General features: G+C 43.9%; 44 protein-coding genes and 2 pseudogenes. 36 read left to right on the forward strand and 10 right to left on the reverse strand.

Going from position 1 to position 54,761, the window contains the following annotated elements; genetic code table 11:
- A pseudogene (locus AZH43_RS12745) lies at positions 1-203 on the reverse strand (alkyl hydroperoxide reductase subunit F); the annotation flags it as partial.
- Between the two features lie 219 nt (positions 204-422).
- Between AZH43_RS12745 and AZH43_RS12750 the strand changes: the two are divergent.
- Both AZH43_RS12750 and AZH43_RS12755 read left to right on the forward strand, forming a co-directional pair.
- Positions 423-638 carry a DUF1653 domain-containing protein gene (locus AZH43_RS12750; protein ID WP_067670255.1) on the forward strand — a complete coding sequence of 72 codons (216 nt, stop codon included), beginning with the start codon at positions 423-425 and terminating at the stop codon, positions 636-638.
- Positions 639-698: 60 nt separating this feature from the next.
- Entirely contained in the window at positions 699-1,289 is a 591-nt protein-coding gene (locus AZH43_RS12755; protein WP_067670257.1) for an O-methyltransferase, read from the forward strand.
- Between the two features lie 90 nt (positions 1,290-1,379).
- On the opposite strand, the gene AZH43_RS12760 is transcribed toward AZH43_RS12755, so the two are convergent.
- Positions 1,380-1,586 carry a KTSC domain-containing protein gene (locus tag AZH43_RS12760; RefSeq protein ID WP_067670259.1) on the reverse strand — a complete coding sequence of 69 codons (207 nt, stop codon included), beginning with the start codon at positions 1,584-1,586 and terminating at the stop codon, positions 1,380-1,382.
- A gap of 480 nt (positions 1,587-2,066) precedes the next feature.
- Between AZH43_RS12760 and AZH43_RS12765 the strand changes: the two genes are divergently transcribed.
- Positions 2,067-3,113 (forward strand): linear amide C-N hydrolase, encoded by a 1,047-nt coding sequence (locus tag AZH43_RS12765; RefSeq protein WP_067670261.1) that lies wholly within the window; start codon positions 2,067-2,069, stop codon positions 3,111-3,113.
- Between the two features lie 76 nt (positions 3,114-3,189).
- Here the strand turns inward: AZH43_RS12765 and ahpC are convergent, their stop codons facing one another.
- Positions 3,190-3,753 (reverse strand): alkyl hydroperoxide reductase subunit C, encoded by a 564-nt coding sequence (gene ahpC, locus AZH43_RS12770; RefSeq protein ID WP_067670263.1) that lies wholly within the window; start codon positions 3,751-3,753, stop codon positions 3,190-3,192.
- A gap of 373 nt (positions 3,754-4,126) precedes the next feature.
- Here ahpC and hrpA point away from each other — a divergent pair, with 373 nt between their 5' ends.
- The 16 genes and pseudogenes from hrpA (at position 4,127) to AZH43_RS12845 (ending at position 24,707) form a co-directional block, all read left to right on the forward strand.
- Positions 4,127-8,047, forward strand: a complete 3,921-nt coding sequence (hrpA, locus tag AZH43_RS12775) for an ATP-dependent RNA helicase HrpA (protein ID WP_067670266.1) — start codon at positions 4,127-4,129, stop codon at positions 8,045-8,047.
- Between the two features lie 29 nt (positions 8,048-8,076).
- On the forward strand, positions 8,077-9,192 hold the full coding sequence (locus AZH43_RS12780) for a beta-ketoacyl-ACP synthase III (protein ID WP_067670330.1): 1,116 nt from the start codon (positions 8,077-8,079) through the stop codon (positions 9,190-9,192).
- A gap of 11 nt (positions 9,193-9,203) precedes the next feature.
- Positions 9,204-9,962, forward strand: a complete 759-nt coding sequence (locus AZH43_RS12785; RefSeq protein ID WP_067670268.1) for a lysophospholipid acyltransferase family protein — start codon at positions 9,204-9,206, stop codon at positions 9,960-9,962.
- A 236-nt stretch (positions 9,963-10,198) separates the two neighbouring features.
- The gene (locus AZH43_RS12790; protein WP_067670335.1) at positions 10,199-12,229 is read left to right on the forward strand and encodes a PcfJ domain-containing protein; all 2,031 of its coding nucleotides are present in this window, start codon (positions 10,199-10,201) and stop codon (positions 12,227-12,229) included.
- A gap of 103 nt (positions 12,230-12,332) precedes the next feature.
- Positions 12,333-14,048, forward strand: a complete 1,716-nt coding sequence (locus AZH43_RS12795) for an AAA family ATPase (RefSeq protein ID WP_067670337.1) — start codon at positions 12,333-12,335, stop codon at positions 14,046-14,048.
- A gap of 95 nt (positions 14,049-14,143) precedes the next feature.
- Positions 14,144-15,130 (forward strand): ion transporter, encoded by a 987-nt coding sequence (locus tag AZH43_RS12800; protein WP_067670270.1) that lies wholly within the window; start codon positions 14,144-14,146, stop codon positions 15,128-15,130.
- A 207-nt stretch (positions 15,131-15,337) separates the two neighbouring features.
- The gene (locus AZH43_RS12805; RefSeq protein WP_067670272.1) at positions 15,338-16,258 is read left to right on the forward strand and encodes a LysR family transcriptional regulator; all 921 of its coding nucleotides are present in this window, start codon (positions 15,338-15,340) and stop codon (positions 16,256-16,258) included.
- 157 nt (positions 16,259-16,415) lie between these two features.
- Entirely contained in the window at positions 16,416-17,423 is a 1,008-nt protein-coding gene (locus AZH43_RS12810; RefSeq protein WP_067670275.1) for a sensor domain-containing diguanylate cyclase, read from the forward strand.
- Positions 17,424-17,658: 235 nt separating this feature from the next.
- Entirely contained in the window at positions 17,659-18,072 is a 414-nt protein-coding gene (locus tag AZH43_RS12815; RefSeq protein WP_067670277.1) for a RidA family protein, read from the forward strand.
- Between the two features lie 21 nt (positions 18,073-18,093).
- Positions 18,094-18,765, forward strand: coding sequence for a DUF1028 domain-containing protein (locus AZH43_RS12820; RefSeq protein WP_067670279.1), 672 nt, complete (start codon positions 18,094-18,096; stop codon positions 18,763-18,765).
- A 34-nt stretch (positions 18,766-18,799) separates the two neighbouring features.
- Complete coding sequence (locus AZH43_RS12825) at positions 18,800-19,777, forward strand: LysR family transcriptional regulator (RefSeq protein WP_067670281.1); 978 nt, start codon at positions 18,800-18,802, stop codon at positions 19,775-19,777.
- Positions 19,778-19,785: 8 nt separating this feature from the next.
- Positions 19,786-20,913, forward strand: coding sequence for an acetylornithine deacetylase (gene argE, locus AZH43_RS12830; protein ID WP_067670283.1), 1,128 nt, complete (start codon positions 19,786-19,788; stop codon positions 20,911-20,913).
- A gap of 252 nt (positions 20,914-21,165) precedes the next feature.
- A pseudogene (locus tag AZH43_RS19160) lies at positions 21,166-21,816 on the forward strand (amino acid ABC transporter permease); the annotation flags it as partial.
- 96 nt (positions 21,817-21,912) lie between these two features.
- On the forward strand, positions 21,913-22,674 hold the full coding sequence (locus AZH43_RS19165; RefSeq protein WP_227509819.1) for an amino acid ABC transporter ATP-binding protein: 762 nt from the start codon (positions 21,913-21,915) through the stop codon (positions 22,672-22,674).
- 164 nt (positions 22,675-22,838) lie between these two features.
- Complete coding sequence (locus tag AZH43_RS12840; protein ID WP_227509818.1) at positions 22,839-23,717, forward strand: ABC transporter substrate-binding protein; 879 nt, start codon at positions 22,839-22,841, stop codon at positions 23,715-23,717.
- A 120-nt stretch (positions 23,718-23,837) separates the two neighbouring features.
- Entirely contained in the window at positions 23,838-24,707 is an 870-nt protein-coding gene (locus tag AZH43_RS12845; protein ID WP_067670287.1) for a phytanoyl-CoA dioxygenase family protein, read from the forward strand.
- Between the two features lie 103 nt (positions 24,708-24,810).
- Here AZH43_RS12845 and AZH43_RS12850 read toward each other — a convergent pair whose 3' ends face one another.
- Positions 24,811-25,536 (reverse strand): class II aldolase and adducin N-terminal domain-containing protein, encoded by a 726-nt coding sequence (locus AZH43_RS12850; protein WP_067670289.1) that lies wholly within the window; start codon positions 25,534-25,536, stop codon positions 24,811-24,813.
- A gap of 160 nt (positions 25,537-25,696) precedes the next feature.
- Here AZH43_RS12850 and AZH43_RS12855 point away from each other — a divergent pair, with 160 nt between their 5' ends.
- Both AZH43_RS12855 and AZH43_RS12860 read left to right on the forward strand, forming a co-directional pair.
- Positions 25,697-26,557 carry an ABC transporter substrate-binding protein gene (locus AZH43_RS12855; protein ID WP_067670291.1) on the forward strand — a complete coding sequence of 287 codons (861 nt, stop codon included), beginning with the start codon at positions 25,697-25,699 and terminating at the stop codon, positions 26,555-26,557.
- Positions 26,558-26,605: 48 nt separating this feature from the next.
- Entirely contained in the window at positions 26,606-27,778 is a 1,173-nt protein-coding gene (locus tag AZH43_RS12860; protein WP_067670293.1) for a hypothetical protein, read from the forward strand.
- A 435-nt stretch (positions 27,779-28,213) separates the two neighbouring features.
- Here the strand turns inward: AZH43_RS12860 and AZH43_RS12865 are convergent, their stop codons facing one another.
- Both AZH43_RS12865 and AZH43_RS12870 read right to left on the reverse strand, forming a co-directional pair.
- A complete protein-coding gene (locus AZH43_RS12865) occupies positions 28,214-29,206 on the reverse strand; it encodes a TauD/TfdA family dioxygenase (protein ID WP_106386942.1) in 993 nt (330 codons plus the stop codon).
- Positions 29,207-29,409: 203 nt separating this feature from the next.
- Positions 29,410-30,684, reverse strand: a complete 1,275-nt coding sequence (locus tag AZH43_RS12870) for a flavin-containing monooxygenase (protein ID WP_067670297.1) — start codon at positions 30,682-30,684, stop codon at positions 29,410-29,412.
- A gap of 352 nt (positions 30,685-31,036) precedes the next feature.
- On the opposite strand from AZH43_RS12870, the gene AZH43_RS12875 reads away from it, so the two are divergent.
- Positions 31,037-32,167 (forward strand): S-(hydroxymethyl)glutathione dehydrogenase/class III alcohol dehydrogenase, encoded by a 1,131-nt coding sequence (locus AZH43_RS12875; RefSeq protein WP_067670341.1) that lies wholly within the window; start codon positions 31,037-31,039, stop codon positions 32,165-32,167.
- Positions 32,168-32,338: 171 nt separating this feature from the next.
- On the opposite strand, the gene AZH43_RS12880 is transcribed toward AZH43_RS12875, so the two are convergent.
- The 3 genes from AZH43_RS12880 to AZH43_RS12890 all read right to left on the reverse strand — a co-directional run bounded on the left by AZH43_RS12880 (position 32,339) and on the right by AZH43_RS12890 (position 34,864).
- Complete coding sequence (locus AZH43_RS12880; protein WP_067670299.1) at positions 32,339-33,130, reverse strand: phytanoyl-CoA dioxygenase family protein; 792 nt, start codon at positions 33,128-33,130, stop codon at positions 32,339-32,341.
- Positions 33,131-33,399: 269 nt separating this feature from the next.
- Positions 33,400-34,263 carry an SAM-dependent methyltransferase TehB gene (gene tehB, locus AZH43_RS12885; protein ID WP_067670301.1) on the reverse strand — a complete coding sequence of 288 codons (864 nt, stop codon included), beginning with the start codon at positions 34,261-34,263 and terminating at the stop codon, positions 33,400-33,402.
- A 172-nt stretch (positions 34,264-34,435) separates the two neighbouring features.
- Positions 34,436-34,864 carry an OsmC family protein gene (locus AZH43_RS12890; RefSeq protein ID WP_067670303.1) on the reverse strand — a complete coding sequence of 143 codons (429 nt, stop codon included), beginning with the start codon at positions 34,862-34,864 and terminating at the stop codon, positions 34,436-34,438.
- A 147-nt stretch (positions 34,865-35,011) separates the two neighbouring features.
- Here AZH43_RS12890 and crp point away from each other — a divergent pair, with 147 nt between their 5' ends.
- From crp to AZH43_RS12915, 5 genes are all read left to right on the forward strand, one after another.
- The gene (gene crp, locus AZH43_RS12895) at positions 35,012-35,722 is read left to right on the forward strand and encodes a cAMP-activated global transcriptional regulator CRP (protein ID WP_067670304.1); all 711 of its coding nucleotides are present in this window, start codon (positions 35,012-35,014) and stop codon (positions 35,720-35,722) included.
- 233 nt (positions 35,723-35,955) lie between these two features.
- Entirely contained in the window at positions 35,956-37,005 is a 1,050-nt protein-coding gene (locus tag AZH43_RS12900) for an NADP(H)-dependent aldo-keto reductase (protein ID WP_067670306.1), read from the forward strand.
- Positions 37,006-37,310: 305 nt separating this feature from the next.
- The gene (gene clpB, locus AZH43_RS12905; protein ID WP_067670308.1) at positions 37,311-39,890 is read left to right on the forward strand and encodes an ATP-dependent chaperone ClpB; all 2,580 of its coding nucleotides are present in this window, start codon (positions 37,311-37,313) and stop codon (positions 39,888-39,890) included.
- Positions 39,891-40,377: 487 nt separating this feature from the next.
- A complete protein-coding gene (locus AZH43_RS12910) occupies positions 40,378-41,670 on the forward strand; it encodes a DUF945 family protein (RefSeq protein WP_067670310.1) in 1,293 nt (430 codons plus the stop codon).
- A 218-nt stretch (positions 41,671-41,888) separates the two neighbouring features.
- Positions 41,889-42,326 carry a hypothetical protein gene (locus AZH43_RS12915; RefSeq protein WP_067670312.1) on the forward strand — a complete coding sequence of 146 codons (438 nt, stop codon included), beginning with the start codon at positions 41,889-41,891 and terminating at the stop codon, positions 42,324-42,326.
- A 51-nt stretch (positions 42,327-42,377) separates the two neighbouring features.
- On the opposite strand, the gene rlmKL is transcribed toward AZH43_RS12915, so the two are convergent.
- Positions 42,378-44,582, reverse strand: coding sequence for a bifunctional 23S rRNA (guanine(2069)-N(7))-methyltransferase RlmK/23S rRNA (guanine(2445)-N(2))-methyltransferase RlmL (gene rlmKL, locus AZH43_RS12920; RefSeq protein WP_067670314.1), 2,205 nt, complete (start codon positions 44,580-44,582; stop codon positions 42,378-42,380).
- 602 nt (positions 44,583-45,184) lie between these two features.
- Between rlmKL and AZH43_RS12925 the strand changes: the two genes are divergently transcribed.
- The 9 genes from AZH43_RS12925 (at position 45,185) to AZH43_RS18605 (ending at position 54,679) form a co-directional block, all read left to right on the forward strand.
- Entirely contained in the window at positions 45,185-45,556 is a 372-nt protein-coding gene (locus AZH43_RS12925) for a hypothetical protein (protein ID WP_067670316.1), read from the forward strand.
- 328 nt (positions 45,557-45,884) lie between these two features.
- Positions 45,885-46,901, forward strand: coding sequence for an aspartate carbamoyltransferase catalytic subunit (locus AZH43_RS12930; RefSeq protein ID WP_067670318.1), 1,017 nt, complete (start codon positions 45,885-45,887; stop codon positions 46,899-46,901).
- A 9-nt stretch (positions 46,902-46,910) separates the two neighbouring features.
- Positions 46,911-48,149 carry a dihydroorotase gene (locus AZH43_RS12935; RefSeq protein ID WP_067670320.1) on the forward strand — a complete coding sequence of 413 codons (1,239 nt, stop codon included), beginning with the start codon at positions 46,911-46,913 and terminating at the stop codon, positions 48,147-48,149.
- 172 nt (positions 48,150-48,321) lie between these two features.
- Positions 48,322-49,785 carry an OmpA family protein gene (locus AZH43_RS12940; protein ID WP_067670322.1) on the forward strand — a complete coding sequence of 488 codons (1,464 nt, stop codon included), beginning with the start codon at positions 48,322-48,324 and terminating at the stop codon, positions 49,783-49,785.
- Positions 49,786-49,929: 144 nt separating this feature from the next.
- Complete coding sequence (locus AZH43_RS12945; RefSeq protein ID WP_081406820.1) at positions 49,930-50,973, forward strand: hypothetical protein; 1,044 nt, start codon at positions 49,930-49,932, stop codon at positions 50,971-50,973.
- A gap of 126 nt (positions 50,974-51,099) precedes the next feature.
- On the forward strand, positions 51,100-51,885 hold the full coding sequence (locus AZH43_RS12950; RefSeq protein WP_067670324.1) for a Rossmann-like and DUF2520 domain-containing protein: 786 nt from the start codon (positions 51,100-51,102) through the stop codon (positions 51,883-51,885).
- 56 nt (positions 51,886-51,941) lie between these two features.
- On the forward strand, positions 51,942-52,613 hold the full coding sequence (locus tag AZH43_RS12955) for a class I SAM-dependent methyltransferase (protein WP_067670326.1): 672 nt from the start codon (positions 51,942-51,944) through the stop codon (positions 52,611-52,613).
- Between the two features lie 223 nt (positions 52,614-52,836).
- A complete protein-coding gene (locus AZH43_RS12960) occupies positions 52,837-54,450 on the forward strand; it encodes a GMC family oxidoreductase (RefSeq protein WP_067670328.1) in 1,614 nt (537 codons plus the stop codon).
- A gap of 76 nt (positions 54,451-54,526) precedes the next feature.
- On the forward strand, positions 54,527-54,679 hold the full coding sequence (locus tag AZH43_RS18605) for a hypothetical protein (protein WP_162492940.1): 153 nt from the start codon (positions 54,527-54,529) through the stop codon (positions 54,677-54,679).
- The last annotated feature ends 82 nt before the right edge of the window (positions 54,680-54,761 follow it).

The raw sequence follows: 54,761 nt of genomic DNA on the forward strand, positions 1-54,761 counted from the left end.
TTTGCAATGCSGAAGCTTGGCGCACGTGAATTAGTGCCGTCAAAGCGCGCAGTCACCTGATCAGACAGCGCAGCGACTTCAGTCACCAGCTCTTTGATTTTGTCAGATTTGTCAGTGCCGTTCAGGGTGGCCACGATTTCAATTGGGCTTTCCAAACGTTCAAGCAGGGTTTTAAGTTGAGCAGAAGTATTTTGATCCAGCATTGCTAACGCCTCCAAAGGAGTAAATATTTATTCGATGTGTGAATAATAGGGGATTTATCAAAATAGATAAAATAGTTTGTTTTTATATCATCAATCGATTTATTGAATGTATGGCTGTTTGCTGTGCCAAGCCGTTTTCAAATCAGCGTATTTGCCTGTTGAAGTTGGCTGGCCATGCTATGATTTAATACAAATCCATCGTTAATTCTGAGAATATTCATGCTAAAAAAAGGCATTTACCGTCACTATAAAGGTCAGCTCTATCAAGTGTTTAATGTGGCGAAACATAGTGAAACTGAAGAGCTGCTGGTGGTATATCAATGCTTATATGGCGACTATTCTATGTGGGTGCGGCCGTTTAGCATGTTTACCGAAACGGTTGAACATGAAGGAAAGACCATAGAGCGTTTTAAATTGATTCAGGAAGTCGCATAGAATTTAAACTGTTTAGGTGTTTGAAAAACTCTAAAGTGAAAAACAGGCGGTTTTTATAAGATGAGCGTCACAAAAGATTTTTTAACGCAAGTTCATCAGCTGTATCAGCAATTGCAAAAGCATGATGCGCAGCAAACAGACCGTCTATTACGCTATCGCAGCATAGAGCCTGAATCTGCACATTTGCTGGGCATGCTGATTCGTGCACAGCAAGCGCAAAAGATTTTAGAAATTGGGACATCCGCCGGATATTCGACACTTTGGCTGGTGGAAGCTGCGCAAAGCACAGCAGGGCGTGTAACGACAATAGAACTTGACCTAGAACGCAGTCTGCAGGCAAGAGCGTATGCCAGGCAGCTGCAGCTGGATGCTTATATCAACTTACTTACAGAAGATGCTTTGATTTTTTTACAGCAATGCAGCGAGCAGTATGATTTTATTCTTCTGGATGCAGAACGCGATGCTTATACACAGTATTGGCCGTATTTAATGCAGATTCTTAAAACGAAAGGCGGGCTGCTGGTCGTTGATAATGTCCTCTCTCATGCATCTGACGTAGAAGAATTCATGCATTTAGTTCAAGAAAATATGCAGTTTACTTCGGTAACGTTGCCTGTAGGGGCTGGTTTGCTGCTGGTTACTGCCCATTAATCATGCTGCGGAATTTATAAAAAAAGCCATCAATTTAAAGCTGATGGCTTTTTTATAAATACGCTTTTTATTGTGCAGAAAGATGATTCATTATTGAATGCTGATACGGGTAAAATGCAGGTCATATTCTAAATATTTATGGACGAAAGCCGTTTTATCATTACAGCGCATCATATTATTAAACACAAACTCAGGTACAGGGTGGAACAAATCACCAGTTCCATTGGTGTAAAAAATTTTAAGATAACGTGAAGAAGCGCTGTATTTCCAATATTTTACAGCAAGCGGTGTTCCCATAGCCAACTCCCCTTAAATTATTATGATTGAGCCAACAAAGCTATACGCTTTATTTGAACTTATGATAAATAGGCTCCTGACTTTGTTGAAGAATTGTAATAATGAAGCTGCTATAAATAGCCTTTAATCCATGCCATTCAATTTAAATGTTCAGGCTGAAAATATGAATATAGCTGCTATAGCGGCGGAAAAGTTCAAAGACCATTGTAAATTATGCAGGCCTTCATTTTCTGATTGAAAAATGATTCCCTTTTTAAATTAAATGCTATAAAAATAATGAAACTGGTGTATAAAAAATAATCAGCTTAATCCTGCTGTATTAGAACCGTTTAATTTATAGAAAATAGCAATTTTGTGCGTATAGGCGATTTTTAAAAATCATCAATTGAGTTTTATAAATCTATCAGGTTTGTGCAATGGCATAGGCTCAACTTGATAATCCACTGAAAATTTTAAGTTGCAGGGAAAGGGGGAGTGTGTATGAAAAAGGCAATTTGCTGCGCGCTTGCAGTTTCAGGATTTATGCTGGCTACAGTGGCTGATGCATGTACACGGGTGGTTTTTCACGGAGATAACAGCAATGTCATGACAGCCCGTTCAATGGACTGGAAAACTGATGTCGGCACCAATCTGTGGATTCTGCCAAGCGGTGTGAAACGCAATGGCCTTGCTGGGCCGCAGTCCATGCAATGGTCGGCTAAATACGGCAGTGTTGTTGCAACGGGCTATGATATTTCAACTACAGACGGTTTAAATGAAAAGGGGCTGAACGCAAATTTATTGTGGCTGGTAGAGTCTGAATACCCTCAAACTGAAAAGTCTAAAAAGCCAAAACTGAGTATCTCTTTGTGGGCGCAATATGTTTTGGATAATTTCTCTACGGTAGCTGAAGCCGTTGAATTTTTAAAAAAAGAACCTTTTGATGTGATTTCTGATCAAGTTCCCGGTGAAAACCGTTTGGCGACTTTGCATTTGTCTATTTCAGATAAAACTGGAGACAGCGCCATTGTTGAATATATTGGCGGCCGACAGGTGATTCATCATAATAAAAGCTACCAAGTGATGACGAATTCGCCGACTTTTGATCAGCAGCTGGCATTAAATCAATATTGGAAACAAATTGGCGGGACAGTCTTTATGCCCGGCACCAACCGCGCGGCAGACCGTTTTGCAAGAGCCTCTTTTTATATTCAAGCGATTCCCAAACATGTAGATTCTAATAGCAGTTTAGCCAGTGTTTTTAGTGTAATCCGTAATGTTTCAGTGCCTTATGGCTTAAATACAGAAGAAGAACCGAATATTTCTTCAACGCGCTGGAGAACAGTGGTAGATCATAAGCGCAATCTTTATTTTTTTGAATCAGCTGTTTCGCCCAATGTATTTTGGGTCGATTTGAATAAAATTAATTTTAAAGATGGAAAATCTCGTAAATTGGATTTAGGAAAAGACCAATCCAATACTTTTGCGGGCGATGCAACCGCTGCGTTTACAGAAACCAAGCCATTTGTATTTTTAGGAATCAGCTGAGCGGCATCAATCATTCGTTATGAATAAAAAAACCGCGCAAATAGCGCGGTTTTTTATCAGTTCAATCTAATACAGATTAGATTTTACCAACTAGGTCGATTGAAGGAGCAAGAGTTGCGTCGCCTTCTTTCCATTTAGCCGGGCAAACTTCGCCTGGGTGAGCATGAACGTATTGAGCTGCTTTAACTTTACGAAGCAGTTCAGAAGCGTCACGGCCGATACCGCCAGCATTGATTTCAACGATTTGGATTTTGCCTTCAGGATCGATAACAAAAGTACCGCGGTCAGCAAGGCCATCAGCTTCAATTAATACGTCAAAGTTTTTAGCAAGAGTCCAGTTCGCATCACCAACCATTACGTATTGGATTTTTTTGATTTCTTCTGAAGAATCGTGCCAAGCTTTGTGAGTGAAGTGCGTGTCAGTAGAAACTGAGTAGATTTCTACGCCTAATTTTTGGAATTCAGCGTAGTTGTCAGCAAGGTCACCAAGTTCAGTTGGGCAAACGAAAGTGAAGTCAGCAGGATAGAAGAAAACAACTGACCATTTGCCTTTAAGGTCAGCTTCAGTCACTTCAATGAATTGACCGTTTTGGAATGCTTGTGCTTTAAATGGTTTAACTTCAGTATTAATTAAGCTCATCATTGTCTCCATGATTGAGGTTTGTATTTGATTTCCAATAGAGTATAGAAATTCTTGTTATTGCTGAAATGGTATTTTTACATTATAGATATCGGAAAAACCGAATTAAGAAAAAATACCATCACAGCAAGTTGATGATTCTGCTTGTTCGCACATTAATCACCATAATTCGCATGGTGATGTGACGCTGAAATGACAAAATCAACAAAAAAACTGTCTGTTCCTCAACTTGCCTTAGAACATGAAGTCATTGCTGTTAAAATTCAAGGGTAAAAATTAAAAAAGTTAAAATTAAACAAAATCTATGTTCTTCCGCTTAATGTCATTACAGCGTAAAATGTCCGATTGTTGTTTTTATTAGGGATCTTGTTCTGTGCAGAGTCATTTAAATACAGACCATCTGGTGATGGCGCGTGACCGTCATCGTTTAAATCGACTGAAAAAGGGCAAGGATGCAAATGAAAAACAGCATCAGGAATTGTTTGAAAAATCGAATAATAAAGTAAAGCAGCGTCTTGCCAGCCTGCCGGCGATTAAACTTAATCAAGATTTGCCTGTCACGCAATGCGCCGCGCAATTGGCGGAAGCAATTCAGAAGCATCAAGTCATTATTGTGGCGGGTGAAACAGGCTCGGGTAAAACTACGCAGTTGCCTCAGATTGCCATGCTGGCTGGCCGCGGTTTAACGGGCATGATTGGCCATACTCAGCCGCGCCGTTTGGCAGCGCGCAGTGTATCTGAGCGCATTGCAGAAGAAGTCGGTCAAAAACTGGGTCAGGCCATCAGCTTTAAAGTCCGCTTTAATGAGCAAGGTTCCCAAGATTCAATTGTGCGTTTAATGACGGATGGTATTTTGCTGGCAGAATTGGCCAATGACCGCTATTTGACAAAATACGACACCATTATTATTGATGAAGCGCATGAGCGCTCACTGAATATTGACTTCATTATGGGCTATTTGAAACAGCTCTTGCCGCGCCGTAAAGACTTAAAAGTTATTATTACGTCGGCAACCTTAGATGTGAACCGTTTCAGCCGATATTTCAACGGTGCGCCAGTATTTGAAGTTGAAGGGCGCAGTTTTCCGGTTGAAGTGCGTTACCGTCCCATTTCAGAGTTGAATATTGGCGGCAGTGACGACGATGAATTTGATGATTTTGAAGAAAATCTGCCTCGTGCCGTGGTGTCTGCGGTCGAAGAATGTTTTAAAGATGCGCAGGAAAAAGGGCACCCGGAACATGCGGATATTCTGATTTTTGCCAGTACAGAGCAGGAAATTCGGGAACTGCAGGAAACCTTGCAAAAGCATGGCCCGCGCCATACAGAAGTATTGACGCTGTTCGCGCGTTTGGCGCTGGCGGAACAGCAGAAAATTTTTAATCCTTCTGGCGGCGGCCGCCGCATTATTATTGCCACCAACGTGGCGGAAACTGCACTTACTGTACCGAATATCCGTTATGTAATTGACAGCGGCTTTGCGCGGATTTCACGTTATAACTACCGTTCGCGAGTTCAGCGCCTGCCGATTGAAGCCGTTTCACAGGCTGCAGCCAATCAGCGCAAGGGGCGTTGCGGCCGTATTGCGCCGGGTGTCTGCATTCGTCTATACAGTGAAGAAGACTTTCAAGGCCGGCCTGAATTTACTGAACCGGAAATTAAGCGTACAAATTTGGCTTCTGTAATTCTGCAGATGGAAAGTTTGGGCTTAGGTACCTTTGATGATTTTGATTTTATTGAGCCGCCAGATCACCGTTTAGTCAATGATGGGCTTAAGCTGCTGATTGAACTGGGCGCAATGAATGAAAAAGGTGCATCGAAGGCGCAAGATGAAAAGCCGTCTTCTGCATCTGCAGCCGGCAACAAATCTAAAAAACCGGAAAAGCTGACCAAAGTGGGTCAGCAAATGGCGAAAATGCCGATTGATCCGCGTTTGGCGCGTATGATTTTGGGCGGCGCGCATTTTGGCGTACTGAATGAAGTCTTAATCATTGTCGCTGCGCTGGCGGTGCAGGATCCGCGTGAGCGTCCGGCAGAAAAACAAATGCAGGCCGATCAAAAGCATGCTTTATTCCGTGAAGCCGATTCAGATTTCCTGTTTTACATTAAATTGTGGGAAACCATTCACGGCAATGTTGACCGGATGAGTGAAAATAAGCGCCGCAGCTTTGCGCGCGATCATTTCCTGAGCTGGCTGCGGCTGCGTGAATGGAAGAAAACCCATGAACAGCTGGTCGATTTGGCAAAAGGTTTAAAACTGTCCTTTAATGAAAAGAAAGCCAGTTATGAAAATCTGCACCGTGCATTGCTTACTGGCTTGCTGTCGTTTATTGCCAACAAAACGGATGAGCGGAATGTCTTTATGGCCGTCCGTCAGCAAAAAGCGCGGATCTTTCCCGCATCGACGCTGCATAAAACCAATACACCGTGGGTCATGGCTTTTGAAATGGTTGAAACCTCACAAGTCTATTTGCGCACGTTGGCAAAAATTGAACCGGAATGGATTTTACTGGCAGCGGGAGACTTGCTGAAGCATCATTATTTTGAGCCGCACTGGTCTAAAAAAGCGGGTGTGGTCAATGCATATGATCAAATTGCACTATTTGGACTGATTATTGAGCCGAAACGTCCGATTAATTACGAAAAGGTTGATCAGCCAGCTGCGCATGAGATTTTCTTGCGTGATGCATTAACCACTGGAAACTTAGGCATAACGCCGCCATTTTTACAGCATAATCTGCGCAAGCTGGAAGAAGTTGAGCGTGTCGAAGATAAATTGCGTCGCCGTGATTTAGTGGTGGATGAAGAAACCATTTATCAATTTTATGCCGCTAAAGTTCCAGAAGATGTTGCAAGCCGCCGCGCTTTTGAAGATTGGCGCGCCACGGTAGAGCCGAATAACCCGCGCTATTTATTTGTGGACGATGATGCGCTGTGGCTGAATGAGCGTCCTACAACACAGCAATTTCCGGATTATTTGCACAATGGAGAATTGCGTTTAGCAGCCAGCTACCGCTTTGACCCCAGCCATGATGAAGATGGCGCAACAGTTAAAATTCCGCTACAGGCATTGCCTCAGGTGGATGAAAGCTTATGGTCATGGGGCATTCCAGGCTGGCGTCAGGATTTGATTGAAGCTTTGCTGAAAAGTTTGCCGAAAGATAAGCGCCGTAATCTGGTGCCCATCCCTGATACTGCCAAAAAACTGATGTCACGGATTGATGCGCAGCATTTGCAGCAGCACATTTTCAGCTTTTTGGCTTTTCAGCTCCGTGCAGATCAAATTTCAGAAAAAGACTTTTCATTTGAGCGTGTTGAACACTATTTACTGCCGCTGATCAAAGTGATTGATGATAAGGGCCGGGTCATTGAGCAAGGCCGGGATTTATCTGAGCTTAAAGCGCGCTGCAGAACTGAGACCCACAGTCCTGTCAAGCAGTTGAAAGGCGAGTATCAGACTTTCCCTGATCAATTCGTTTTTGAAGCCTCACAGAAGGTCACAGGGGTTGTGGTGAAGCAGTATCAGGCCTTGGTGCCTGTGAAAGCCTTTGCTTCATTAGAGCAAAAAGATGAATCCGGTGTCGTGATTCAAACCTTTAATGATCAGTCCGAGGCCATTAAACAGCACCGTGAAGGGGTGATCCGTTTAGTGCATATGCAGCTGGGGGATTTAGCGCGCCAGCTGAAAAAACAGATCTCAAAACAGCTGACATTGGCTTATTCGCCTTTAGGCGATAAGGCCAAACTTGAGCAAATGTTAGTTTATGCCACACTGCAGGTTGCAGTAAATGAGCTTCCTGTCAATGCTGATGAGTACCAAAACTTAATCGTAAATGTAAAAAAATCTTTCCTGACTCATGGTCAAAAAGTATTGGAAATGCTGAGCGATATCTTCATTCAATGGCAGGATATACGGCGCAAACTGCTGGTTTTAGACGATTCTCTGTTTGGAAAAAATATTGATGATATTGAAGATCAGCTTGATTTAATGCGCCTTTCAGATTTCGTCTATGTCAAATCATCCGATGTTTGGCAGGAATTTCCACGTTATTTAAAAGCCTTGGTCTTGCGTTTGGAGCGCTTACCAAATAATCTGCAAAGGGACAATTCTGCCATTGATCAAATTGATCCATGGATGGAAAAATTATTTAAGTTTAAAAATGACACCCGCCTTAAAGAATTGTACTTCATGGTGGAGGAGTTGCGTATCTCATTATTTTGTCAGCCGATGAAAACGAAGATGCCGGTTTCTCAGTCCCGCTTGCAAAAAGCATGGGAAAAGCTTGGAATCAATTAAGATTAGGCAATTTGAAACAGGAGTTTTACATGGGCATCCGCATTACGGGTACTGGCTTATTCCATCCGGAAGACGTTATTACCAACGAAGAGTTAGTTGAAGGTTTAAATGCCTATGTGGAACAGTACAACTCAGACAACGCTGAAAAGATTGCCGCTGGTGAACTGGAAGCGCGCCGCGGTTCAAGTGCTGAATTCATTGAAAAAGCGTCAGGCGTAAAACGCCGTTATGTCGCAGAAAAATCAGGCATCTTAGATCCGAAACGCTTGCGTCCAGTGCTGCGTGAACGTGCGAATGATGAATTGTCTATTCAGGCGGAATGGGGTGTAGCAGCTGCAAAGCAAGCCATGGAAAATGCAGGCGTGACTGCTGCTGATATTGATGTGGTGATTTTATCTTGCTCAAATATTCAGCGCGCATATCCTGCCGTAGCGATAGAAATTCAAACTGCGTTGGGCATTGAAGGCTATGCTTACGACATGAACGTCGCTTGTTCAGCTGCAACTTTCGGCATTAAGCAGGCGTATGACGCCATTAAAGCCGGCGCGCGCCGTGTATTGCTGGTCAATGTCGAAATTACGTCTGGCCACACCGATTTCCGTTCACGTGACTGCCATTTCATTTTCGGTGATGTTGCAACGGCTTCAATTATTGAAGATACAGAAACTAAAACAGGATTTGAAGTACTGGATTTCAGCCTGTTTACCCAGTTTTCCAACAATATCCGCAACAACTTCGGTTATTTGAATATGAGCGAAGTTGATGCTGATATCGATAACAACCGCTTCCGTCAAGACGGCCGCAAAGTGTTTAAAGAAGTCTGTCCGCTGGTTGCGAAAATGATTACCAAGCAGCTGGAAAAAAATGAAATTGCGCCTCAGCGCGTGAAACGTTTTTGGCTGCACCAGGCCAATGCCAGCATGAACGAGCTCATTCTGAAACTGGTGGTGGGCAAAGAAAATGCGCAGCCTGAACTTGTGCCAATCATTTTGGATGAGTTTGCAAATACCTCATCTGCGGGTGTCATTATTGCGCTGCACCGTACTGCAGAACAAGTGAACGATGGAGAATATGGCGTACTGTGTTCATTTGGCGCAGGCTATTCTGTCGGCTCGATTCTTGTGCAAAAACGCGCTGCTGCTTAAGGAGCGCTGCATTGCAGGTAGAGCATGATGCAAAATGGATAAAGCGTTTCAGCGCTTTGTCCAAGCTGTATTTTACTCCTACTTTTTTGGGCTCGGAGCATATTGACGCTTCGAAACCGGCAATGTATGTCGGCAATCATACAATTTATGGCGTGCTGGATGCGCCGATGGTTATCGACTATTTATTCAATGAACATCAAGTGGCTGTGGTGAGCTTGGCTGACCATAGCCATTTTTATTTGCCTATATGGCGCAGTATCGTCAAAAAATTTGGCGCCGTCGATGGTGTACGTGAATATGCGCGGACATTGATGCAGCAAGGCTATTCAATATTGGTTTTTCCAGGCGGCGGCCGTGAAGTGCTGAAGCGTAAAGGGGAAGCTTACCAGCTGATTTGGAAAGAGCGCTATGGCTTTTTAAAACTGGCGCAAGAGTTCGGGTATGATATTGTGCCCTTTGCCGCTTTAGGCGGTGATGAAGTTTTTGATTTGGGTTTTGATGCCAATCATATTGTGCAAAATAAGTATTTTCAAAAATTATTGAAAATTCCGCAGCTGAATAAGCTGCTGCGCCGCGGCGATGTGATTCCTTCGCTGCCGAGCCATCTTATTCCAAAGCGTATACCTTTTTATTTTCAGTTCATGCCGCGGCACAGCATTATGCAGATTGAAAATGTCGAACAGCTGATCGCCTTTAGGGCCGAGATTCAGCATTCAATTTATAATTCTTTAGAAAACCTGAAGCAATTAAGAAGCCAGAAAACGAAGTAATCAAAAGTTCAGGCAGTCAACGCTGTAACTGAATAGCATGCCTCTTAATTTTAGATGCCAGTTTCTTGGGGGCGAGTTTCATTCCACGACTATTTTCAGTCAAATGAGCAATTGTTCATTTACGGATTTACAGGCCGTACCTGAATGAATGCAGCAGTCGGATAAAAAGGATGGAGTATACCGCTTATATTCTCTATATTGGGTGATGTTAAAGATTTGATGCCGCGGGAGGAATGATGCAAAAAGAAGTTTCAGTTCCTGAATGGACTGCTGCTGCCCGGCAGCTGTTGCGAATTTCACCTGAATTGAGCCATTTGGTTCAGGCGCAGCAGGATTTGGCATCGCAAATAGCGAAGCATCAGCTGTTTAAAATAGATCGAGAACAGCAGCGCATTCAGATCGCGTATCCATTTTTTTACATTCAGTTTCATACCCCGCATGCCGCAGCAGAACAGGGCGCATCCAGTTTAGTCTGCAGTCATTTTGTAGTTCAGCATCAGAAGGCCGAATTGCTGGAAGATTTTTTTATGCAGGATGTGCATTTTTTGACGGGAGATTTAAAAGCGCAGCACCCGCTTTTTCTGCGCACTAAAGCCCAGCAGATCAGAGAAATCTTGGCGAAGGAAATAATCAGCTGGGCCTTTGGCACAGAAAAAATTAAGACTGCGCTGCAGCAGATGAGCCTAGCGCAAGCTGAATTTACCGATGAGCTGATGATGACGCATCAGCTGTATAGTCAGCCCATTTTGCAGGCGTGCTTGCTGCAGCAGAAGCCGATTCCAGAATCTGCGGTGGAAAAATTTTTGCCGCTGCTGCGCTTGGATACAGTGCTGGCGCATGAATTTTTACCTTTGCAACCATTGATGGAAAGTTTTGATGAATTCTGTTTCAGCGCAGCACAATTTTTAGATCCGGCAGTGTTCCGTATTGCATCGCTGTTTTATCGGGAACAATTCAATCTGAATGAGCTGATAGAACTTGAAGATGATATTGGCATGCTGTATGCGCATGCCAAAGAGCAGCCGCAGCTGTTAGGCTTTGCGCGGTTAATGAATAGGGAAGTATGGCGTCAGTCGGACTTGTTCTCTAAACCGCATTTTTTAACGGCAAATCACCGTATCTGGCAAAAGAAAGCCGCAGTGCTGCCTTTGTTTGACTGTGTCCGGGCCGTGAATTGGCTGTTTAAGCAAAGTTTGGATGTGCTGGACTGGATCAGTCAAAACGTACAGCACAGCAATATCCGCACAGCCGTTACGGCTTTAAGCTATGTCGATTGCAGCCAAATGCACCCTCAAATTATTTTAGCGGCATTGCAGTATTTTCAGCATGTCAGCGCGCGGCTGTTTATACAGAGCTGCCATGCTGCGGCTATTGAAGAAAACTGGTTTGAACATCCGGAAAATCAAGCTGTCGTATTGCAAGGTACACGGCAGGCGATAGATGACCATCGTGTGGCAATTCGGCCTTCAATTTTATATTTAGATGAATGGATGGCTCTGGCAAGCAGTATGGCCAAATCTGATGAACTGGCGATGAAAAAAGTTTATCTGCGAATGAGCCGTGTCATGCAGGCATTTATGCTGCATCTGCGGAAAATTACAGCTGATTTTCCGGAAGATTTGATGGACTTTATATTGCCGGATACTCAGCAAGACCGCGATTTTTATGCGGTGCTGCATTGCCATAAAATGCCTCAAGATATGTTCCGTCAGCAATTTTATCTGCAGCATGGAGCGGTGCGGAAAAGTATTTTTGATGCTTACGTGCGGGATTATTTAAGCGCTTATTTTTCTGAAACCAAACGGGTGCCTAAAACGGTTACATGGACTGGACTGTTTTATCAGGCTGCCATTTGGCATCAAAAAATTCAAACTGAAGAAATTTTGGCAAAACTGAAAAAAGAGTTTTCTTGCTCAGACTGGAAACCGTTTACTGTGTGTTCAGAATTGTACTTTGATCAGTGGCGCTTTCAGGAATTGCAGAGTGTTGAGCGGATTATTGATGAATCTCAAAAATTTCAGCATTGTCTGGCCGCCAGCTATGCTCAGCGTATTATTGAGGGGCAGTACAGCGCATTTCATATGTCGCATGTGACACAGCCGCTGCGTATGACGCTAGGCTGCATCCGGCAAGATGGCCAGCTTATTTTTGATCAGCTGGAACTGCCGCATAATGAGAAGGCGGAAGAATGCTATGTGCAGATTGCGAAGCAGTTTATTGATTGGCTGAATGCCGAAGCCAATAAAAAATCAAATGAAATTGCTTAAAACATAGTGAGTTAAGCAGACATTCTTTGATACTTGCGCAACAGGCTTAACTTTTTAGCCAAAACTCGTTAGGCTATAGCCGTTCTTTCACGGTATGCGTCATATGAAACAGGAAACTGCACTCAAGTTATTAAAAGCGGGCGAAAATGTCTTTTTGACAGGTTCAGCCGGTGCAGGGAAGACGTATACCCTCAATCAGTATATTAATTATTTAAAAGCCCGAAAAGTCACAGTCGCCATAACAGCCTCGACAGGGATTGCCGCAACGCATATGAATGGTATGACGATTCATACATGGGCGGGCATTGGCATTAAGGATGCGATTTCAGAAGATGAGCTGAAACGCATGAAAGAGCGCAAATACCTTAAAGAGCATTTAGAAAACGCGCAAGTTCTGATTATTGATGAAATTTCAATGCTGCATGCCAAGCAACTGAATTTAGTCAACAAGGTTCTAAAATATTTCAAAGAAAGCGATGAGGCCTTTGGCGGCATTCAGGTGGTGGCCGCCGGTGACTTTTTCCAGCTTCCGCCTGTAGGCAAAAAAGAAGAAAGCAACCGCGATAAATTCTGCTTTATGTCTGAAGCTTGGGTAGAGGCAAAATTTCGGGTGTGCTATCTGACCGAACAGCACCGTCAGGGCAATGATTATTTAAATGATATTTTAAATGCCATCCGCGCGCAGCATATTACTCAAGACCATTTGCATGCGCTGAATGAAACCCGCCAGCAGGACATTGGTGAGACGTTTACCCGCTTATACACGCACAATATGGATGTGGACAGCATCAATTTTAAGCATTTAAATGAAATTGATCAGGAATCCCGCCAGTTTGATGCGCAAAGCGACGGCAATGAAAAACTGATTGAAACCTTAAAATCATCTGTGCGCGCACCAGAAAATTTAACTTTGAAAAAGCATGCCAAAGTCATGTTTGTTAAAAACAACTTTGATTTGGGCTATATCAACGGCAGCTTGGGCGAAGTGATTGCATTTGAAGAAGATGATGAATATGGCGTGCTGCCGAAGGTTAAATTGACCGACGGCACGACCTTAACGGTAGAACCGGAAACGTGGTCTGTAGATAATGATGAAGGTAAAACCATTGCCAGTTTTCAGCAAATTCCGCTGCGTTTGGCATGGGCCATTACCATTCATAAATCGCAAGGCATGACTTTAGAAGCTGCTGAAATTAATTTGGCGCATACGTTTGAAAAAGGTCAGGGCTATGTGGCGCTTTCCCGCCTCAAAACATTAGGCGGATTAAGGCTGCTGGGCATTAATGATCAAGCGCTGCAGCTAGACAGCTTGGCTGTGAAAGCAGACCGCCGTTTTCAGGAGCTTTCCTCAGAGGCTGATCTGCATTTTGAAGATGCTGATTTTACTGTGCAGCATAAGGCTTTTATCCGTCATTGCGGCGGCACTCTGAATGAATATGAAATTGAGCGCAATGAGAAAAAACTGGCGAAATCCGGCGCGAAGCAAAGCTTTGCATCTGCCACATTGGATGAAACCCGCGCTTTGTTTGAGGATGGCTATGAAATTCAGGATATTGCCGTTGAACGCGGTTTGACGCCAGCCACCATTATTAACCATTTAGGCCGCTTGCAAAAAGAGCAGGGGCTGGACATTTCAGTGGCCAACCCCGGTGAGGAAGCTGTTGAGCAAGTCCGTAAAATTTATAAGCGCTTGACCAAACGCAATGATACCGAAAATTTCAATGATGACGGCAGCATTAAACTGCGGCCAATTGTTGAGCTGACCAGCCCTCGGATGGGTTATGACCAAGTCCGTTTAGCGCTGCTGTTTGTAGAGTAATTTAAGCCGCCGGAGATATAGATGAAACGGTTGGATTTATTTTTTGATAACATCAGTTAAACTGAAGCATAATTCTTAAATAAAACCCGATCGCTATGGCATTTACGGCTTGGTATACGCTTCGAAAGTTTGTCTATAATAATTTGCATAATGACGAATATGAAACGTCCTTCAGCCGTGCGGTCAATTATTTTTTAATTCTTTTGATTCTATGCAATGCCGCCGCCGTGCTTTTAGAATCTGTGAATGATATTTATCAGTCTTACCGTCTGCTGTTTGATACCTTTGAACATATTTCCATTGTCATTTTCAGTGCAGAGTATTTGCTGCGGTTTTGGTCTATTGCTGAACAGGAACCTTTTGAATCGGGCTGGAAAAATCGGCTGAACTGGGTGAAAAGCGGCGGCGCCATTATTGATTTGCTGGCGATATTGCCAGCTTATATCAACTTCTTTGTACCTATCGATTTAAGATTCCTTCGAATTTTACGTTTATTGCGTTTGTTGAAGCTGACGCGCTATTTCGTCTCTTTGCAAATTTTGCTTCGGGTCATAGAGCGTGAAAAGGGTTCATTTCAAGCGGTTATTTTTATCCTCAGCATTATGATTGTGATGGCTGCGGCCTGTATTTATGTGGTGGAAAGCAAAGCGCAGCCTCAGGTCTTTACCTCTATTCCAGCCTCAATGTGGTGGGCAGTCGTGACTTTGACCACAGTCGGTTATGGGGACGTCACGCCCATTACACCTTTAGGCCGATTTCTAGGCGCGCTGATTACAATATTGGGCGTAGGGTTGGCTGCATTGCCTGCCGGTATTTTAGCAAACGGCTTGGCCAATGAATTAGAACAGCGCAAGCAGTTTTTAGAGCTTAAATTTAGAGAGCTTTTGCAAAACTCTGAAATTGATTTAGTCATTGATCGGGAAAAAATAGAAGACATACGTAAAGATGTGGGCCTGACCAAAGAGCAGACACAGGATATTCTTTTACAGTTGATGCGCGAGCAGCGTGAAGAAAGTTTAAAGCAGGAGCGTGAGCAATACGCATACTGTCCGCATTGCGGGAAAAAACTGCCAGAGCTGTAAATGAGTTCTGTCTTTGCCGTCTTTAAGGTTAAGCCAGCCGCTTTTCCTATTTGCATGCAGAATAAAAGATATGGCTCATTTACAGGCAATCAAAATTTTAATGAATTTTATTATCTTAAAATATGTTAAGATGAATTATATTCATGATAAAGGTGCGCATAAGCGCTTTTTGATCAATGCCTTTCAGTTACGCGGGAAACAGCAGACATGTTGGAAATTCGTCATTTAAAAACTTTAACGGCCCTCAGAGAACATGGTTCACTGGTTTCTGCTGCCAATGATTTATGTTTAACGCCCTCTGCAATTTCTCATCAATTGAAAGAATTGGATCATTGGTATGGTGTAGAAGTGGTGAATCGCCGCAGCCGCCCTGTGACTTTTTCTAACGTTGGACAGCGCTTGTTGAAATTGGCTGATGATGTCTTACCGCAAGTGCAGATTGCCCAATCAGACATTACCCGTATTGTGCATGGTCAAACTGGGCGCATTACATTTTCTTCAGAATGCCACAGCTGTTTTGACTGGCTGATGCCGCTGCTGAATGTTTACCGCCAGCAGTATCCTGATGTTGATTTAGACTTTGCCTCTGGTTTTGAGGCAAACCCGCACGAGCTGCTGCAAAATGCAGAATTTGATTTATTGATTACAGCAGATCCGATTACATTAAAAGGCATCGAATATTTTCCAATTTTTGAATATGAATCGCGGCTGGTGCTGTCACATACCCATCCATTAGTGCGCGCAGACAATATTACCGTGCAGGATTTGGCGAATGAAACCCTGATTACATATCCTGTCGATAAGCACCGTCTGGATATTATGGCAAAGCTGTTTATTCCTGCAAATATTCAGCCTAAACATATCCGTACCACCGATTTAACACAGATGCTGATACAGCTGGTTGCCAGCGGGCGCGGCATAGCTGCTTTGCCGGATTGGGTAGTGAATGAATATGAACAAAAAGGCTGGGTAACTTCCCGCCGTTTAACCTGTGTTTCGCCGAATGGACTGCGCCGTACCCTGTATGCGGGCTTTAGAACGGAAGAAAAAGAAAAAAGCTATTTTGAAGGTTTCTTAAAACAGCTGGAAAAATTCTCGCAAAAACGGGCAACATATTATTCTTCATAAAGCTTTGATATTGATCTTGCAGGGCGGATACAGCACGGTGAATGCTGAATAAGCCCTGCAGCAATAGTTTTGGATTTCTATTTTATTTAACTTAAGCCTATACATTATAATAAATAATTTTTAAAATTAAATCATTCTCAGTTTTTAAGAACCTTTCATGCCTAAGTCTAAGCAGCCGACGCCGAAGCAATTAATGTCTGTCATTCAAACCCAAACAGCCATTGCGAAATTGGGTTTGGATTTAAATGCGGTGATGACTTTGGTCGCGGAACAGGCCCAATCTTTGACGCATGCTAAAGGCGCGGTCGTTGAATTGGCAGAAGACGGTGATATGGTTTACCGCGCGGTTTCGGGCGGTGCAAGCCATTTGCTGGGATTGCGCCTGAACCAGAAAAACAGCCTGTCAGGACTCTGTGTCGACGAAAATAAGACACTTTACTGCAAGGATTCGGAAACAGATGAGCGGGTGGATAGAGACGCCTGCCGAAAAGTCGGTCTGCGTTCAATGGCGGTGGTGCCGCTGATTCATTGTGATGAAGCGATCGGCGTGCTGAAAATATACGCTGAACGTGCAGATGCATTTAAAGAAGGCGACTTGCAGCTGCTGGGCCTGATGTCTGAACTGATTGCGGCGGCGATGTACCATGCGACAAAATATGGCGCGCAGGAACTGTACAAGCTGGCCACACAGGATAATTTAACAGGACTTGCCAATCGCGCATTATTTTTGGACTGTTTGCGTCAAGGCATACAAAGCGCCAAGACCAATAAAAAGGTCATGGGTATTTTGATGATTGATATGGATGGCCTCAAACCGATTAATGATCAATATGGACATCGGGCAGGAGACGCAGCCTTAAAGGAAATAGGACAGCGTATTTTGCGTCATACCCGAAATGACGATTTGGCGGCCCGTTTAGGCGGTGATGAGTTTGCCGTGATTTTAACCAGTATTGCCGATGTTAATTTAGCGACTGCGGCCATGAACAGAATTGCCGAAACGTGCGGATTGCCTTTTGTTTTTGAGAATATCAGCTTGAAAATTGGCGCCAGCATTGGCTTGGCTGTATTTCCGGAAGATGCAGAGTCGATTGATCAGCTCATGGAAACAGCTGATTTAAAGATGTATGCCAATAAACGCCAGCGTAAAATGGCTTCTTCTTAAAGAAAGAAGGCTGAGCGGGCAAATTTTTACAGATCATCTCCTTTGCTGCTTTTTATTCATACAGTAAAAAGCAAAGAATTAGGCAGTTCGGGATTGCCAAATAGACAACAATAAATACCGGCATACGCGATATATGTTAATAAGGAAAAATTGAATTACTGCCTAGGAAAAGGGAAATTGCCTTAATAAGTGATTGATTCATACTGAGACTGTACCGAAAAAAGGAACAGTTAAAATGAAACACACACGCATTCGAACCTTCAACACAAAAAAAACATATCCAGAGCAAAATCTTGATAATGACTTATGCCAAGCCGTTGTAGCGCGGGGCAGTACAGTTTTCCTCCGCGGTCAAATTGGCCAAAATTTGGATACTTCTGAAAATGTGTGTATCGGTGATGCGTCCGGTCAAGCTGAGCAGGCCATGTACAATATTGACATGCTGCTGAAAGAAGCGGGCGGCGAATTGGAGGATATCTGCAAAATCACCATCTATATTACTGACCCGCGTTACCGTGAAGAAGTTTACCGTGTTGCCGGTAAATGGCTAAAAGGCGTGTTTCCTGTATCCACCGGTATTGTTGTTTCCGCACTGGCGCGCCCTGAATGGCTGGTAGAAATTGATGCCACCGCTGTAATTCCAGATTAAGCATGCAAGGAGTTATTGCCTATGACATTTTCAATTATTGCCCGCTGTAAAAAAACAGGCCAGTTTGGAGGGGCAATCAGTTCTTCCTCTCCGGCAGTTGCTGCGCGCTGTCTTCAAGCGAAGGCTGGAGTCGGTGTCGCAACATCTCAAAACATCACGGATCCATACTTGGCAAACATTTTGCTAGATATGATTAAGTATGATCTTGCACCAGAAGAAGCCATTTCTGAATTGGTTAAAAATACTGATTTTATTGAATATCGGCAGCTGTCTGTACTGAATTCGGATCAGCCTCCTGCTGTATTTAGTGGCGAAAATACACTGGGAGTGCATTCAGAGTGCATAGGAGAGCACGCTGTTGGTGCGGGAAATCTTCTGGCAAATGCAGATGTGCCTGCAAAAATGGTTGAAGTGTTCCATGCCAGTGAAGGCAGTTTAGCCGAACGGCTGCTGATAGCGCTGCAGGCCGGTTTAGATGCCGGCGGTGAGGCAGGCACGGTGCATTCAGCAGGTATTTTAGTGGTGGATAAACTCGAATGGCCAACTATTAATCTCCGCATTGATTGGTCTGAATCCCCCATACAAGATCTTTATCAACTCTGGAAATTATATGAACCGCAGGTTGAAGATTATGTTGTCCGCGCGCTGAATCCATCGGGTTCTCCGGCTTATGGCGTGCTGGGAGATGAATAATCAGAACAGCTGCAGGTGAAAAAAAGGAATCACGTTGTTAAATCGTATATCTTTGCGGCAAATGCAATACTTTGTCGCTACCGCAGAAAGCGGCAGTATTATCATCGCATCTGAGAAAATTCACGTTTCTTCTCCATCAATATCTGCAGCTATTGCGCATATTGAGTCAGAACTGCAGGTGCAGCTGTTTATTCGTCAGCATGCCAAAGGGCTGATTTTAACCAATATTGGCGACAAGGTGATGCAGGAATGCAAGTTCATTCTGAGTCAAGCCAGCAGCTTGTATGCATTGGCCGCAGACTTTTCAGGATCCATCCGCGGTCCTTTAAAGCTGGGCTGCTTTACCGCGTTTTCACCGATGATTTATGCAGAAATTATTCATGGATTTGCTCACCTGTATAAAAATGTCACCTTAGAGCTATGTGAAGAGGATCAGCAGGTTTTACTCCATAGCTTGACCCGCAACGAACTGGATGTCGTATTAACTTACGATTTAAATATTGATCATGATTTAGTGAATTTTGAACCTTTGGCGGTATTGCCGCCGCACATTTTGGTGAGTGAGGCGCACCCTTTGGCCAAGAATGTTGCGGTAACGCTTGAAGAGCTGGCGGAACTGCCGATGGTGCTGCTGGATATGCCTTATAGCAATGACTATTTTATTTCCTTATTCCGCAATCATAAGCTTAGCCCGAAAGTCGCGCATTCCTCAAGGCATGTGGACGTTGTGCGTTCCATGGTGGCCAATAATTTGGGTTATACCATTTTAAATGTGCGCCCAAAAAATAATTTTTCCTTGGACGGAAAGCGGCTGGTCCGGATCCGTATTGCAGGCGAACACCGGCCAATGAAAATTGGTTTGGCAACCGCTAAAAATGCAGTGCTGAATACGGTTTCGCAAGCGTTTATCAGCCGCTGCCGGGCTTTCCTCTCCAATCAATATATTCCGGGGATGGGGGATGCGCATTTCTTTGATCCGCATGTCAAAACCAGAACACCATCCGAGGCCTGAATTTTGTTATGAAAAGTACTGAACTGTTAACACAGCTGATTGCGTTTGACACCACATCATATAAAAGCAATTTAGATTTTATTCTGTATGTAAAGGCGTTGTTGGAGCAGCATAAAATTGAAACGGTATTAAATTTTAATGCTGAGAAGACCAAAGCCAACCTATTGGCATCCGTTGGCCCAAAGGATCAGGCCGGGATATTGCTTTCAGGACATTCAGATGTCGTGCCTGTAGAAGGCCAGCAATGGGACAGTCCGGCTTTTGACGCCCGAATAAAAAACGGCAAAATTTATGGCCGCGGCACAGCAGATATGAAAGGCTTTTTGGCCTGCGCCATTATGACTATGCTGGATGCATCCATCCAGCCTTTAAAACGTCCGCTGCATTTATGCATATCCTACGATGAAGAAATTGGCTGTGTAGGTGTGCGCGGCATATTGGATCAGCTGGCTGCAACAATAAAGCCGCCGCTGCTGTGTCTGATAGGTGAGCCAACCATGATGCAGCTGGCCTTGGCGCATAAAGGCAAAACGGTGTTCCGTGCGCGTTGCTGCGGAGAAGAAGGCCACTCCGCTTTAGCACCGAATTTTGTCAATGCCATCCATGTCGCCAGCAGTCTGGTGCAATCGATACAGCAGGTACAGCATCAGCTTCAAAGTCATGGGTATCAGGATTTAGGCTATGACATCCCTTTTAGCACAGTGCATGTCGGGAAAATTGCTGGCGGGACTGCGCTGAATATTGTGCCGAATGCATGTACGGTGGATTATGAGATTCGGCATTTGGCAGAAGACAGCAGTGCAGATATTCAGAATCAGATACTGAAGCAAATTGCAGCGCATTTTCAGGATCGGATAGAAGTGGAGAATTTGAATCAATACCCTGGCTTGAAAACCTCGCCCACAGTCGAAGCTGTAAAATTTATGCAGCAGCTGCTTCCAGAAGCGACATCGATAAAAAATATTTCTTTTGGCACTGAAGGCGGTTTGTTTCAGAATTCGCTGCAGTGCCCAGTTGTGGTATGCGGGCCTGGAGATATTGCTGTCGCGCACAAGCCGAATGAATATGTAGAACTTTCACAAATGGAAATGTGTGATAGCTTTCTTCAAAAGTTGCTGGCAAGTATTAAATATTAATATGTAGTTGAGTTTAAAACTTAATTTAAATTTTTCTTGAAAATAATGTTTGTTCATGCGTATATTATGTGTGCTTAAAATAAAATTTTTAAGTAGAACTATTCTGTTTTTATACTAGGTCAATTTTTATATTGGCCTTTTTTATTGCTTTTAATTTTCCATATTAATACCTCAAATTTTCAAAATTACATCTTTAAATAAAATTCGATATAACAAGCTTAATAGAATAGGTTGATGTAAGCGGGGTCTCGAATGGATTTTAATTGGGAATATACCTTAAAGTTATTTTTAAACAAAAATTTTTGGCAAGCAACTTGGACTGTGATCGAGTTGAGTGTTTTGGTTTGGGTTCTGGGCATTGTTTTGGGTTTTGCGCTGGCTTTTGGCAAGCAGTCCAAACTGAAGGCGGTGGCATGGTCTAGCGATGCGTATATCTGGTTTTTCCGCAGCTTGCCGCTGCTGGTGCTTTTAGTTTTTGTTTATAACTTGCCGCAAATTTTCCCTGCTTCGAGTGTTGTGCTTGCTTCCCCTTTTATTGCGGGACTATTAGCCATGACCCTCAGTGAGGCCGCGTATATTGCTGAGATTCACCGCGGCGGCCTGACTTCTATTCACAAAGGGCAGATAGAGGCTGGAAAGGCCTTAGGCATGAAAGCTTCGGGCATTCAGCGTTTAATCGTCATTCCGCAAGCCTTCCGTGTGGCGTTGCCTGCGCTGGGCAATGAGTATGTCTCCATTGTTAAACTCACTTCTTTAGTTTCAGTGATTTCTTTAACAGAAATCCTCTTGGTGGGGCAACGCCTGTATACCCAAAACTTTTTAGTGATGGAAACCATGCTGGCGGTTGCATTTTATTATGTGCTGATTGTGACAGTTTTTGGCTGGCTGATTGGCTGGTTTGAACGCCGCATTGATATTGCCAACCGTAAGCCTGGCATGTTGAGTGAATCTGATCCATTGCTGCAGCTGCCGAATGCATCGATTCGTGCACGTAAAGACATCAGCGCAGAGCGTCATGGCGAATTCGCGCTTGAAGCGGTGAATATTCATAAAGCCTATGGTCAGCATGAAGTACTGAAAGGCATTCATTTGAATGTAAACTGGGGGGAAGTGATTTCAATCATTGGCCCATCAGGTTCAGGCAAGACCACGCTCATCCGTACATTAAATGGCTTAGAAGCTTTGAACCAAGGCACAGTGAATCTGTTAGGGCAGCCGTTTTTGAAAGATCAGGCAATCACCGAAGATTCGCCTGAATATAAAAAACAAATTGTGCATGTGGGGATGGTGTTCCAAAGCTTTAATTTATTTCCGCATAAAACCATTTTAGAAAATGTGATGCTGGCGCCGCTGTACCACAAAATGGGTACGGTGCTGGACAATAAAGTCACAGCATTGGCGATGCTGGATAAAGTTGGCATGAAGCTGCATGCCAATAAATATCCGCATCAGCTTTCTGGCGGGCAGCAGCAGCGTGTGGCGATTGCACGGGCACTGGCCATGCAGCCATCCATTATCTTGTTTGATGAGCCGACATCTGCTTTAGATCCTGAATTGGTCAATGAAGTGCTGAAGGTCATTGAAGAATTGGCAAAAGAAGGTTTGACCATGATTATTGTGACGCATGAGATGCGCTTTGCATTTAAAGTTTCTGACCGTGTGGTATTTATGGAAAATGGCCATGTGATATTAAATGATACCCCTGAAATTTTATTGCAATCAGATAATGAACGGTTCCAAAAATTTATTTCTAAGGAGTAGTCTATTTATTATATTTTATTAAAAAAATAGTTTTTTAATTCTACTTATTATATGCAGTCATTTTGACTGCTTTTTTTATGAGTTGATTTTTATAATTCTAATTTTATGAATGAGTACATAAAAAAATCCTAATCGGATTGCCTAAAAAATATAGCTATATTGAATTGAATACAAAATCAACGACAGCAACGGGTTTAGGCATGAAGAAGAATACAGTATTAACCGTTACCGCATTGGCAGGCGCTTTATTCCTAAGCGGCTGTACAAAAAAGACAGAAACAGCCGCGGACAGTACGGCTGCGGCCGGTCAGAAAGTCCTGACTATTGGTTCTGATATGACATTTCCGCCATATGAGTTTTTAGACAACGGCAAGCCAAGCGGCATTGATGTTGAAATCATGGCAAAAATGGCCGAATTGGATGGAAATTATCAGCCGGAATGGATAGATACGCGCTGGGCGAATTTGATTCCTGGCTTAAAAAGCCAAAAGTTTGATGTGCTTTTCTCATCCATGTATATCACTAAAGAGCGCTTAGCGCAGATAGACATGATTCCGTATTACAAAACGGATATTTCATTGCTGGTGAGGGTGGATTCAGATTTGGCGCCTAAAGGGCCAAACGACTTATGCGGCCGTACTGTGGGTGCAATGAAGGGCACAGCCTTTGCAACCCAAGTGCAGGATATTTCTAAAGACCGCTGTGTGGCTAAAGGTAAGCCAGCCATTACCGTGCGTGAGTTTGAAACTTCGCCGCAAACGACGCAGGCCTTGCTGGCGCATGCAGTCGAAATTCAATATGACGATGCTGCGGTTATGACAGCTGCAACAAAAAACTTGCCGGGCAAGGTGAAAATTACATCGACTGAGCAGTTTTTTCCAATCGTGGGCGGCATCGGTGTGCGCAAAGGCGACACGGCAACGCGCAAGCTGCTGGAAGATGGCCTAAATAAAATTAAAGCTTCAGGCGATTACAGCAAAATTCTGGCTGCTTATGGCTTGAAAGAACCATCAGCGGAAGACATCGCCGCCGTAATGAAATAACTTGCAGATTTATGAAAAGGTGCATTGATTCAAGCATAGCAGGGATGCACTTATTATATATGGATAACGCGGTTAAATGATTCACTGACAGATTGATGCACAAGATAGAGAGGAAAAAAGATGTTAAAAGCGGAACAAATTGAACAATTTCATCGAGACGGTTATTTGGTTGTAGACAATGTGCTGAATGCCGATGAATTGCAGGGCCTGCGCGGACAGCTAGAGGCTTGGGTAGACGAAAGCCGAGCATTTGCAGCAGCTTATGGTGAAACAATGGATGGGCGTTCACGTTTTGATGTCGACCCTGCCGATCATAGTGCAGATCATCCCGCACTGCGCCGTGTCAGCTCACCTACTGAGATTTCAGAGGCGTATTTTAAAACCGCAATGCAGTCTAAAATGGCAGAAATGGCGGGTCAGCTGATAGGCGGTTCAGGCACGCGTTTTCATCACAGTAAAGTAAATGCCAAACTGCCGCATACTGCCACGACTGTAAAATGGCATCAGGATTTTCCATTTACCCCGCATACCAACGACGACATGATTACCTCACTGCTGATGGTGGGTGAGGTGACACAGGACAATGGGCCGCTGCAGGTGATTCCTGGCAGCCATAAAGGTGAGCTGTATAATCATTGGCAAGACGGCCGTTTTACCGGCAAAGTAGATGATGCTGTGGAAGCCAAAGAATGCCAAAAGTATGTTTCATGTATTGGTCCAGCGGGCTCAGTCTGCTTTATGCATACCCGTTTGCTGCATGCATCTGGTGCAAATAATACTGAGTTGCCGCGCTACTTATTTATTACGGTGTATGCGGCTGAAGACGCTGTTGCATTATCGGATAATCCTTTACCAAGTCAGCATCAAGGCCATTTGGTGTATGGCACAGAAAGCGGTCAAATCCGGATGTCGCCAAATGCACTGAAAATGCCGCAAAAACCGAAGGGCGCTTCGTTCTTTGTACAGCAGGCGGGTTTAGAAATGGCATAAGCAGGCACAGCATTCTGACAGCAATGGCAGAATAAAAAAGAGCTTCTTATGAAGCTCTTTTTTATTGGGTATTTATTTACAAGTGCTGCATAGTTCTGTTGATTTAATTCATAAAGCTTGGATCTTCTGCCAGCAGAATGCGCTTCATTTCTTCAAAATGCGCCCTGCTGAAATCTTCAATTTTTTCCCAATCCTGAGCCGTTTTTTCCGCTACTGCATCACCCAAAATATTCAAGGCTTGCCCTGTAGAATAAGCCGAAATCAGGATCTGGCTAGAGCGCTCAAAGGTATACATATCATCAAAAGCCACGCCAATATCATGCGAACCAATCAATACGCCATGATTGCACATCATGAGCCGGCTTTTGTCTTGCAGCAGCTGCGCTAAGCGGCGTCCTTCAGCGATTTGATCCGCCATGCCGCTGTAATGATGGTCATAGGCAACACGGTTAAAATAACGCGCGCTGTTCTGTTCAATTGGCAGCAGCGCCGGATTTTTCAGGCAAGACAGCGCTGTAGCGTAGACTGGATGCAAATGCATGATGACGCGGATATCAGGGCGCAGCTGATGAATTTGCCCATGAATGGCCCAAGCGGTTGAATCAATTTGCCCTTTTTCAAAACTGTCAGGATCATCAGCCTGCACCAAGATCAGGTCACTGGCTTTGACTTTGGAAAAATGCATCCATTTCGGATTCAGCAAAAAGGTCTTTCCATCTTCCGATACGGCCGCGCTGAAATGATTGGCGACGGCTTCATGCATGCCTAATTTTGCGCTCAAGCGCAGGGCAGCGGCTAAGTCAATGCGGATCTGCTGTTCTGTTTTCATCGGTGTACTCACATAAAAATATAAGAAAATTCTATGACTTTTTGTGACGTTTTTTGCATCGCATTTTTTGGAGTATTGACTAGGAATTTCCAAATTACATTCAGAAAAATTCTCACGTATAACAAATATAAAGCGCATAAAAGCCACAGAGAACTGATCTATGAAAACCAATCTTAAAATGAAACCGATTGCCGCCATTCTTTTGACCGCCTTAGGATTGGCCGCTTGCAGCCAAAGCTCAGAGCCAAAAGCGGAAACTTCGCAAAGCAATGCTTCTGACACTGCAGCCAAGACATATCAAATTGGCAGTGACATGACTTTTCCGCCATTTGAATACATGGAAAATGATCAGCCCGCTGGTTTTGATGTGGATCTCGCGGCGCAAATTTTTGCCAAAACCAATGAAAAAGCCAATTTCGTCGACACGCGCTTTTCGAACTTAATTACGGGGCTGGATGCGAAAAAATTTGATCTGGTTTTGTCTGGTTTGTACATCACCAAAGAGCGCTTGGAAAAAGTGGATATGGTGCCGTATTACATGACCACTGAAGCCGTGATTGCTTTAGCGGGTTCAGACTATCAGCCAAAAGTGCGAGATGATCTGTGCGGTAAAACTGTTGCATCGCAAAAAGGTTCACTTTTCCCAGAACAGCTGCGGAAAATGTCAGAGGAAAGCTGTGTCGCGAAAGGTAAAGCGCCCATTAAAGTGCGTGAATTTGAGACCTCGCCTGAATCTGTCCAAGCCCTGCTGGCAAAAGCTGTGGATGCGCAATATGACGATGCCAGTGTTGCGAAAAGCACAGTGGATAAGCTCAAAGGCCGTGTGCTCATCAGCTCTACAGAACCCTTCTTTCCAATCTTGGGCGGTATTGCTGTTCGTAAAGGGGATACCGCTATGCTGCAAAAAGTGCAATCCGGTTTGGATGCTTTAAAAGCCTCCGGCGAATATGGCGCGTTGATCGCTAAATATAATTTGCAGGAGCCAACGGACGAGGACATTGCCAAATATATGCCGAAATAATTTCAGTACTTTTAAATATTTTTTTAACACTAAATTGAGAACAAGCACATGCAAAAAAAAGCGTTATCTGGCTGTATGGCATTGATTGTGATGGGGTGTGTGGGGACACCTGCTTTTGCACAAGATTTATCGATAGGGGATCCAAAGTCGGATTTGGGCGAGCTGAAAGTCTCTGGTTTTTTGAGAGCGAAATATCAAGATAAAAGCTGGTCGGATAATGATCATAAACTGACATTTGATGCAGCCAAAGTCAATTTGGACTACACCTCGCCAAAAGTTTTTGGGCATATTGAATACCGCTGTTATCAATTTGATAAGCTTTGTGATTTTTCTACACTAGTCGATGCCTATGCAGGCTATAACTTGAATGAAAATCATCTGATTCAAGCGGGTTTGCAGCCCGTGCCGTTTGGTCCGGGGCGTTTCTGGGAAAGCAACTATTATGGCGGCGTCATCACTCAAATTGGCTTAGAAGATGTGCACAATCTTGGCCTGAAATATCAGGGTAAATTTGAGACAGGCACCAAAGTTGAATTGGCATATTTTACCGGAGATGGCGGTAAATACAGCGGCCCGTATTCGGATGACGCAAGCCGCTACACCACAAATTTTGTAAAACCGGAAGATCCGACACTGACGCATCTTGATGAAAAAAACATGTTTATTGCGCGTGTGCAGCAAGATTTGAGCGGACTGCCTGAAGGGATGAGCTCATCGCTGGGCGCATCTTATTGGTATTCAGATATTGAAAATAAAACCAACGGGCAAACGGGTGACCGTAAGGCTTGGTCAATTTTTGGCAATGTGGCGTATAACGATCTGACCTTGGGTTTGACCGTCGGTAAAAATGATGTCGACAACAAAGATCCAATTACGCCAGAATCTTCATTAATGGGTTCATTTGATGATAACTTTATGGTGGCGAATGAAGGCATGTTCTACACTGCAGATGTCAGCTATACCTTTAAAAATGTCGGTAAATTGGATGCGGTAACGCCATATGCCATGTACAGCACCTACGATAAATCTAAAGACGGCTTTAAGAAATCTTCACGCAACTTAGTCGGTGTGGCGGCATACTATAAAGATTTAGCTTTTGTCGCAGAATATATTGTGGGGAAAAATGATTACCTGATTGGCGGGCCATCTGATTCTTATGCTGCCGGCAGTGACACAGACACGCATGAACTGCTGAATCTGCAGGTTTACTACAACTTCTAATGTTCTAGAAGGCTGTACCATTTTAAAAACACCGCATAAATGGATGTATGCGGTGTTTTTTATTGCATATTTTTTATTCTAGGCGGTGAGAGTAAAGCGTTCACTGAAGATTTTTTACTTTGGGAAGCTTATTGCAGGCGCTAAGCCTTCGCCAGAATTTTATCTGGAAAGCAGGAACATCTTTCATGACCCAGCACATAGGCATTTGAATCAATAGAAGCAGAGCAAAAAATTATTACTCTAGACGCAGCGCTTTGGATTGCGTTGAACCGTGAGTTGAGTGACGTATATCAAATACTGTATTAAAAGACTTTGTCCTATTTACTGATAAAAATCATATTGGAATAATTATTTTGATATCAATAATTTAAATAATACGCCTACTGCCATAAAAAAAGAGGCATATAGCCTCTTTATTAAAGATGATAAATCATTTTAGGCAGCTTGCCCCAAACCTTTGGGTATGCCATTGCGGCCTGGGAAGTCCTTCGCCAGTTTGCGCGCATTCGGCATTTTCAGCCACAGTCGAAGCAGTTTGCGGCGCTGAGTTAAATCGTCATAGTCTTCAAAGGCATTGCGCGAGTGCATGACGCAGTAATTATTGCAGAACTGTATGTCGCCCGGTTCAAGCATCATATCCAATTTTAAATTTGGGTCATGGCTGATTTGATCAAATACATTTAAAGCATCCAGCTGCACTTGCGACATCGGCACATCGCGGCGTTCATGGCCCAGCTCAATATAGGCGCGCAAGTAACGGCAGGCGAGCTTGCCTTCATAGTAGCTGAAAATTGGGCTGAGTGAAGGATCGACTTCGCCTAAATGGTCATACCATGCGGTATGGTAAAAATAGCTTAAATATTCTGGGTATTTTTCTAAAATAGTGTTGTACACGCTGGCAGAACTGACCAAGCTGCTGAGGCCGCCTTGTTTGGCTTTACGGATTGACAGCAATCCAACGACATCTGACATATCTGAATGGTAAGGCAGATAGCTGTTGGTCTCGTACACACGCGTCATTTTCTGATTTTTATCGCCAATGTTTTCAACATAGCCAATTAAATCTCCGCGGGCATTTTGCGTGACAGGCTCTCCCAGATATAGACCCAGCGCATAATACATATTGCTCATTTGTATTTCTGTATATTTCGCCGCATCAATGCCGCGCAGCACAATAAAACCGTAGCCATTTTCCAGCTCATCGGCAATGTAAGCAAGTTCTTGAAGCGCATCTGCACAATGTATAGAAATATCTGTTTTGCTGAACTCAGGCGCTGTCAGCCGCTTATGTTCAAGCTGTTTTACGCAGTCATCTAGTGCTTGCAGCAAATCTGCAGACATGGTGTAAAGCCAATCGGTTTTTTGTGCGATGTCTTTGCCAAGCCATGCGCATTTATCGGTAATCGGTGTTTTTAAAATCGTGTTCATACGGTGCCTCATGCAGTGATTTTTTCAGCAATGAATCAATGAAGTTCAAAACTGTTTCCAATGGGGGTAAAGCAGCGGGAGATCAGCGCGGTGACAATTAGAAAAAACACAAAGAAACCCGCGGCTAAAAAATAATGATCTTCTTTAAAAAATACATTTAAGCCTGCGCAGAGACTTAAATGTATAGGGGGAGAGTGAGAGGATTATGCAGAATCTTTGAGCGGGCTTTTGGGCGCTTCATACAGGTGATACTTGCGCTGAATATCAATATGTTCCGCAATGTGTTTTGCATCGTGCCAAACACCCCAAATAAAGCTGGAACCGCGCCCAGTCAAATAAGGCAAACCGAGGAAATACACACCGCGCTCAGGAGAAATACCTTGCTTATGTTTAGGGCGCTGCTGTTCATCAAAAGCGTTGACTTGCAGCCAGTTAAAATCGTAGCTGAAGCCTGAAGCCCAAATTACTGAAGTAATATTTGCCTCGCTCATATCCAATTCTAAAATTGGGCTAGTAACACAGGCTGGATCTGGCAGCTGCTGGCGAAGTTCTGGTTCTGGCGGCAGGTCTAAACCGTTATTTTGTACATAGGTATCGGCATCATCCAAAAATTGCATCAGGACTTCGTCACCAATGTCTAAATTGGTCTTTAGGTCATCTGCAAACTGAATTTTTTGCTGATTAAATGATTGTGTCATACCGACTAACGTTACACCTTGATTGGCTAAAGCGCGGAAATCAATATTGATGCCGCCATGGGCGCCGCTGACGGCTAGACCGCGCAGCGGGCCATTATCGGGACGCATATAGTCCCAGCCGCCTAATACACCAAGCCACCATACATTGTCACGGCCGCGGTAATTGCGCGGCGGACGCTCGTGCTGTCCAACAGACAGATAAACTTTCCTGCCTGAACGGTTTATTTCATCCGCAATCTGTACGCCCGATGAACCTGAACCAATGACCAATACTGCGCCTTCCGGCAGCTGCTCTGGATTTTTGTACTGATCTGAGTGGATTTGATAAAAATCAGGGTTTTTGGGTGCAACTGCAGGAATGACGGCTTTTTGAAATGCGCCAGTCGCAGACACAATGCGCTGAGTCTGAATAGTTCCCTCAGAGGTTTCTACCGTAAAGCCTTTTTTCTGTTTATTCTTAAATGCTTTTTGAACGTCTACACCAGTGTGAATCGGCAGGCTGAATTTTTCGGCATACTGCTCAAAATAATCGGCAACTTTGTCATGATGCACAAATGCATCGGGATCGGCTTTAAATTCCATATTCGGGAAACGGTCATGCCAGCAAGGGCCATTGGCAACCAGTGAATCCCAGCGGCGGGTACGCCATGCTTCAGCAATACGGTGCTTTTCTAAAACCACATGAGAAATTCCCAAGGCCGATAAATGCTCACTCATTGCAACACCGGCCTGACCAGCACCGACTACAACCGTATCGACATTCAAATGATCTAATTTCATCTTTTAGTTCCTCCATGCGCATGACATAAAGCGTGTTCATGCGGGATGTGTTAATTCATTCTCAAAGCGGACGAAGCGCCAAAAATGAAATTTATGTTTTGATGAGTTGAATATATGGAGATGGCGGCTTTTGCGAAAATAATATAAGCAGAACATATGCATCAAAAAAACCGAATTGCTTAGCTGGCTTGATGTTCATATAAAAGTGAAACGAATTTTAATTTCAAAAAATGAATATTTACTGCGTGTTCAGCGCTTGGTTTTGACGAGGAATTGAGTGCCGAATGGCGAGGCGCAGAACAGTTTTTGAAAATGGCATATACCGCTTTTAATGAATAATGAAGGACATAAAATGAAATCACGCGCAGCTGTCGCATTTGCTCCCGGCGAACCTTTGCAAATTGTAGAACTGGACGTTGAAGCGCCAAAGGCGGGAGAGGTTCTGATTAAAATTACCCATACTGGCGTATGCCATACCGATGCTTTTACCTTATCCGGTGCAGATCCAGAAGGCGTTTTCCCAGCAGTGCTGGGGCATGAGGGCGCAGGCATTGTGGTGCAGGTGGGTGAAGGCGTAACCAGTGTTCAGCCGGGCGATCATGTGATTCCGCTATATACGGCAGAATGCCGGGAGTGCTTATTTTGCAAATCGGGAAAAACCAATTTATGTGTCGCCGTACGCGCAACACAAGGCAAAGGCTTAATGCCGGATGGAACAACACGCTTTTCTTATAAGGGGCAGCCTATTTACCATTACATGGGCTGTTCAACTTTTTCAGAATATACCGTGGTGGCGGAAGTTTCACTGGCAAAAATTAATCCAGAAGCAAACCCGGAGCATGTATGCCTGCTTGGCTGCGGTGTGACCACAGGCATTGGCGCCGTACACAATACTGCAAAAGTGCAAGAGGGCGATACTGTTGCTGTCTTTGGCCTTGGCGGCATTGGTTTGGCGGTGGTGCAAGGCGCGCGTCAAGCCAAAGCGGGACGCATTATTGTAGTCGATACCAATTCTGAAAAATTCAAGCTTGCGCGTGAGTTTGGCGCCACAGACTGTTTAAATCCAAAAGATCATGCAGATCCGATTCAGCAGGTGATTGTTGAAATGACAGGCTGGGGCGTTGATCATTCTTTTGAATGCATTGGCAATACCAAGGTGATGCGTTCCGCGCTCGAATCTGCACACCGCGGCTGGGGACAATCGGTGATTATTGGCGTAGCAGGCGCGGGTCAGGAAATTTCGACGCGTCCATTTCAGCTGGTTACAGGCAGAACATGGAAAGGCACAGCATTTGGCGGGGTAAAAGGCCGTACGCAGCTGCCAAAAATGGTGGAAGATGCGATGAAAGGCGATATTCAGCTTGAACCCTTCGTGACGCATACGATGGGGCTGCAAGATATTAATCATGCTTTCGATTTAATGGATGAAGGTAAATCTATACGCACCGTGATTCATTTTAATGAGCCGGCAGCTCAAAATTGATTTACAGATATATCACCTAGACATCTCATAATTGGATAAGCCTTGCTGTAGCAGGGCTTTTTTATTCAAGATTAATTCTAGAAGAAATACATCAAATCTAATCAACATAAAAAAAGCCAATGTTTAAATGGGTAAGCATTGGCAAAAAAGAAGCATTTTAAAAACTGAGGTTTAGGCAATAATGGGAAATTCATCCTCAGGCAAAGCATCACCTGTTGATAATCTTTCCGCCAAATGCGGATACTGCGGAGATGTTTTTCCGCCTCGGTTCACATAGACGGCATCATCACCTAACCAGCGGAAAGACACCGCGCGGCGTGAATGTTCATTGGATAAATTACCCGGTGCGCCGTGAATGGTTAAGTAGTCAAAGGCAATGGCATCGCCGGGCTGCAAATCCCAGCCAAGAATATTGTAATCTTCACGGTGCTGATCAATATCCGGCAGAATTTCTTCTTTGGCGCCTTCATGATCATAGTATTGGCCGTTAAAGCTTTGCGCTTTAAAATGCTTGCCCCACAGATGCGAGCCGGCAATAAACTCAATGGCCGATGCTCTGGATACCGGATCGAGCGGTACCCATAAGCTGAGGGTCTGCTTGGCATCTACAGGGTAATAGGGCGCATCATGATGCCATGGCGTCACTTTGGACGAGCCGGGGCCTTTGACCAGAACATGTTCATGAAACATGCGGGCCTGAGCAGACTGCATCAGTGTTTTGGCAATTTCAGCTGCAGGGCTTTCTTTAATAAATCGTTCAAATGGCGGGATATTCTGCCAGTTGCAGTAGTCTGCCCAAAAATGCCCTTTAGATTCATTTGGCGTATAGTCTCGGAACCATTGCCCCGGATTTTGCTCATTGGCCTGTATGCCTGCTTGCAGTACATCTATCCAATCTTTAAATAGACCGCGCAGCACGACAGCGCCATCACGTTTAAACAACTTCTGTTCTTCGGACAACATGATATTTACCCCAATGCGTAAATGAAGAGTTGTGAGCTCAGTATCAGCATCAATATTTGATGACTTAGAGACTATAAAAAGAACAGCGGGTTTAAGAAATGCGTGCTTTATAAAGCACTAATTTGGTTTTTTAAAAGCAGTAAAAGATAGTGAGGATTTTTTGAAGTATCGGATGAACAAAGATGCAAAAACAAGGACTCAATACTGAATGCTCAAAGCATACATAATGCAATAGAGCAGGCTATTGCATTAGAAAAAATTGATAGCGCTTAAACTTTCTGCGCCAGCAAGGTGGCGAAACGCTGCTTAATTCGGTTGCCTTGAGCGTCTGTCCGGTGCAGTTCACCGACATTTTCATTGTATTTTAATATCTTCCAGCCCAAGTAATATTCATTGAGTTCATTATGTTTAAAGCTGAATGGAAAATCTGCTTGTACTGGGTAGTCTGCCGTATCCATAGCGCAGACAATTAAATTAAAGCCATTAAGTTTAGTCGCCTGCTGCATATTTTTGATAAGGTGGGGAATTGTTTGACGCTGTAAAAACATCATTACCACTGTGCTGTAGATGAAATCGTATTGCCCTAAAATGCTGGGGTCTTGATTCAAGTCACGGATTTGAGTGTTAATATTCTGAATCTGTTCAGCCTGAATGATGTCATTAAGTTTTTGAATGCTCATGGCATTTATATCCCAAGCATCAACTTGAAAGCCGTGCTGGCTTAAATATAAAGCATTACGGCCAGTTCCGCAGCCCATATCCAGCGCGTGTCCTGCACTTAGTGACGGCAAGGCCGCTGCAATTTCAGAATGGGTGGGTGTCAGCTGGTATTTTTTAGAAAAATAATCGGCAGGGCGGCAGTAAAAACTCAGCTGGCATTCAGCATCTGCACTGGCTGAAACAATTTTATGCCAAGCTTGCGGTGCAATAAACGGCGGCTGATTGGCTGCTGTGAACTGATGCTCAGACAGAACAGTGCCTGCTTCGTCCAGCATGGCAAAATCAATCTGGCCTTTAATTACTCGCAATTTGGCCCAAGTGCCAGCCTTGGTGTTGTGCGCTTGCAAAAATCCCGCGGGGATTAAGTCCGCAGTCCAGATTGGGAACTGTTTATAGCAGAGTAAATTTTCCATACGGGCCTTATCCTGAAGCAGCAGGTTTCTACAGAACTAAATTCATCTAAATGTACCACGCGCATTATGGATATGCTTAAATTTCAGCTGCATCTGTTTGTTTTGTTCAGGCTTGAACATATATTAGGCATAAAAAAGCTGCAGGGCCTGCAGCTTTTTAAGCTAGGAATATTTAAACAGCTTCAGCTTCTAAAATTTCAAAGTCATGAGTAATTTCAACACCGCCATCCATCAGCATTTTGCTGGCAGAACAGTATTTTTCGGCAGACAGTTCAACCGCTTTTGACACTTGTTTTTCTTTTACGCCGTTGCCGGTAATCACAAAATGCAAATGAATTTTGGTAAATACGGCAGGAATTGTGTCTGCACGGTCAGCTTTAAGGTCACAGCGCACATCAGTAATATCTTGGCGTGCTTTTTTAAGAATAGTCACAATATCAAAAGAAGCGCAGCCGCCAAGCCCAGTCAGGATAAGCTCCATTGGACGCGCGCCGCGGTTTTCACCGCCGTATTCTGGTGAACCATCCATGATTATAGTGTGGCCGCTTTGAGTTTTTGCTTCAAAAGCGACATTCTCTAGCCAATGAACACTCGATTGCATTGCAAGTCCTTAAAAAAAGCTATAAATTTACGCAGTACCTGTACACTAACATAAATTGAGTTGATAAGGAATTTCACCTCTTTCGTGTGACAAGTTCATTTTAGGTCTTGTGCGATCTATAAATTATCCATAATCGGAATTGTTAGCATGACTTCAAGCTTTTCACAACTAAGCACTGATGCGCTGTCTCCTGGTCAACTTCCTGAGTCAGTTAAAGCATTATTAAAACGTGCATATATTAATCGTTATCCTAAACGCACGACTATCATAGATGCAGGATCAGAATCGAAATCTTTATATTTGATTCTGAAGGGGTCTGTATCCATCATCTTGAGTGAAGATGATGAACGTGAAATTGTTGTAGCATATTTAAATGCGGGTGATTTCTTTGGGGAAATGGGTTTATTCGAAGCAAATGCACAGCGCACAGCGGAAGTCCGCACGCGTGATGTCTGTGAAATTGCCGAAATTACCTACGAAAACTTCCATGAGCTGAGCAAGCAGTACCCAGACTTGAGCTATGCGGTATTTGCTCAATTGGTACGCCGCCTGAAAAATACAACACGTAAAGTAACTGACTTGGCGTTTATTGATGTTTCAGGCCGTATTGCCCGCTGCTTAATCGATTTATCATCGCAGCCAGAAGCAATGATTTTGCCGAATGGCCGCCAAATCCGCATCACGCGCCAAGAAATTGGCCGCATTGTGGGCTGTTCGCGCGAAATGGTCGGCCGTGTTCTGAAAACTTTAGAAGAACAGGGCATGATCGAAACGGACGGTAAAGCGATTTTGATTTTTGATGCATCGCTTGAAGAAAAAAGTCAGCTGGTGACAGATGATGGTGAAGACGAAGAATAATCTTCTTCTGAATCATAAAAAAGCAAATCTTCGGGTTTGCTTTTTTTATGGCTTTCTTTCTATTATTTAATAACAAAGTTTCATGAAATAGTGATTTAACTTGAATCTAAGATTTGGTTAGTCTAACTGCAGTTAAATACAGCTTCATTTAAATAGTAATTTATAAATAGCGGTTTAATAAAATTGACTGAATGCTGAAGCAATCGAATGACGTAAAAAGGAACTGAAGGATTATGCAATTCAAAGCGTTGGGAAAATCAGGAATTCTGGTTCCGGAAATCTGCTTAGGCACGATGACTTTTGGTGAGCAAAATACACAAGAGCAAGGTTTCGCGCAGCTAGACTATGCTTTAGAGCGCGGATTGAATTTTTGGGATACTGCAGAAATGTATCCTGTCCCACCAAAGCCGGAAACGCAGGGCGCCACAGAAGGGGTAATTGGCAATTGGCTGGCAACGCGCGGCGGCCGCGACAAAGTGATTATCGCTTCTAAAATTGCCGGGCCTTCTCAGGGCGGCAGCCAAATCCGGGACGGTCAGACCCGATTTACCGCAGCAGATATAGAATCAGCGCTGGATGGTAATTTAAAGAGATTACAGACGGATTATATCGACTTGTATCAGCTGCACTGGCCGCAGCGTCCAGTAAACTTCTTTGGCAAACTCGGCTACGGCAATGCGGAAGCTTTTAATGAGCGGGAAGTGACTGATCTGGCCGAAACCTTGACCGCGCTCAGCAATGAAGTTAAAAAGGGCCGAATCCGTCATATCGGGCTGTCAAATGAAACGCCATGGGGAACACTGAAGTTCCTGCATTTGGCAGAACAGCTCGGTCTGGATAAAGTGGTGAGCGTACAGAATCCTTACAGCCTGCTGAACCGGACCTATGAAACCGGCATGTCCGAAATTGCGAAATATGAGGGTGTAGGTTTATTGGCCTATTCACCATTGGCTTTTGGCTATTTGACAGGGAAATTCCGTAACGGAGCACGTCCAGAAAATGCCCGTGTCACCTTATATAGCCGTTTTAGCCGCTACAGCAATCCTGAAAGTGAATGGGCCGTAGAACAGTATGCGCAGCTGGCAGAAAAGCACCATTTGACATTGACGCAGCTGGCTCTGGCATTTATTAAGCAGCAGTTCTTTGTGACCAGCACTATTATCGGTGCAACCAATTTGAATCAGCTGAAAGAAAACATCGATGCTTTTGACGTCAATCTGTCCGAAGAAATTTTGCAGGAAATAGACGGCATTCACCGTCAGCAGCCCAATCCGGCGCCCTAGCAGAAATATCTATTTTATCTCTGAAAAAGGCCCTTGTATTTCAAGGGCCTTTTTTTATGCATTTTAATCTCTTTAACTAGCTGAATTAAAAGCGATTTAAATGTTATGAAATAATCGCTAAAGATAAACGGCATTATTTACCCTAAAAGACTTGAAATTATTTATTTATATACCAATATTAATACTGAGATCCAATAAATGAAATATTATAAGTTTTTGAAAAATATGTAGAAAATTGGTTGAAAATCTAAAGAGCACTCCCATATATCCATCAAGTACAATATTTGTTGTGAGGAATAACAAGAATGCGATTTGAAAAATTTACGAACCGCCTGCAGCAAGCCTTATCCGATGCGCAATCGCTCGCAATGGGCAAAGACCATACTGCGATTGAGGGGATTCATATTCTGGCAACATTGCTGGAAGAGCCATCTAATCAAAGCCTGCTGCAGCAGTCGGGTGCGAATCTGTCAGAGCTTAAAACGAAGCTTCAGCAGGCGCTAAACGATACAGCGACCATCGCAAATCCAACAGGGGATATTAATTTAAATCCAGAAGCGGTAAAGGCGCTTAACTTGGCAGACAGTTTTGCGCAAAAAGCTGGAGATGAATTCTTATCTACGGATTGGGTCATTTTAGGTTTGGCTGAAACAGGCAAAACAAAGTCTTTATTAAATAGCGTAGGCGTAACGTCTGATAAGTTGCGTAAAGCCATTGAAAATATACGAGGCGGTGAACAAGTAATGAGTAATAACCACGAAGATCAGCGTGACTCACTCAATAAATATACTTTAGACCTGAATGCGCGTGCTTTGGAAGGGAAGCTTGACCCTGTGATTGGCCGCGATGAAGAAATCCGCCGTACTATTCAAGTGCTGTCTCGGCGCAGTAAAAACAATCCTGTGCTTATTGGTGAGCCGGGCGTGGGTAAAACCGCCATTGTTGAAGGTTTGGCGCAGCGCATTGTGAATGGTGAAGTTCCCGAAAGCTTAAAAGGCAAACGGGTGCTGTCGCTTGACTTGGGCTCTTTGCTTGCCGGCGCTAAATACCGGGGCGAATTTGAAGAACGCCTCAAAGCCGTATTGAAAGATTTGGCCAAATATGATGGTGAAATCATTCTGTTTATTGATGAGCTGCATACCTTGGTCGGCGCAGGCAAAGGCGATGGCGCAATGGACGCCGGCAATATGCTGAAACCGGCTTTAGCGCGCGGTGAATTGCGCTGCGTCGGCGCAACCACTTTGGATGAATACCGCCAGTACATTGAAAAAGATGCTGCGCTTGAACGCCGGTTCCAGAAAGTGCTGGTTGATGAACCGAGTGTGGAAGATACCATTGCAATTTTGCGCGGCCTGAAAGACAAATATGCCACCCATCACGGGGTGCAAATTCTAGACTCTGCGATTATTGCGGCGGCAAAAATGTCGCACCGATATATCACTGACCGTCAATTGCCGGATAAAGCCATCGATTTGATTGATGAAGCTGCATCACGCATAAAGATGGAAATTGATTCAAAACCAGAGCCGTTAGACCGACTTGACCGTCGCCTGATTCAATTAAAAATGCAGCTTGAAGCGGTAAAAAAAGATGCGGACTCTGTAAGTAAGGCGGAAGTTGAGCATCTCGAAAAACAAATTGCTGAAGTTCAGAAAGAATACAGTGATTTGGAAGAAGTGTGGATTGCGGAAAAACGTCTGGTTGATGGTACAAACCAAGCGCAGATAGAACTGGATAAAGCACGAACTGCGTTTGAAAAAGCCCAGCGTGAAGGCGATTTGGCGGAAGCGAGCCGTTTGCAATATGGCGTCATTCCAGAATTGCAAAAACGCTTGAATGAAGAAGAAGTTGCGGAAACCAATGAAGAGCCAAAACTGATTCGGACCAAAGTGACTGAAAACGAAATTGCTGAGGTTGTGAGTGCCGCTACAGGTATCCCTGTTGCGAAAATGATGCAGGGTGAACGCGAGAAACTGCTGCATATGGAAGACTTCCTGCATAACCGGGTCGTTGGGCAGGATGAAGCTGTTGTTGCGGTCTCCAATGCTGTACGCCGCTCACGCGCAGGTTTATCAGACCCGAACCGCCCAAGCGGATCGTTCTTATTCCTTGGTCCAACAGGTGTTGGTAAAACTGAGTTGACTAAAGCATTGGCCAACTTCCTATTTGACAGTGACGATGCAATGGTGCGTATCGACATGTCGGAGTTTATGGAAAAACATTCGGTCAGCCGTTTGGTCGGTGCGCCTCCGGGCTATGTCGGCTATGAAGAAGGCGGTGTGTTAACCGAAGCTGTGCGCCGTAAACCATACAGCGTTGTGCTTTTTGATGAAGTGGAAAAAGCGCATCCTGATGTATTCAACATCTTGCTTCAGGTGTTGGATGATGGCCGCTTGACGGACTCACAGGGCCGCGTCATCGACTTTAAGAATACGGTGATTGTGATGACCTCCAACTTAGGGTCAAGCGATGTGCGTGAGCTGGGTGAAGACGCGACAGAGGCTGAAGTGCGTACAGTGGTTATGAGTGCTGTGTCGCAGCATTTCCGCCCTGAGTTTATTAACCGTATTGATGAGCTGGTGGTTTTCCATTCACTGAAAAAAGCTCAAATCCGCGGTATTGCCGATATTCAATTGTCACGCTTACGTTCGCGTTTAAGTGAAAAAGATATGAGTTTGACGGTAGATGACAGTGCATTTGATCAATTGATTGATGCAGGATTTGACCCAGTGTACGGTGCTCGACCATTGAAGCGCGCCATCCAGCAGCAAGTTGAAAATACGCTAGCTCAAAAGATCTTATCGGGAGAATTTGAGGCTGGAGATGCGATTGTCATTAAAGGCGGAGATGGGCATCTTAACTTTGAAAAGATGAAATTAAGTTAATTTCGTTCATTGATATTCTTTGATGTTTCATAGAAAAACCTAGCTTCGGCTAGGTTTTTCTATTTGTAGCTTTATTTAACGATGGGTCATATTTTTGATTGAGCTATGTCAAGCAGACTGCATTTTTTGATGGTGGTTGATCGGGCTGGAGAAAAGCTTGACCATGCTGCCGCCTCAAGTGATTGAATAATCACGGGCGTTAAAAGTGCTGAAACCGTTTTACAATGCGTATGCCTCGGTCTTCAGCATACTGTCTTTACCCATCAAAAATCATTCCTTTAATTGCTTAATAATTCATAGTGTTAAAGAAAACCCTCACAATTGCTTTAACCGATTTAAAATCAGCTGGTTTAAATACGGCCGCATTTAATTCACGTAAATGTGTATAAATTTTGAATTATTTGTGATTTTTATTAAAATATGTGTTCTTTTGTGTCTTAAATGTAAATATACTTCACTTATAAAATAATCAAAAAATGGGCAAAGAATGTCTAAAATTATTTGGGGTGCGGGACTTTTTCTAGCTGTGGCAACGACAGGCGCTGCTGCGAATTGGTATGCAGATCAGAAATTAACTGCTTATTATGAACAGGCTCAGCTGGCAAAATCTGTTAATGACGCCAATATAAAATACAGCAACATCAAATTGGGCCCATTCAGCGGCACGGCAGATTGGGTGCTGACGCTTACGCCTGATCCCTGTCAATCGAATGATGTTATTGTGCTGCAAGGGCAGGACAAGATTCAAAAAAAATGGAATGGGTACTTTATTGATTCCAGCTATATGCTTAAAACCGGCAATGAAAAAGTGCAGGCGGCGCTGAAAGGGCAGCAGCGGGCAAAGACCCATATTAATTGGCTCGGAAAGTCTTTAACCACCGTCGATTTGCCAAGAATAGATACACAGGCAGACGGCATGCATATTCGGCTTGATCCCAGCAAGATCAACATCTATACGGCATCACCTTTAAAAGGGGAGGCCCGTGTCTCTAAGCTGATGATGGATGTTCCTGCGTTTACCCTTACCAAAGGGCCCAGTCAAATCTTGGCGCAAAAAGTACAGATTGAAACGACACAAGGGCTGAATCAAGCGGAAATTGATTCGGGCTATACCCGGTTTGCCATTGGCGCTTTTCAGCGTTTAGACTCGAATTTGTCAGGCGGCATTAAAAATATAGATATGCGGCTGGATACTCATGTCAAAGAAGGCAAAGTTTCTTTGGACGGCAATTTCAAAATTGGAGAGATGAATCTGCCTAATTCTCCGCTGACTAAAGACATTGTCATGAATTTGGAAGTGCAGAATATCAGTCTGCAGCGTATGCAGGACTTATCAGCCATATTGCAAAAGGCTCAAAATAGCTGTGCAAGCAATGAATTGCTGTCAGAAGATGCCTCGAATGCTTTTCTGAACATTGTAAATGAAGGTTTTGATTTTGAGTCTAAGAACCAGATGAGCATGGGCGGCGGGTTAGCGAAAGCAAATCTTACAGGTAAAATGATGCCGGGGCACCATGGCACTGTTGAGTCTTTTGCAAAAATGCTGCCGAGCTTATTAATGTTTAAAGCCGATTTGGAATTTGATAAAGATTTATTTAGGGTGGTAACGAATGGTTATGCCAAAGCGACTTCAGACAGGGCTATGACTGAACAGGATATAGAAAGCATGTTCAGCAGTTTAGAGTCTTCTGGACATGCGGTGCGTTCTGGCGACAGCATGAAATTGCTGCTGGACTATCAATTTGGCCAAAAGCAGTTTTTAGATCCAAGTAAAAATTAATAGTTAGCCTGCGCTTAAGCATAATGCCGTTGAATTCAACGGCATTTTTTATGTGAAATACAATTTCGGTATGATTGTATTTTATTTTAAAATCATGTGTTTATAATTTTATTTATTTAAAGGGATTGCGGTTTATCGGAGATTCAGACTTCGGATATTGTTTTAGCTATGGAAAATAGTTAGCGTCATGGTGCGATAAAAATAAAAGGAAAAGCATCATGAGGATAAATAGCCAGATATCCCAGCACATAAAAAATGCACTATTAAGCGTAATAGTACTGACGGTTTCAGTAGCCCATGTAGAGGCCAAAACAGCATTGTCTGATGCAAAACTAGAAAATGCCGTAGATGTAGACAGTTTTATAAGCCAGCAAGCGTTGCAGGAAGCCGCCTCGGGCACTCAAAAAAGCAAAACTGAACAGCAGGAAGATTCCAATGAAAAAGCCAGTAGCAACAGCAAGCAAATACAGGAAAACAGCTTGGATGGCTCGGAGATGAGTGAATATGTGCTGCAGAAAAAAAGAGCGGGGGCATCTATGCCGTCAGGGAAGTCGGCTGAAATACCGGATGTCAGGAGAATTGTCCATCAAGAAAAATATGAAAACATTCGAATTTCATATCCTGATGGACTGGTAGTCGAGATGAAGCGCAATTAATGCGCTTCATCTGCGTGTATCAATTTAAACTTCTAGTCAGCCAGAGTGCAGTTAAACCGGATGGTGCTGAATTTTCCACGCGCGGTGAATTTTTTGATTGCGTTTAAAATCAAGCCCAATGGTTTCATTGCTGATTTCTTGCACATCAAACATTGCCTGTACTTCTTCATCCATCTCAAAGCCGCGATAGTTGTTAGAAAAATACAGTGTTCCGTCTGTGGTTAAACGGTTCATTGCACGCTTAAGCAGTGAATTGTGGTCACGCTGCACGTCAAATGTGCCGTAGAATTTTTTCGAGTTAGAGAAAGTCGGCGGGTCAATAAAGATCAGTTCATATTGTTCATGCCCTTCTTTCAGCCATTCAAAGCAGTCACTGGCAAAGAATTGATGCTGTTCATCAGCATGGTCGACGGTCAAGCCATTCAGTACAAAATTTTCTTTAGACCAGTTCAAATAGGTATTTGAAAGATCGACACTGGTTGTGCTGGCCGCGCCGCCTAAAGCTGCATGCAGGCTGGCTGTGGAGGTATAGCTGTACAGATTTAAGAAGTGCTTGCCTTTGGCTTCAGCTGCAATGCGAAGGCGCATTTGACGGTGATCAAGGAACAAGCCTGTATCCAGATAATCAGTCAAGTTGACTAAAATTTTAGCTTTGCCTTCTTGGACAATAAAACGCTTAGATGCAGTACTTTGTTTGGCGTACTGAGTTTTGCCTTCTTGACGGGCACGGGTTTTAATAAAGATCGCATCTCGCGGCAAGCCAGTTACTGCACGGATAGATGCTAAAGCTAAATTAAAACGCTTTTTGGCTTTTTCAGGATCGATTGTTTTAGGCGGAGCATATTCTTGCACATGCAGCCGGTCACCGTATAAATCTACTGCAACATTAAAATCCGGCAAATCTGCATCATATAAACGCAGGCAGAAAATATTTTCTTTTACGGCCCACTTTTTCAAGTTCTGCATGTTTTTTTGCAAGCGGTTGGTAAAGTCTTCCGCGCCTTCAATCGCTTCAAATTTTTGCGGTTGCCACGCGGCTAAAAACGGCTGTGTAGCAGTAGCGGGTTTAATGATGCCGAAACGGACATAAATCGGCAGTTTACCGTTCATTAAGCGAAGAATTTGCGGTTCATTGAAAGCCAGAACATCGGCCTGCTCAACTGCAGCAGCAATAACAGCAGCGTATTGATTCGGGAAGTTTTTTTGTAGTAATGCAGATAGCCCTAAGTACAGTGCGCGGTTCGAGGCTTTTTCACCAAGTCGTTCGCCATATGGCGGGTTGGTCACAATCAGCGCGCGCTTGCCTTCAGCTTGGAAGTCTGGCCAGTCTGCCAGCGTCCGCTCTTCAATTTTAATTTGATCCAGTATTGATTCAAAACCTGCGGCAATAATGTTTTGCTTGGTTGCTTTAACCGCTTCCCAATCTGCATCATAGGCATAGAATTTTGGCAAAGGCTTTTGCAGCGCTTTTTCATGGCGTTCAGCGGCTTCAGCTTTAATACGCATCCATAAATCGTGGTCATGTCCATTCCAGCCGTTAAAACCAAAACGGCGGACAAGGCCCGGGGCACGGTCAGTCAGGACCATTAACGATTCAATGATGAATGTGCCTGAACCGCACATTGGGTCTAGGAAAATTTCCGGATCACGTTCTTTTAATTTTGCTTTTTGCAAAATAGCCGCTGCCAGGTTTTCTTTAATAGGGGCATCGGTCATGAAACGGCGATAGCCGCGTTTATGCAGTGAATCGCCAGATAAATCTAGGCAATAAGTATGCGCAGTCTTGCCCGCCAAAGCGTATAGGGTAATTTCCGGCTGTTTAATGTCAATGCTTGGGCGCTTGCCAACCGCTTCCATAAAGGAATCTACGACACCGTCTTTCACACGTAAAGTTGCAAACTGGCTGTTTACTTTAATATCGCGTTCAATATGCAGGCGTACTGCAAATGTGCTTTGCGGGGCAAAGATTAATGACCAGTCAAAACTGATTGCGCCTTCATAGAGCTCTTCGGCTACATCCCGCGCATCATGAGTGAATTCAAGTTCATGCGTATGAATGGGCATTAAAACACGTGAAGCTAGGCGTGACCACATGCAAATGCGGTAAGCATCTTCCTGTGTGCCTTTGAAAATCAAACGACCCGGCAATTGTTCAATATTTTGAACACCTAAACCTTCAATTTCCTCTCGGAGCAAGGTTTCAAGTCCATCTGCACAGGTGACCCAATATGAAGAAAGACGAGGTTTCGAATTCATGTAAATTTCCAAAGGCAAATAAAGCAATCGGCTATTTTAGCGTATTTTGATGACGAAAACTAAGTGAATAAGTGATGAATTGGCTATTTTTGCTGGATTTGGCGTGTATTTAGAAAGGCATTGAAATAAATCTGCATGGCAGGATGGCACGGCTGTTTCAATCAAAACAGCCGATGAATAAAGAGGAGGAAACTCCGCAGAAGATTAAGCTTAATTTCTAGCATGCTTAGCGCGGCGCTTTATACTGAACATGCTAGAGCTGAGGAATGGTATCGCTTCCCGCTATTAATGCTTTGAATCGAGTGCCGCGGTATTTGAACGAAGCAGAAATGCAGGGGCTGATTTGATTGCTGATTTTGACTTTTAATATTGATGGTTTCGAGCTGCTTGCAAGCCTAATTTATTTGATTTTACTCGTATGCTAATCATTTTGATGAAGAACGCTGATCAGCCGTTTATAAATTTAAAATTTATGTCATGAAAGAAAATAACAAATCAATATAAATACTTGGCATACGTTTTGCTGTTCATTACCTGAAAAATTAGTTAACTCAGTTGCCGGCATGTTTTGTGCGGATCAGATTTTATAGGTTTAAGATTATATGAAAGATTCAATGAATAATGGATTTGTAGAACAGGGTGAAGCATTTTCAATTGGCACTTTGATTTACGCCCGTTTAAGGCGCGTAACAGGGCGTTTAATTGATGTTCTGTATTTAATGGAAAATCGGCTGTATGCCCAGCATGTGGTTGATTTGGCTTTGGCTGCCAATGATGCGGAACTGGAAAGGCAGGCTGGACGCTTATCTTCGCTCTTGAAGCATGAAAATAAAATAAATCCAATGCATGAAGCGAATACCGCAGAAATGAACGAGTTTGAAGCAGAAGAATTGTTTGTTGAACAGCATGGCGTGACAGAAGAAGAGATTTATAAGGCGCAGGTTTCACATCATTATATTGGTGCGCTGCGATAAATTGTGCACTGTTTAAGATATGGGCAGTGCTGTTTTTGCCAAGTTTAATGGGGAGGCAGGCTTAGATGGGGTGTTTATTAAGTCTGCATTTTTAAAGTAAATTCTATGGAATGGCTTAAACTTTATAATCAATTGTTATGCTGAATATGGCAGTGCAAAGGAAAATATCTTACTGACTTTGTTTAATTTATCTAATTGAATTATTTGATAGGAATTCCAATTTTAATTTTATATTTCGGCTGAGCTTTGTTGCGACTGCTGAAAAGTTCAACTGCCAAAACCAAAGATTCTCTGTATAATACGTTAACTTAACGATAAGGAATCTCTCATGCACTTGGCGGCATTGCATACACCGAGCCAGATTCAACTCAACCAAGATGGTCACTTAAAGCATTTCCTTACCATCGATGGTCTTTCTAAAGAAACTCTTACAAAAATATTGGACACTGCACAGTCCTTTTTTAATGACCAAAATCAGCTCATTACCAATAATCTTTTGGAAGGCCGTACGGTAATGAATCTGTTTTTTGAAAATTCAACCCGTACCCGCACGACTTTCGAAGCCGCAGCAAAGCGCCTTTCAGCCAATGTGCTGAATATTGATATTGCCCGTTCAAGCACCTCAAAAGGTGAAACCCTGCGGGATACGCTGTGGAATCTTGAAGCCATGGCAACAGACATTTTTGTTGTGCGCCATTCATCTTCAGGCGCGGCGCATTTTATTGCTAAGGATGTTTGCCCGCATGTGGCAATCATTAACGCAGGGGATGGGCGCCATGCGCATCCAACGCAAGCGATGCTGGATATGCTGACGATCCGCCGTGAAACCAAAAAGAAATTTGAAGAGATCAGTGTGGCTATTATCGGCGATATCAAGCATTCACGCGTAGCGCGTTCAGATGTGGCTGCGCTGCAAACGCTGGGCTGTAAAGATATTCGCGTGGTGGCGCCAAATACCTTGCTGCCTTACGGTTTTGAAGAATATGGCGAAGATGTCCGTTTATTTAATAAGATGGAAGACGGCATTAAAGACTGCGATGTGATCATTACCCTGCGTATTCAAAATGAACGGATTGATTCACCTGCGCTGTCTTCACAAGCCGAGTTCTATAAAATGTATGGCTTGAACAAAGAGCGTTTGGCTTTGGCTAAGCCAGATTGTATTGTGATGCACCCAGGGCCGATGAACCGCGGTGTAGAAATTGATTCAAGTATTGCGGACGGCGCTCAATCGGTCATCTTGCATCAAGTAACAAATGGTATTGCAGTACGTATGGCGGTGTTGGCTTTAGCAATGCAAGGCCAGCTGCAGGAAAAAGGTTTGTTAGAAGCGATTGCGGGTTAAGGAAAAGTCATGAGTATTGTAAAAATTGAAAATGTACGTGTCTTAGACCCCATTCAGCAAACAGACGGTGTGCAGACGGTTTATATCGAAAACGGCAAGCTGGTGGCCGAATCGGCTCAGACCACCGAAACTATTGACGGCCAAGGCTTATGGCTGATGCCAACCATGGTGGATTTGTGCGCGCGTATGCGTGAACCGGGCCAGCAGCAGCATGGAACACTGAAATCCGAAGGGAAGGCAGCCCGTGCAAACGGTATTTTGCACGTGTTTACGCCGCCGGACTCTAAGCCGATTGTTCAGGACAATGGCGCTCTGATTCATGGTTTAGTAGAAAAAGCCATGCTGGACGGCGGAATTTATTTGCAGGTGATTGGCGCACAGACTCAAGGTTTGAAAGGCAATCAGCCCTCAAATATGGCGGGTTTGAAAAAAGGCGGCTGTACCGCAGTATCAAATGCCAATGCGCCGTTTGCCGATGATGACGTGGTCATCCGCACATTGGAATATGCAGCTGGCTTAGACATGACTGTGGTGTTTTATGCAGAAGAGCCGCAAATTGCCAAAGACGGCTGTGTGCATGAAGGCTTTGTTGCATCGCGTCAGGGCTTGCCGATGATTCCAGCTTTGGCTGAAACGGTCGCTATTGCCAAGTACCTGCTGATGATTGAAGCCACAAAAGTGCGCGCTCACTTTGGATTGCTGTCTTGCGGCGCTTCAGTGGAGCTGATTAAACAGGCAAAAGCGAAAGGCTTGCCAGTGACATGCGATGTTGCCATGCATCAGCTGCATTTAACTGATCAATTGATTGACGGCTTTAACTCCTTGGCGCATGTCCGTCCGCCATTGCGTTCTGAACAAGACAAGCAGCTGCTGCGTCAGGGGCTGAAAGATGGCGTGATTGATGCGATTACAACTCATCATGAGCCGTTAAGCAGTTCTGCAAAAATGGCACCATTTGCAGAAACCCTGCCGGGCTTTACGGCGTTTGACACATTTGTGCCGTTTGGTGTGCAATTGATTAATGAAGGCCTGTTTGAACCGCTGGAATGGGTTGGAAAAGTGACGGTTGCCCCTGCGAAGGCCGCCAATATGTATGAGCGCTGGCTCAAAGAAGCTGGCTGGGTTTTGGTGAATCCAGCAATTGAATGGACACTGAACAAAGACAGTATTGTTTCAAATGGTAAAAACACCCCGCTGATCAACCAAACTGTCCGCGGTAAGGCCATTCAAACATTTACAGCTGAATAATTAAAAAATTCAATGCATTAAAAGCCAGCGTCAGCTGGCTTTTTTGTATGTGCAATGTGCTTATTGAGGCAATACAATTAATTACAGAACCGTAGTTCTTTCGGCATAAACTGTTCAATAAACAAGCAAAACACAAGATGAAGAATAAGATCAACAGCAAAGGACAAAGCCAATGACCGATAACTTAATTGATTTATTGAAACAGCAAGTCTCCGCAATTGTGCTGGAGGGAGACAGCACTTTTCTTTCGGAAAAAAATACAGCACTCAGTCATTTCTATCCGATATTGCTGAGTATTTTAAAAGGCAAACCGGGTTTAATTGATGCTTTGAAGAATCAGTTGAATCCGCGGCTGAATGATTTATTTGAAACAAATCCCGCATTAAAACATCAATTCTTAGACAATATACGCGGCGCGGCGCCAGCGCCTGAAATTGAGAACACACTGTCCAAATCTATTCTTCCCGCACTGGGCATTTTGGAAAATCAGGCAGGCTCTTCTGATGCAGATGCGATTGTGCATTTAATTGATACACAGCAAAGCGCGGTGCAGAGTGCATTGCCGGCTTGGGCTGCTGGAATTCTGGCAGCTTTGGGAATCAATACTGCAATGGGCCAAACGGTTCATCAGGCGCCCGAAATTGCGGAACCTGCGGCGGTACAGGAAAAAAAATCCAATTCATGGCTGCCTATTCTGGCCATTGTTATTCTGGCGCTGCTGGCATTGTTCTGGTTTAAATCCTGTTCAGATAAAAACAAGGTGGAAGAAACTGCCCCGCCAGTGCAAAGCGCAGCTGCACAGCCGGCATCTTTGCAATTAAGCACGAATGAAAAAGGCCAACTGGTCAGTTGTCAGGTTTATGTAAATAACAGCAGTTATATTGATATTCTGCAGCAGCAAGTGAAGCAGATTTTCAATAGCCCAACGGGTTGCGGCGCTTCAGCTGAGGCCAGTTACCATACAGAATTTATTGATCAGGATGCGATTCCTTCTGTACTTAAATTGGTTCAAGGAACGCCAAATGTGGCCTTAAACTGGGTGGGTGATCAGCTGTCCATTCAATCTTCAAACCCGCAGGATGCAGACCGTTTAGCCGCTGAAATTAAAAAACTTGCGAAAAACATGAATATTATGGTGCAAAAACCTGCAGACGTCAGTACGACGGTAAACAACAGCATTACGGATGCGCAAAAGGCGCTGTCCAGTATTGACCCAGATCAGGTTCAGGCATTGGATGTTGCGACTGCGCTGAATATGCAGATTATTAATTTTGCGACCGCTTCATCTGAAATTCCTGAAGTGAATAAATCAATTCTGGATCAGGCGGCGGCACTCATGCAGCGCGCAAAACAAGTTGAATTGACTGTGACCGGGCATACGGATGCAACAGGCAATGCAGAGGCCAATAAAAAATTGTCGCAGTCACGCGCTCAGGCGGTGGTGGATTATTTAATCAGTAAAGGAGTCGATCCAGCGCAATTGCAGGCAGTTGGCATGGGGCAGGAAAAACCGGTTGCAGACAACGCAACAGAAGAAGGCCAATTTAAAAACCGCCGGATTGAGTTTGAAGTTTTGAATAAAGATACTGGCGTTGTGCGTAAAGTAGATGAAGAAGGGGTGAAAAAGCAGCCTTAATATTTTACAGTTGCCGAATCATCGCTGAATCATAAAAATCCCTGCACAGGCTGCAGGGATTTTTTTGTACAGAAAATAATGGTCAAGTTGATTATTTTTTGATTAAATACGCAAAAAATTTATAACAGGGTATATGGTTTAAAAATGATGAATAAAAAATTAATGATTGGCCTCATATGCGGAACAGCAATGCTTTCAGGCTGCGACTATTTTAAAAATAAAAAAGATCAAGCCAGCGTAGAAGAGCCGAAGGCCCAGCAAGTGACAGATTTCAGCTGTACGGCCCCGGCTAATGTTAAGCAAATTCAGGACTATCTTAAAGAAGAGTATTTGAAAGACTTAGATCAGCGCTTGCGCCAGTCATCCTTCGAGTCGGATCAGGCTTTATTGGATAAAATCCGCAAGAACATTCAGTTTGAAATTACTCATATCAGCACAAAAACAGAAAATCCTGCACAGGCTAAAACATTAGACTGCAGCAGTTTGGTCACAGCAATTTTGCCGAATGGCCTGCAAAAGCGTGCGGAAAATGCATTTATGGATGCGCCGTGTGATGAATGTGAGCGCGAAGACACTGATCATACAATGACTCTGCAAGATTACTTAGGCGGTTCATTTAGCAGCCTGACCTTAAAGAATGACCGCTTGAATGGCATTGATTTTATTTATCATATTGATAAGTCTGACAAAGATGAAATCAGCATGACTATAGAAAATCATTCGGTGATTAGCCAGTCTGCATATTTGACCGAACTGGCGGTGCAGTATGCTTCCTATATGAAAGCCAATGAGAAAAATAAAGAATATTCTAAGAAAGATGATGAACAGCATGCTGCGCAGATGGAATTGGCGCAAAAAGCTTTGGATGTACGTCAGAAAGAAATTGATGGTGAGCAAAAAGCTGCAGTTGAGCAATTGAATATGACATGGGACCATTTCTCTGCAGAACAGAAAACCTCCTTGCAGCAAGATCAGTCGGATTGGTTTGAAAAACGGGATGTGGACTGTAAAGTGCTGTCGCAAAAAAGCGTACATCAGATGGATGAAAAAGAGTTAGAGACTTACCAAAAGAAATCTGACTATTGGAATGATGAGATGTATGCGCAAAATCAGGCAATTCAATACAGCAAATGCTTTATCCAAAAAACTAAAGAGCGTACTGTTTATTTAAATAACGTGTTCAACTAAAAATCATGATGACTGCTTCTTGTAAACGCAAATAGACAGCAATCAACAGAATTAGATAAAGGACGAATTGATTCGTCCTTTTTTTATAGGCATGCTTAAGCATTATTGGCGACATGCAGCAGGATTATGCGGATCAGTTTTATTGGTGCAGGGCGGGTAGCGCATCATTTAGCGAAAGCTTTGCAGGCGCGGCATCAGATTGTTCAAATTTACAGCCGAACATACGAACATGCAGACGTGTTGGCGCAGGCGGCAGGCGCTGAAGCTGCATATTCATTCAGTGCTTTGAAGTCAGAGATTGATTTGCTGATTATTGCTGTCAGCGACAGCGCAATTGCTGATGTCATTCAGGCGGTACATCCGTATTTGCCTAATACCTTGATTGTGCATACATCAGGCAGTACCGGCATATCAAAACTGACGCAAGCTCATGCCAGAGCCGGTGTGCTGTATCCATTGCAGACCTTTAGCTTAGAACGTGAAATAGACTGGACGCAAACGCCGCTATTTATAGAGGCCGCAGAGCCTCAAGACTTGATGATGTTAAGCACGCTGGCTTCTGAGCTCAGTCAGCGGGTATATCCATATAGCTCGGCACAGCGTTTAAGTTTGCATTTAGCCGCGGTCTATGCCTGCAATTTTGCCAACTATTGCTATGACATGGCAAAACAGATTGTTGATGAACAGCAAGTCGACTTCAGCCTGCTGTACCCGCTCATGCTGGAAACTGCGCAAAAAGCGGCGGCGGCAGACCCCAAAACAATGCAGACTGGCCCAGCTATGCGCGGCGATCAGAATATTATTGCCATGCATACGCTTATGCTTGAACAGGCCAATCGGCCGGACTTAAAGCAAGTTTATGCGCTGTTAAGCGAACAGATTTTACAGCGGCATCAGCCAGAGCAAATCTAGCGATCGCGGCAAGCGGTCCGGTTTATTTATGTGTTGATAACTCAGGGAGCATCATTATGGCAAAGGATTTTAATAGTCAGCAGGTTGTGGATAGCTATGACCTACACATCCGAAAATTAATACCGGGCTATGAAATTGTTCATCAGCAGATTTTAGCTATTATGAAAGCGCATTTATCTGCAAGGGCGAATGTGCTGATTATTGGCGCTGGAACAGGGTATGAACTGGGGTATCTGCTGCAGGCTTTTCCAGAGTGCCGGTTTACAGTCACTGAGCTGTCTGAACCTATGCTGAACAAAGCGCGCAGCTATGCGGCGCCGTGGAATAACCCGCCGCGTGTTGAATTTGTCTTGGGGCAGCACAATGCGCTTTCCGAACAGGGCAATTTTGATGCGGTACTTTCCATACTGGTGACGCACTTCGTTCCTCCTGCGCAAAAACTGGATTTTTTGCAGGGTGCGCAGCAATGCTTAAAGCCTGATGGAATTTTTCTGACATTTGATTTAATGCAGTTTCATGATTGGCAAGAGGCCAGCGCTTTAAAGCAGCTGTGTGAAATGAATGGTTTGGCAGAAAAGCAAACACAGGCCATGCTGGAGCGAATGGCCGAGGATTTTTTCCCTTTGAATGAATCTACTACGCGAAATGTACTGCAGGCTGCTGGTTTTAGAAAAATTGAATGCTTTACGCAAATTTTATGCTATCAAGGATTTATTGCTACGAAGTGATTTAGTCCTGCTGCATCGTATGTGCATCACGCTATAACTTAAAAGAAGTGCTGAAAGCAATGACAGAAATAGTTTGAGATTTTTTTTGGGAATGCACTGATTGGCTGTCATTACAGGCCATTTAAAGAATTTAAGAAAAATTAATTAGAGCAGCGATACAGCAGATGGCTGATTTATGTTATTAAAAGAATAGGTTTGAACAAAAAAAATAAAGGAAAACAAAATGCAAAAGGAATTCGATTATATTGTCATTGGCGGCGGCAGTGCGGGCTGCGTTTTGGCCAGCAGGCTAACAGAAGATCCGAATATATCTGTATGCCTTTTAGAAGCGGGCGGTCAGGGTGACAGCTGGACAGTGAATATTCCAGCAGCCTGTGTAATTAGTTTGCCGACGAAAATCAATAACTGGGCTTTTGAAACGGTGCCTCAAGCAGGGCTGAATGGCCGCAAGGGCTATCAGCCGCGCGGGAAATGTTTGGGCGGTTCATCCAGTATCAATGCCATGATTTATATTCGCGGCAACCGTGCCGATTACGATCATTGGGCCTCACTAGGCAATGCAGGCTGGTCTTATCAAGACGTATTGCCGTATTTTATTAAATCGGAAAATAATAGCCGGATTCAGAATGAGTACCATGGCAACGCAGGGCCGCTTTCAGTCAGTGATGTGCAGTCAGATAGTCCAATTCATCAGCATTATATTGATGCGGCTAAAGAGCAAGGCTATGCCATCTTGGATGATTTTAATGGAGAAGAACAGGAAGGTCTCGGGGTTTATCAGGTTACGCATATTAATGGGGAACGCTGCAGCGTAGCCCGCGGGTATTTATTTCCGCATTTGAACCGCCCGAATTTAACGGTATTAACGTACGCCTTGACGCATAAAATTTTAATTGAAAATAAAATAGCCACAGGTGTAGAAGTACAGCATGCAGGGCAGCTCAAACAGCTGCATGCGCGTAAAGAAGTGCTGCTCTGTGCAGGCGCCATTCAATCACCGCAAATTTTAATGCTGTCAGGTGTCGGCGATCAGGATGAATTAGCTTCACACCAAATAGAAGTGAAGCACCATTTGCCGGGAGTCGGGAAGAATTTTCACGATCATCCGGATTTTATTTTTGGCTATAGCGTAAAAGAAACTGAAGGAACTTTCGGCATTTCGCTGTCCGGTTCTCTGGACATGCTGAAACAGGTTAAACGCTACCGCAAAGAACGGCGAGGTATGATTGCATCCAATTTTGCAGAATGCGGCGGTTTTTTAAAAACCGACCCAGCCTTGGACATACCGAATTTACAGCTGCATTTTGTGATGGCGCTGGTTGATGATCATGCGCGTAAATTTCATGCCAGCCATGGTTTGTCCTGCCATGTCTGTCTGCTGAATCCGCGCAGCAGAGGCAGCATACAGTTAAGCGGCAGCAAAATTTCTGATCCTTTAAGAATCGATCCTAACTTTTTAGGGGATGAGCGGGACTTGGAGGATTTGGTTCAGGGTTTTAAAATAACGCGAAAACTCATGCAGTCGCCTTCATTATCCCGCTTATATAAAGCGGATCTATTTACTGCGCAGGTGCAGACCGATGATGATATCCGCAGTATTTTAAGAGCGCGTGCAGATACGGTATATCACCCTGTCGGCAGCTGTAAAATGGGGATAGATGACATGTCTGTGGTTGATCCGGAACTGAAGGTATATGGCATCGGCCATTTGCGGGTAATAGATGCCTCTATCATGCCGGCTGTCGTCAATGGCAATACCAATGCGCCGGTGGTGATGATTGCTGAAAAAGCGGCAGATATGATCCGGCAAAGCCGAATTTATAAAGATGTGGCTTAATCTGATAAGAAATTGTACTGACAGCATATTAAAATTCATCTATTTTTCAAAGATAAAGTGAATAAAGGAAAAATATATGACCATGGAACAGCAGCCAATGCCAGAAAATAATAGCGGCTTAGAACAGCTTTTTGAGCAGCAAAAGCAGGCGTTTAAAGCGTGCAGTTTTCCAAGCTATGAACAGCGAAAACAGCATTTGCAGGCGCTTTACGATCAAAAACGCCTTTAGACTCTGAGAACTCAGTATCAAGATTTAACTGGGTTTGTTCAGAAATTTTCCATGCTAATTGTGGTGCAATGTAATAATGCTG

This window comes from Acinetobacter pragensis (genome assembly GCF_001605895.1).
Taxonomy (GTDB): Bacteria; Pseudomonadota; Gammaproteobacteria; order Pseudomonadales; family Moraxellaceae; genus Acinetobacter; species Acinetobacter pragensis.

Bases quoted from the DNA above. Each gene is read 5' to 3' on its own strand.
- AZH43_RS12915 (WP_067670312.1), top strand. From the start codon at position 41,889: ATGAGGATAAATAGCCAGATATCCCAGCACATAAAAAATGCACTATTA.
- AZH43_RS12960 (WP_067670328.1), top strand. From the start codon at position 52,837: ATGCAAAAGGAATTCGATTATATTGTCATTGGCGGCGGCAGTGCGGGC.
- crp (WP_067670304.1), top strand. From the start codon at position 35,012: ATGACTTCAAGCTTTTCACAACTAAGCACTGATGCGCTGTCTCCTGGT.
- ahpC (WP_067670263.1), bottom strand. From the start codon at position 3,753: ATGAGCTTAATTAATACTGAAGTTAAACCATTTAAAGCACAAGCATTC.
- AZH43_RS12900 (WP_067670306.1), top strand. From the start codon at position 35,956: ATGCAATTCAAAGCGTTGGGAAAATCAGGAATTCTGGTTCCGGAAATC.
- AZH43_RS12820 (WP_067670279.1), top strand. From the start codon at position 18,094: ATGACATTTTCAATTATTGCCCGCTGTAAAAAAACAGGCCAGTTTGGA.
- AZH43_RS12810 (WP_067670275.1), top strand. From the start codon at position 16,416: ATGCCTAAGTCTAAGCAGCCGACGCCGAAGCAATTAATGTCTGTCATT.
- AZH43_RS12855 (WP_067670291.1), top strand. From the start codon at position 25,697: ATGAAAACCAATCTTAAAATGAAACCGATTGCCGCCATTCTTTTGACC.
- AZH43_RS12790 (WP_067670335.1), top strand. From the start codon at position 10,199: ATGCAAAAAGAAGTTTCAGTTCCTGAATGGACTGCTGCTGCCCGGCAG.
- AZH43_RS12800 (WP_067670270.1), top strand. From the start codon at position 14,144: ATGGCATTTACGGCTTGGTATACGCTTCGAAAGTTTGTCTATAATAAT.
- AZH43_RS12870 (WP_067670297.1), bottom strand. From the start codon at position 30,684: ATGAAATTAGATCATTTGAATGTCGATACGGTTGTAGTCGGTGCTGGT.
- argE (WP_067670283.1), top strand. From the start codon at position 19,786: ATGAAAAGTACTGAACTGTTAACACAGCTGATTGCGTTTGACACCACA.
- AZH43_RS12795 (WP_067670337.1), top strand. From the start codon at position 12,333: ATGAAACAGGAAACTGCACTCAAGTTATTAAAAGCGGGCGAAAATGTC.
- AZH43_RS12945 (WP_081406820.1), top strand. From the start codon at position 49,930: ATGATGAATAAAAAATTAATGATTGGCCTCATATGCGGAACAGCAATG.
- AZH43_RS12955 (WP_067670326.1), top strand. From the start codon at position 51,942: ATGGCAAAGGATTTTAATAGTCAGCAGGTTGTGGATAGCTATGACCTA.
- AZH43_RS12850 (WP_067670289.1), bottom strand. From the start codon at position 25,536: ATGAAAACAGAACAGCAGATCCGCATTGACTTAGCCGCTGCCCTGCGC.
- AZH43_RS12765 (WP_067670261.1), top strand. From the start codon at position 2,067: ATGAAAAAGGCAATTTGCTGCGCGCTTGCAGTTTCAGGATTTATGCTG.
- AZH43_RS12845 (WP_067670287.1), top strand. From the start codon at position 23,838: ATGTTAAAAGCGGAACAAATTGAACAATTTCATCGAGACGGTTATTTG.
- AZH43_RS12815 (WP_067670277.1), top strand. From the start codon at position 17,659: ATGAAACACACACGCATTCGAACCTTCAACACAAAAAAAACATATCCA.
- AZH43_RS12910 (WP_067670310.1), top strand. From the start codon at position 40,378: ATGTCTAAAATTATTTGGGGTGCGGGACTTTTTCTAGCTGTGGCAACG.
- rlmKL (WP_067670314.1), bottom strand. From the start codon at position 44,582: ATGAATTCGAAACCTCGTCTTTCTTCATATTGGGTCACCTGTGCAGAT.
- AZH43_RS12935 (WP_067670320.1), top strand. From the start codon at position 46,911: ATGAGTATTGTAAAAATTGAAAATGTACGTGTCTTAGACCCCATTCAG.
- AZH43_RS12880 (WP_067670299.1), bottom strand. From the start codon at position 33,130: ATGTTGTCCGAAGAACAGAAGTTGTTTAAACGTGATGGCGCTGTCGTG.
- AZH43_RS12805 (WP_067670272.1), top strand. From the start codon at position 15,338: ATGTTGGAAATTCGTCATTTAAAAACTTTAACGGCCCTCAGAGAACAT.
- AZH43_RS12940 (WP_067670322.1), top strand. From the start codon at position 48,322: ATGACCGATAACTTAATTGATTTATTGAAACAGCAAGTCTCCGCAATT.
- AZH43_RS12930 (WP_067670318.1), top strand. From the start codon at position 45,885: ATGCACTTGGCGGCATTGCATACACCGAGCCAGATTCAACTCAACCAA.
- AZH43_RS12780 (WP_067670330.1), top strand. From the start codon at position 8,077: ATGGGCATCCGCATTACGGGTACTGGCTTATTCCATCCGGAAGACGTT.
- clpB (WP_067670308.1), top strand. From the start codon at position 37,311: ATGCGATTTGAAAAATTTACGAACCGCCTGCAGCAAGCCTTATCCGAT.
- AZH43_RS12760 (WP_067670259.1), bottom strand. From the start codon at position 1,586: ATGGGAACACCGCTTGCTGTAAAATATTGGAAATACAGCGCTTCTTCA.
- AZH43_RS12950 (WP_067670324.1), top strand. From the start codon at position 51,100: ATGCGGATCAGTTTTATTGGTGCAGGGCGGGTAGCGCATCATTTAGCG.
- AZH43_RS12750 (WP_067670255.1), top strand. From the start codon at position 423: ATGCTAAAAAAAGGCATTTACCGTCACTATAAAGGTCAGCTCTATCAA.
- AZH43_RS12755 (WP_067670257.1), top strand. From the start codon at position 699: ATGAGCGTCACAAAAGATTTTTTAACGCAAGTTCATCAGCTGTATCAG.
- AZH43_RS12875 (WP_067670341.1), top strand. From the start codon at position 31,037: ATGAAATCACGCGCAGCTGTCGCATTTGCTCCCGGCGAACCTTTGCAA.
- AZH43_RS12890 (WP_067670303.1), bottom strand. From the start codon at position 34,864: ATGCAATCGAGTGTTCATTGGCTAGAGAATGTCGCTTTTGAAGCAAAA.
- AZH43_RS12865 (WP_106386942.1), bottom strand. From the start codon at position 29,206: ATGAACACGATTTTAAAAACACCGATTACCGATAAATGCGCATGGCTT.
- AZH43_RS18605 (WP_162492940.1), top strand. From the start codon at position 54,527: ATGACCATGGAACAGCAGCCAATGCCAGAAAATAATAGCGGCTTAGAA.
- AZH43_RS12925 (WP_067670316.1), top strand. From the start codon at position 45,185: ATGAAAGATTCAATGAATAATGGATTTGTAGAACAGGGTGAAGCATTT.
- tehB (WP_067670301.1), bottom strand. From the start codon at position 34,263: ATGGAAAATTTACTCTGCTATAAACAGTTCCCAATCTGGACTGCGGAC.
- AZH43_RS12860 (WP_067670293.1), top strand. From the start codon at position 26,606: ATGCAAAAAAAAGCGTTATCTGGCTGTATGGCATTGATTGTGATGGGG.